Source organism: Enorma phocaeensis (genome assembly GCF_016901575.1).
Lineage (GTDB): Bacteria > Actinomycetota > Coriobacteriia > Coriobacteriales > Coriobacteriaceae > Limicola > Limicola phocaeensis_A.
Map to the genome: position 1 here is coordinate 1 of NZ_JACJKQ010000015.1, position 54,283 is coordinate 54,283.

Annotated in this window: 43 protein-coding genes, 1 tRNA gene and 1 pseudogene; 3 read left to right on the forward strand and 42 right to left on the reverse strand. The window is 63.5% G+C overall.

What is annotated here, in order from left to right; genetic code table 11:
- Window positions 1-384: 384 nt before the first annotated feature.
- The 12 genes and pseudogenes from H6A15_RS07750 to H6A15_RS07805 form a co-directional block, all read right to left on the reverse strand.
- A complete protein-coding gene (locus H6A15_RS07750; RefSeq protein ID WP_204673181.1) occupies window positions 385-663 on the reverse strand; it encodes a hypothetical protein in 279 nt (92 codons plus the stop codon).
- Window positions 664-753: 90 nt separating this feature from the next.
- Entirely contained in the window at window positions 754-2,025 is a 1,272-nt protein-coding gene (locus tag H6A15_RS07755) for an AlbA family DNA-binding domain-containing protein (RefSeq protein WP_204673182.1), read from the reverse strand.
- Window positions 2,026-2,209: 184 nt separating this feature from the next.
- Window positions 2,210-3,934 carry an Asp-tRNA(Asn)/Glu-tRNA(Gln) amidotransferase subunit GatB gene (gatB, locus tag H6A15_RS07760; RefSeq protein WP_204673183.1) on the reverse strand — a complete coding sequence of 575 codons (1,725 nt, stop codon included), beginning with the start codon at window positions 3,932-3,934 and terminating at the stop codon, window positions 2,210-2,212.
- Window positions 3,931-5,445 (reverse strand): Asp-tRNA(Asn)/Glu-tRNA(Gln) amidotransferase subunit GatA, encoded by a 1,515-nt coding sequence (gatA, locus tag H6A15_RS07765; protein WP_204673184.1) that lies wholly within the window; start codon window positions 5,443-5,445, stop codon window positions 3,931-3,933. Before gatA ends, gatB begins: the two co-directional genes overlap by 4 nt.
- Window positions 5,445-5,756, reverse strand: coding sequence for an Asp-tRNA(Asn)/Glu-tRNA(Gln) amidotransferase subunit GatC (gene gatC / locus H6A15_RS07770; protein WP_204673185.1), 312 nt, complete (start codon window positions 5,754-5,756; stop codon window positions 5,445-5,447). Before gatC ends, gatA begins: the two co-directional genes overlap by 1 nt.
- A 690-nt stretch (window positions 5,757-6,446) precedes the next feature.
- Window positions 6,447-7,838 (reverse strand): M24 family metallopeptidase, encoded by a 1,392-nt coding sequence (locus H6A15_RS07775; protein WP_204673186.1) that lies wholly within the window; start codon window positions 7,836-7,838, stop codon window positions 6,447-6,449.
- Window positions 7,839-8,186: 348 nt separating this feature from the next.
- Entirely contained in the window at window positions 8,187-11,771 is a 3,585-nt protein-coding gene (mfd, locus tag H6A15_RS07780; RefSeq protein ID WP_204673187.1) for a transcription-repair coupling factor, read from the reverse strand.
- Between the two features lie 184 nt (window positions 11,772-11,955).
- Window positions 11,956-12,618, reverse strand: a complete 663-nt coding sequence (nth, locus tag H6A15_RS07785; protein ID WP_204673188.1) for an endonuclease III — start codon at window positions 12,616-12,618, stop codon at window positions 11,956-11,958.
- Window positions 12,618-14,036 (reverse strand): DNA recombination protein RmuC, encoded by a 1,419-nt coding sequence (locus H6A15_RS07790; RefSeq protein WP_204673189.1) that lies wholly within the window; start codon window positions 14,034-14,036, stop codon window positions 12,618-12,620. The genes nth and H6A15_RS07790 overlap by 1 nt, the downstream gene beginning before the upstream one ends.
- A gap of 85 nt (window positions 14,037-14,121) precedes the next feature.
- Window positions 14,122-14,547: a hypothetical protein gene (locus H6A15_RS07795; protein WP_204673190.1), complete on the reverse strand. Its 426-nt coding sequence runs from the start codon at window positions 14,545-14,547 to the stop codon at window positions 14,122-14,124.
- Window positions 14,548-14,980: 433 nt separating this feature from the next.
- Window positions 14,981-15,526: pseudogene (locus H6A15_RS07800) on the reverse strand (6-phospho-alpha-glucosidase); the annotation flags it as partial.
- A gap of 295 nt (window positions 15,527-15,821) precedes the next feature.
- Window positions 15,822-17,411: an alpha-glucoside-specific PTS transporter subunit IIBC gene (locus H6A15_RS07805; protein ID WP_204673191.1), complete on the reverse strand. Its 1,590-nt coding sequence runs from the start codon at window positions 17,409-17,411 to the stop codon at window positions 15,822-15,824.
- 323 nt (window positions 17,412-17,734) lie between these two features.
- Between H6A15_RS07805 and H6A15_RS07810 the strand changes: the two genes are divergently transcribed.
- Window positions 17,735-18,460: a GntR family transcriptional regulator gene (locus H6A15_RS07810; RefSeq protein ID WP_204673192.1), complete on the forward strand. Its 726-nt coding sequence runs from the start codon at window positions 17,735-17,737 to the stop codon at window positions 18,458-18,460.
- Window positions 18,461-18,681: 221 nt separating this feature from the next.
- Here the strand turns inward: H6A15_RS07810 and rbr are convergent, their stop codons facing one another.
- The 16 genes from rbr to H6A15_RS07890 form a co-directional block, all read right to left on the reverse strand.
- Window positions 18,682-19,221, reverse strand: coding sequence for a rubrerythrin (gene rbr / locus H6A15_RS07815; protein WP_204673193.1), 540 nt, complete (start codon window positions 19,219-19,221; stop codon window positions 18,682-18,684).
- Between the two features lie 121 nt (window positions 19,222-19,342).
- Window positions 19,343-20,389, reverse strand: a complete 1,047-nt coding sequence (locus tag H6A15_RS07820) for an adenine glycosylase (RefSeq protein ID WP_204673194.1) — start codon at window positions 20,387-20,389, stop codon at window positions 19,343-19,345.
- Between the two features lie 26 nt (window positions 20,390-20,415).
- Window positions 20,416-20,898 (reverse strand): RrF2 family transcriptional regulator, encoded by a 483-nt coding sequence (locus H6A15_RS07825; protein WP_204673195.1) that lies wholly within the window; start codon window positions 20,896-20,898, stop codon window positions 20,416-20,418.
- A gap of 917 nt (window positions 20,899-21,815) precedes the next feature.
- Window positions 21,816-21,893 (reverse strand) — tRNA-Asp (locus tag H6A15_RS07830).
- A gap of 220 nt (window positions 21,894-22,113) precedes the next feature.
- Entirely contained in the window at window positions 22,114-22,581 is a 468-nt protein-coding gene (locus H6A15_RS07835) for a YfcE family phosphodiesterase (RefSeq protein ID WP_204673196.1), read from the reverse strand.
- A gap of 22 nt (window positions 22,582-22,603) precedes the next feature.
- Window positions 22,604-23,320, reverse strand: a complete 717-nt coding sequence (locus H6A15_RS07840; RefSeq protein WP_204673197.1) for a LytR/AlgR family response regulator transcription factor — start codon at window positions 23,318-23,320, stop codon at window positions 22,604-22,606.
- An 81-nt stretch (window positions 23,321-23,401) separates the two neighbouring features.
- Complete coding sequence (locus H6A15_RS07845; protein ID WP_204673198.1) at window positions 23,402-24,745, reverse strand: histidine kinase; 1,344 nt, start codon at window positions 24,743-24,745, stop codon at window positions 23,402-23,404.
- Window positions 24,742-25,929: a glycosyltransferase gene (locus H6A15_RS07850; protein ID WP_204673199.1), complete on the reverse strand. Its 1,188-nt coding sequence runs from the start codon at window positions 25,927-25,929 to the stop codon at window positions 24,742-24,744. The genes H6A15_RS07845 and H6A15_RS07850 overlap by 4 nt, the downstream gene beginning before the upstream one ends.
- Window positions 25,930-26,003: 74 nt before the next feature.
- Entirely contained in the window at window positions 26,004-26,594 is a 591-nt protein-coding gene (locus H6A15_RS07855) for a QueT transporter family protein (protein ID WP_204673200.1), read from the reverse strand.
- 187 nt (window positions 26,595-26,781) lie between these two features.
- Window positions 26,782-28,032, reverse strand: a complete 1,251-nt coding sequence (locus tag H6A15_RS07860; RefSeq protein WP_204673201.1) for an MFS transporter — start codon at window positions 28,030-28,032, stop codon at window positions 26,782-26,784.
- A 123-nt stretch (window positions 28,033-28,155) separates the two neighbouring features.
- Window positions 28,156-29,100: a zinc dependent phospholipase C family protein gene (locus tag H6A15_RS07865; protein WP_204673202.1), complete on the reverse strand. Its 945-nt coding sequence runs from the start codon at window positions 29,098-29,100 to the stop codon at window positions 28,156-28,158.
- 254 nt (window positions 29,101-29,354) lie between these two features.
- Window positions 29,355-30,089: a LytR/AlgR family response regulator transcription factor gene (locus H6A15_RS07870; protein WP_204673203.1), complete on the reverse strand. Its 735-nt coding sequence runs from the start codon at window positions 30,087-30,089 to the stop codon at window positions 29,355-29,357.
- Window positions 30,090-30,136: 47 nt separating this feature from the next.
- Window positions 30,137-31,504: a histidine kinase gene (locus H6A15_RS07875; protein WP_204673204.1), complete on the reverse strand. Its 1,368-nt coding sequence runs from the start codon at window positions 31,502-31,504 to the stop codon at window positions 30,137-30,139.
- A gap of 243 nt (window positions 31,505-31,747) precedes the next feature.
- Window positions 31,748-33,031 carry a metal-dependent hydrolase family protein gene (locus H6A15_RS07880; RefSeq protein ID WP_204673205.1) on the reverse strand — a complete coding sequence of 428 codons (1,284 nt, stop codon included), beginning with the start codon at window positions 33,029-33,031 and terminating at the stop codon, window positions 31,748-31,750.
- Window positions 33,032-33,155: 124 nt separating this feature from the next.
- Complete coding sequence (locus H6A15_RS07885) at window positions 33,156-34,589, reverse strand: APC family permease (protein WP_204673222.1); 1,434 nt, start codon at window positions 34,587-34,589, stop codon at window positions 33,156-33,158.
- Window positions 34,590-35,745: 1,156 nt separating this feature from the next.
- The gene (locus tag H6A15_RS07890; RefSeq protein WP_204673206.1) at window positions 35,746-35,949 is read right to left on the reverse strand and encodes a hypothetical protein; all 204 of its coding nucleotides are present in this window, start codon (window positions 35,947-35,949) and stop codon (window positions 35,746-35,748) included.
- 198 nt (window positions 35,950-36,147) lie between these two features.
- On the opposite strand from H6A15_RS07890, the gene H6A15_RS07895 reads away from it, so the two are divergent.
- The gene (locus H6A15_RS07895; protein ID WP_239462457.1) at window positions 36,148-36,804 is read left to right on the forward strand and encodes a C39 family peptidase; all 657 of its coding nucleotides are present in this window, start codon (window positions 36,148-36,150) and stop codon (window positions 36,802-36,804) included.
- A gap of 193 nt (window positions 36,805-36,997) precedes the next feature.
- On the forward strand, window positions 36,998-37,891 hold the full coding sequence (locus H6A15_RS07900; RefSeq protein ID WP_204673207.1) for a C39 family peptidase: 894 nt from the start codon (window positions 36,998-37,000) through the stop codon (window positions 37,889-37,891).
- Between the two features lie 292 nt (window positions 37,892-38,183).
- Here H6A15_RS07900 and arcC read toward each other — a convergent pair whose 3' ends face one another.
- The 14 genes from arcC to H6A15_RS07970 form a co-directional block, all read right to left on the reverse strand.
- Window positions 38,184-39,146, reverse strand: a complete 963-nt coding sequence (gene arcC / locus H6A15_RS07905) for a carbamate kinase (RefSeq protein WP_204673208.1) — start codon at window positions 39,144-39,146, stop codon at window positions 38,184-38,186.
- Window positions 39,147-39,601: 455 nt separating this feature from the next.
- A complete protein-coding gene (nifJ, locus tag H6A15_RS07910; protein ID WP_204673209.1) occupies window positions 39,602-43,141 on the reverse strand; it encodes a pyruvate:ferredoxin (flavodoxin) oxidoreductase in 3,540 nt (1,179 codons plus the stop codon).
- Window positions 43,142-43,554: 413 nt separating this feature from the next.
- Window positions 43,555-44,688, reverse strand: a complete 1,134-nt coding sequence (locus H6A15_RS07915) for a 5'-nucleotidase C-terminal domain-containing protein (protein ID WP_204673210.1) — start codon at window positions 44,686-44,688, stop codon at window positions 43,555-43,557.
- Window positions 44,689-44,869: 181 nt separating this feature from the next.
- A complete protein-coding gene (gene recR, locus H6A15_RS07920; RefSeq protein ID WP_204673211.1) occupies window positions 44,870-45,466 on the reverse strand; it encodes a recombination mediator RecR in 597 nt (198 codons plus the stop codon).
- Between the two features lie 317 nt (window positions 45,467-45,783).
- Complete coding sequence (locus tag H6A15_RS07925) at window positions 45,784-46,104, reverse strand: YbaB/EbfC family nucleoid-associated protein (RefSeq protein ID WP_204673212.1); 321 nt, start codon at window positions 46,102-46,104, stop codon at window positions 45,784-45,786.
- Window positions 46,105-46,657: 553 nt separating this feature from the next.
- The gene (locus H6A15_RS07930; protein WP_204673213.1) at window positions 46,658-47,455 is read right to left on the reverse strand and encodes a BtpA/SgcQ family protein; all 798 of its coding nucleotides are present in this window, start codon (window positions 47,453-47,455) and stop codon (window positions 46,658-46,660) included.
- A gap of 1 nt (window position 47,456) precedes the next feature.
- Entirely contained in the window at window positions 47,457-48,461 is a 1,005-nt protein-coding gene (locus H6A15_RS07935) for a hypothetical protein (protein ID WP_204673214.1), read from the reverse strand.
- Window positions 48,458-49,219 carry an amidohydrolase family protein gene (locus tag H6A15_RS07940; protein ID WP_204673215.1) on the reverse strand — a complete coding sequence of 254 codons (762 nt, stop codon included), beginning with the start codon at window positions 49,217-49,219 and terminating at the stop codon, window positions 48,458-48,460. Before H6A15_RS07940 ends, H6A15_RS07935 begins: the two co-directional genes overlap by 4 nt.
- Before the next feature lie 11 nt (window positions 49,220-49,230).
- Complete coding sequence (locus tag H6A15_RS07945; protein ID WP_204673216.1) at window positions 49,231-50,082, reverse strand: PTS system mannose/fructose/sorbose family transporter subunit IID; 852 nt, start codon at window positions 50,080-50,082, stop codon at window positions 49,231-49,233.
- 18 nt (window positions 50,083-50,100) lie between these two features.
- Complete coding sequence (locus H6A15_RS07950) at window positions 50,101-50,847, reverse strand: PTS mannose/fructose/sorbose/N-acetylgalactosamine transporter subunit IIC (protein WP_204673217.1); 747 nt, start codon at window positions 50,845-50,847, stop codon at window positions 50,101-50,103.
- A 42-nt stretch (window positions 50,848-50,889) separates the two neighbouring features.
- Window positions 50,890-51,378, reverse strand: a complete 489-nt coding sequence (locus H6A15_RS07955) for a PTS system mannose/fructose/N-acetylgalactosamine-transporter subunit IIB (RefSeq protein ID WP_204673218.1) — start codon at window positions 51,376-51,378, stop codon at window positions 50,890-50,892.
- A 135-nt stretch (window positions 51,379-51,513) separates the two neighbouring features.
- Window positions 51,514-51,909 (reverse strand): PTS sugar transporter subunit IIA, encoded by a 396-nt coding sequence (locus tag H6A15_RS07960; protein ID WP_204673219.1) that lies wholly within the window; start codon window positions 51,907-51,909, stop codon window positions 51,514-51,516.
- On the reverse strand, window positions 51,909-52,655 hold the full coding sequence (locus H6A15_RS07965) for an amidohydrolase family protein (RefSeq protein ID WP_204673220.1): 747 nt from the start codon (window positions 52,653-52,655) through the stop codon (window positions 51,909-51,911). Before H6A15_RS07965 ends, H6A15_RS07960 begins: the two co-directional genes overlap by 1 nt.
- A 506-nt stretch (window positions 52,656-53,161) precedes the next feature.
- On the reverse strand, window positions 53,162-53,899 hold the full coding sequence (locus tag H6A15_RS07970) for a GntR family transcriptional regulator (RefSeq protein WP_204673221.1): 738 nt from the start codon (window positions 53,897-53,899) through the stop codon (window positions 53,162-53,164).
- Window positions 53,900-54,283 lie beyond the last annotated feature (384 nt).

A 54,283-nucleotide genomic window follows, 5' to 3' on the forward strand; every position in this document is an offset into this window, starting at 1 on the left:
GATCGGAGTAGGACGCGCCGACCGGTACCGATGGGAAACGCCGGCGGTATCGTCTCGCGATGCCGCCGGTATCAATTCGCAATAACGGGCGGTATCAAAAGGGGCAAATACTCAGGTCTGAACCCCCTAACGCCAAAGGGGGTTCATTTGTATCACAATTAGAGCCATTTTCCAAATCTTACATGCAGGTAGAAATGTGTTTCTACCTGCATTTTTCTTATCTTGAGGGACAAGGCCCATGTTCTCGCGGGTACGACTAGACTCCCATCTGGGTTGCATGTGCTGTCACACAGGGGTCCATGCTCTCGCGGGCACGGACCCGGCGGGACGCCGAGGCGCGACCCGCCGGTGCGTGCGCGCGGAAGAGCTTCCGCGCCGCGCCCGTCACAACAAGCGTTCGCGGACGAGAGCCGCGGCGAGCAGCCCCGCCACAAGCACGAAAAGCACCGCCGAGCAGAGGAAAAACGCGCCGACGGTGTCCGCGACGCTCGACCAATCTCCGTCCATCGCCATCATTTCCAGGCTACGCACCACGCTCACCAGCGAGCCCATGCCGCATGCGATGGACCCCACGGTGAGCCAGCTTGCGAAGTGCCGCCTGATGAGGACCACTCCGGCAAGCACCGTTGCCGCGATCCCCAACACAAGTGCGAGTCCAGGCATATGCCCCTCCCATCGTCTCCCGCATCCGTCCGGATTCCCTTCCGTCGGGCCATCCCGTCCGACCCACTCGGCGACCCGTGCCCAAAGCCTCTACGAGGCAAGGCGACCCGATTCCTTTCCCCGTGGCCGCTCGGTGCGCAGGAGCGCATCGACCAAGCGGTTGTCCAGCTCGTCGGGCGAGCCCAGAGGCAGGCCGCACGCCTCGAAGAAGTGGCTCCCCGCAAACTGGCGGGCGCGGAACGAGTCATGCTCGCCGTCATCGAGATAGCGCACACGGCTGCGACAATCGGTCGTTCCGCAAAAGAGCGGGCCGCGGTCGCGCGCATAGGAGAGGTAGAGCGGGTCGTCCGACCACAGCAGCACGCCCTCCATGTTCTCGAGCTCGTAGGCCGCCGCATACTGCTGCCAGGCACCCTGGCGCTCGCGGATGTAGCGGTCGAGCAGCGAAGCCACGCGCGTGACGCGCCGCAGGGTGTCGGGCGCAGACATCACGCGCATGCCGTCGTCGGGCGTAAAGGAGCACACGTCTCCCAAGGAGCCCAGCGCACGGAGGCGCTCGCCGCCTGCCAGCAGCACCGCCGGCACCGACAGCTTGATGGATTCATCCGGAAACAGCTCGATCGCCGAATGAGGCACCATCCCGTCAAACGCGATCGAGGCGCGAAAGATGAGCGAGTCGTGCGCATGCTGGACATAGCAGGTGAGCCCTTGGGCCTCGAAGCACGCGCGCATGGCATCCGCGCGCGCGTTGACCTCCTCGCGCGACGGAACCTCGTCATGCATGGAGCCGAGCCGGTAGAGGTAGAGGTCGAACAGAGGCACCGGGCGCTGGTAATAGACCGTCCTGCGACAGAACTCTGAGATCTGCTCGCGCCGGCGCGTCGCCTTCCCGTAGAGCTCTACGAGCGCCGCCCCGGTTGCCGGGCCCGACGTCGAGCCTTCCCGAATCTCGACCACTCCGTCCGCGACGTAGGGTGGAAAGCGCCCCTCCTCCACCCGGATGACCACCACCCCCTGTCCGTCGTCGGCGGGGTCTGTGATAAAGCGCATGTCGAACGGAGGCGCGGGGGACACATGCCGACGGCACAGCTCGCCGATCATCTGGCTGTAATCTGCCGAGAGACGAGGCACCGGGCAGACGGCGTGGTCGTCGTCGGCGATGCCGATCACCAGCCAGCCCCCTCCCGAATTGGCAAACGACGCGATGATCTTGGGCACCTTGGCACGCACGCCCGCGGTGAACGAGCGCTTGAATTCGAGCACGTAGCCCTCGTCCATATCGACAAGCTGGGAGAGGTCGTCATAGGTGACCTCGGAAAGTCCTTTGGGATTGCCCCGGTCGTCGCGAAACGGGCTGAACATCAAAAACACCCCCGTCGCCGCAGGTCGCGTATCGATATGTATACCCGAAACCCCAAGAAGCTAGTTTCCCTGGCCCAGCTGCCTGCAGCGCGGGCGGGACCGCTTGAAAGAAGGCCGCGGCAGCGCCCTCATCCGGCACCGCCGCGGCCATGGACCTCTATGGGCTCCGCTAGGGGAAGCCTCGCTACGAAAGCGCTTTGCGCAGCAGCTCGTTGAAGAGCTTGGGGTTGCCGGTGCCGCGGCTCGCCTTCATGCACTGGCCAACCAGAAAGCCGATGACCTTCTGGTTGCCGTCCCGGTACTGCTGGGCCTGGTCGCTGCAGCGCGCCAGCACCTCGTCTACCGTTGCCTGCAGGGCATCCGTGTCGTTCACCTGGCGCATGCCGCGCGCGTCCACGATCTGCTCGGGGTCCTCCCCCGTCTCGGCCATGGCGACGAAGACCTCGTGGCCCTGGTTGGAGGAGATGGCGTCGGAGGCCAGCAGCTTCGCCAGGCTGCGCAGCTGCTCGGGCGCGATGCCGCAGTCCTCGACCGCAGCACCCGTCGCCTTCAGGTGCGCCGGCAGCTCGTTCACCACGAGGTTCGCGACCGTCTGCGCCTCCTTGCCTGCGAGCCCGGACGCAGCCTCCTCGAACAGCTCAGCCACCGCCGGGTCTCCGGCGATCTGCTCGGCATCCGCGCGCTTGATGCCAAAGTCATGCTCATAGCGGTCGCGCTTGGCATCCGGCAACTCGGGAATCTCGGCGCGGCAATGCTCGATGAACTCATCGGTGAGGTCGAACGGAGCGAGGTCGGGATCGGGGAAGAAGCGGTAGTCGTCGGCCGTCTCCTTCACGCGCATGACCACCGTGCGCTTGCGGCTCGGCTCCCAGTGGCGCGTCTCCTGATAGATGATGCCGCCCTCCTCGAGCACCTCGGCCTGGCGGCAGATCTCGTAGGCGAGGCCGTCGTGCAGAGCCTTGAACGAGTTGAGGTTCTTGAGCTCGGTCTTGGTGCCGAGGCGGGTGTCTCCGCGGCGGCGCAGGCTCACGTTGCCGTCGCAGCGCATGGAGCCCTTCTCCATGGAGCAGTCGGAGATGCCGAGCGTCATGAAGATGCGACGGAGCTTCTCCATGAACAGGCGCGCCTCCTCCGGCGTGCGCAGGTCGGGCTCGGTCACGAGCTCGATGAGCGGCGTGCCGCAGCGGTTGTAGTCGATGAGGCTCTCTGCGGCACCGCCGATGCGGCCCTCCTCTCCGCCCACGTGCACCATCTTGGCGGCGTCCTCCTCCATATGGATGCGCAGGATGCGGATAGGCACGGTGTAGGAACCGTCTTCATGGCGCTCCGGCAGCGCGAAGGCCGCGGTGTCGTAGCCCGAAAGGGCCGCCAGCGCCCCCTCAGACGCCGCGGCGGGGACGGATGGGGACGGGTTCGTTTCATCCCATGCGCCCTCTCCCGCCATGCGGGACAGGTCGGCAGAAAGACCCACGGCCCCTGCGCTCGCGCTGGCAAGGCTTGCAGCCTCCGCCTCACCGAAGGCGCACTCCGGGCGCTCGGCGGCGCCGCGCCCCGTCACCTCCAAATCGAGGTGCCCATGCATGGCAAACGCCACCGGACCCTGCGTGGTCTGGAAGTTCTTCGCCATATCGGGATAGAAATAGTGCTTGCGGTAGAACATCGAGTGCTTTTGGATCTCGCAGTTGGTGGCGATACCCGCCTTCACGATGTACTCGATGGCGCGCTTGTTGGGCACCGGAAGGGCGCCGGGCAGGCCGAGGCACACGGGGCACACGTTTGTGTTGGGCTCGTCGTCGTGGCTCAGCTTGCAGCCGCAGAACATCTTGGTGTCGAGCGTGGTGAGCTCGGTATGAATCTCGAGACCGATCACGGCCTCCCAGTCGCGCAAGACCTCTGTGAGCTCTTTCATGCAAGCTCACCTCCCTTCCCGGCACATGCGGGCGCGACGCCCAGCACCGGCGCCGAAAAATCCGCACCGGAGAAGGCGCGCTCCACCGCGGCGCCAAACGTGATGAGGCGCTCATCCTTGAACGCCGGGGCAACCAGCTGGGCGGCCACCGGCAGGCCCGAGCTCTCGCCCAAACCGACGGGCACGGTGATGCCGCCGTTGCCGGCGATGTTGATGGAGATCGTATACATGTCCGACAGGTACATCTGGGTGGGGTCGGAGATGGCTCCATGCTCAAAGGCGACCATCGGACTCGCCGGCATGATGATGACGTCGACCCTCTCGTAAGCCGCGGCATAGTCCGCCGTGATGAGCGTGCGGGCCTTTTGCGCCGCGTAATAATACTTGTCATAGATGCCGCTCGAGAGCAGATACGCGCCGAGCATTTGACGGCGCTTCGCCTCGGCGCCAAAGCCGTGAGCGCGCGAGCGGGCGCTCTGCTCGGCAAGGTTGCGGCAGTCGGGCTCTTGGTATCCATAGCGGATGCCGTCGAAACGCGCCAGGTTGGAGAACGCCTCGGCGGGTCCGATCACATAGTACGCCGAGATCGCCGCGTCGAGATGCGGCAGGTCGACGTCCACGAGCTCGGCGCCGGCCTCTTCGAGGGCGCGAGCCGCCGACTCGACGCCCCGGCGCACCTCAGACGTCAAGCCATCCGCCTCCATAAAGGACGGGATGATTCCCACGCGGCAGCCCTTCACGCTTCCGGAAAGCGCCCGGGCAAAGACGGGCTCCACCTCTTGGGAGGTCGAGTCGCAGCGGTCGTGGCCGCCGGAAACGAGCGCGTCCATGGCGAGTGCGACGTCCTCGACCGTGCGTCCGAACGGCCCTACCTGGTCGAGCGAGCTGCCGAAGGCGACTACGCCGTAGCGGCTGACGGCGCCATAGGTGGGCTTCATGCCCACGACGCCGCAGAGCGCCGCCGGCTGACGAATGGAGCCTCCGGTGTCGGACCCCAGTGAAATCGGGACCTCGCCCGCAGCGACCGCCGCCGCTGAACCGCCCGAAGAGCCGCCGGGCACGCGCATGACGTCCCACGGGTTGTTTGTGGGATGGAACGCCGAGGTATCGGTCGAGGAGCCGAAGGCGAACTCGTCCATATTGGTCTTGCCGACCGGCACGCAGCCCGCATCGAGCATGCGTTGCACGCACGTGGCCGTGTAGGGGGATTCATAGGACTCGAGCATGCGCGATGCGCAGGTGGTGCGCGTCCCCTGGAGGTTCATGTTGTCCTTCACGGCAACCGGCACGCCGGCGAGCGGAGGCAGGACGTCGCCGGCGGCGCGGGCAGCGTCCACGCGGTCCGCAGCCTCAAGCGCAAGCTCGGGCGTTACCTGCAAAAAAGCCTGGACTTCGCTCTCGCGGGCAGAGATGGCCTCAAGCGAGGCCTCGGCGACCTCGCGAGCGGAGAGGTCGCCGGCGGAAATGGCGGCGGCGAGCTCGCGTGCAGAAAGGCTGTCGAATGCTGCCATCACGCATCATCCCCCTCTCCCAAGATGGACGGCACGCGGAAGTAACGGTCGCGCGAGCTCCCGGCGTTATCGAGAGCCGCATCGATGGATAGCCCTCGGCCCGTGTCGCACGCGTCCTCGCGCATGACGTTGGAAAGGTCTCCGATGGGATGGAACGTGGGATCCACGTCGGGCAGGTTATAGGCAAGAATGGGCTCGAGCATCGCAACGGCATCGTTCATGTACGCCGTCATCTGCGATAGCTCCTCCCCCTCAAGCGCGATGCGTGCGTAATCGGCTATGCCGCGCACGTCTGACTCGGTGAGTGCCATGGGCGCTCCTTTCGCCCGCAGCGCACGGGCGCGGCGGACCTGCATGCTATGTGGCGCGCCGCCACGCCTGCTGCGCGGAGCCCGCCATCTGACCAGAATGTCCACCATTATACGCAGCGCGCCCGCACCTCCGGTAGGAGGAGTGGGCCGCAACAAGCATGTTATGTTCTGCCACCGGGGACGCGGGAGATGCCCCGGGATGCGGCGCGGGGAGCCGCCCGCGGAGCGCGTCGGGCACGGGCCCGGACCGAGGCGCCTCCGCCTGGGCGCGGGCCGCCCCTCCCGGCGTGCGCGCCGGACACGGGGCCGGAGTTGGGGCTAGGCGGGGGCAGGGCGGGAACTTCTTGTGCAGAATGGACGCCCCCGAGCGTCCTCTTATGCAAAACGGCCGCTAAGGCCCCGAAAAGGGGGTCTTAGCGGCCAAAACGCATAAGAAGTTCTTCGGGGGCGTCCATTCTGCATAAGAAGTTCTCTGATGTGGCGCGGCGTGGGACCGCCCGGGTTGGACCGCCCGGGTGGGACAGCCCTGACGAGACAGCCCCGCTGCCCGTGAAGACCCAGACGCGGCGGGACGCGGGGCAACCGATCAACCTGGCCGACAGACGCCCACTGCGGATGCTCGACCCACTACCACGCCAGGTCCATACGTTATGGATGCCTTTGACGCCCCTATGACAAGTCGCCCTGCTGTTAAGCCGAAACCGTCAGAGCCCTGCCGTGGTCAAGAAGATAGGGACGCAAATAACCGACCGTGGAGCACATGGGAAGAACGTCGGGGGAAAGATTGATTCCCAAGACATCCGTCAGATAGGAGCGGCGTCGCTGCATGCGCTCCCACAACTCGGGATACTCCGCCCGAATCTCGTCGCACAGCGACTCGTCTGCAAGCGCCACGGTGCTCTCGGCGCTTACGCCGCCAAAGCCTTCGACCGACGGAATGATATCGATTTGAAAAATCATGCCGCTGCGCAGAACCTCGTCTGACCCCTCATATACCGGCGAGGAAAGCCACTCCTCTTCTGCTGTAAGGTGTCCCGGACAGAGCGTCCAGCCATATTCCGAGCGAGGCAGCATGCGCTCGACCTCGTCGAACAGCTCCCCACCTGTCAGCCCGACACGAATTGTCCTGAGCCAGTGCGCATACGCCGCGAAATACGGCTTCGCCACGCGATCGAGCCAACTCCGCTGGCCTTCAGGCATATCGTTGGAGTCACCAACCGCATAGCCCGCGCGGCTGGAAAGCCCGCCCGCATACCCGACAGTCAGCGAGATGGTGTCGCCCAGACCCACCACATGGGCCGTGGGGAACATATTTGCCTTCACGAAGCGCGGCCCGCTCGCCGCGATGGTGACCACATTCGTATGCTGGCCGTAGCGCACCAGCTTGTCACCAAGCTGCATCTCAGTCACCCCGAGCTCAAGCGCATCCATCGCATCCAACATGCAATCTGACGCAAGCGAGGCTCCGAACTCGTAGTGCGCGATCTCGTTCGCATTGTTGGTGGTACGAGCACCGCCCTCGCCGATAAAGATATCAGAGGCGGCAACAAGCTCGCCCCGGCTGCCCACAGCAGAGCGCAACGCCGCCATGATGAACTCGGGCACATCAAAGGTATGGTGGGCATCCATGGCAGGAGAGGTGAAATGCTTCCAGCCCACGACTCCCGTGCGCGCACCGGCAGCAAGGCCGGCCTCCCGCAACAGCTCGTCAAGCGGGCGCATGACCGCATCTGGCTGGTTGGGCAGCGAGAGCACCGGCGCATGGATTGCCGAGGCTTGCACGCGTGCCTTTGACGCCTTGTTGAGGTTCTCGTTACCCAGCACGAAGGACATCGTGCCGTCGGCCCGAATGACGAGCAGGGACTCCTCAAACCGGGAGAAGAACCCCGCAAGGTAGGCGAAGTTACCGGAGTGCTCCACATCGCAGTACACGACGAGCTGCTCAAGCTCGCGCTCATGCATGCCTGCAAGCACCTTCTGAACGCGACAGCCCATGGTTTCGTCGGTGAGCATCACCGGCACACCCGTGCAGTCACGCGTAGGCTCCGCGACCTCCCTCAGCTCAACGTTGTACGCGTCCATGTTTCGTTCCTTTCGTTGTGAATCTCGCTGGCGCTACACGTTCGCTTCGGTTTTATGCAGATATTGAGCGACGTCGAAAGTATACTTTCGTTAGCTAAAGTACTTATCAGGCATTTTAATGCGAAAAACGCCCGCAAATGAGCGGGCTACTCGCAAGGTCCGAAAAAATCTGCATAAAACCGAAGCGAATGTTTTCTCGTAGCCCAATGCCCGCCGCCGGAAGCCCCCAGCAGAAGCCGAAACCCCGGCTGCGCGCCGAAAGCCCGCCGTCGATCGCCTTCGCATGCGCCGAAGGCGTCGGGACAGGCAGGGCGCGCAGCACGTCCCGTTTCGTGTGCGCCTGTCTGCCTAATCATCGTCACCGGAAGCGCCCAGTTGTTCGAGCACCATGAGCGCCGCCGCCACGGGGCCGCGCTCGTCGCGCGCGTCCAGGCCACGGCCCACTCCGGAACCCCCGCCAGCACCCGCTTTGTATGGAATCGAAATCTTCCTCGTCTTGGGGAAGTTCACCGCTCCGAGACGGTCGCGCAGCTCGAAGGCGACCTTCTTGGGCACGTCGATGCCCTGGAACACCAGACGTCCCCCCGTGAGCACGACGCTCTCCAGACCGAGACGTCCGCCGCGGATGCGGATGCGAGCGCGATCGAAGAGGTTCTGCGCCGCACGAGGCAGCTGCCCCGCCGACTGCTCGAGCTCCTCCTGCGCCTCGTCCACTTGTGCCAGGTCCTCCGCAGTCGCGAGTTTACGGTACACCAGCACGCGCTTGTCTACCGAAGGCAGATACTCTTCGTCCAAGAAGAAGTCGGCCGGCAGGTTGATGGTCACGCCAGATTCCTCGACATCGTTTCCGACCTCTCCACGCGCCTCGGCGACCGCCTGCCCCAGCATCTGGGTGAACAGGTCGAAGCCCACGCTCGACAGGTTGCCGTGCTGCTCTGCGCCCACAAGCGACCCCGCTCCGCGAATCTCGAGGTCGCGCATGGCGATGCGCATGCCGCTTCCCAGGTCTTGGAACTCCGACAGCGCCGTCAGACGCTCGGTAGCCTCCGGGGTGAGCGGAATCTCGCCGGGGAACATGAAGTAGGCGTAGGCCTGCGTGGCCGAACGTCCGACACGCCCCTTGAGCTGATAGAGCTGGGCCAGTCCAAGGCGCTGCGAGTCCTCGATGATGAGCGTGTTGGTATGGGGGTTGTCGATGCCGCTCTCGATGATGGTCGTGGCGACGAGCACGTCCACCTTGCCGGTGGCAAACTGCACCATGACATCCTCGACTTCGCGCGGGCTCATCTTGCCGTGCGCCACCGCGACGCGCGCCTCGGGCGCAGCCTCGTGTACGCGGTCCACCGCGTCGTCGATGGTCTTCACGCGGTTCGACACGTAGTACACCTGGCCGCCGCGCCCCAGCTCAAGACGGATCGCCGCGCTCACCACGTCTGGATCGTACTCGCCCACATGCACCGCCACCGGGCGCCTGCCCGTGGGAGGCGTGGTGATGAGGCTCATGTCGCGCACGCCCGATATCGCCATCTGCATGGTGCGCGGAATAGGCGTCGCCGAGAGCGTGAGCACGTCGATCTGCTCGCGCAGGTTCTTCAGCTGTTCCTTGTGCTGCACGCCGAAGCGCTGCTCCTCGTCGATGATGACAAGTCCCAGGTTGGCCGGGTTGACGTCCGAAGACAGCAGGCGGTGCGTTCCCACCAACACATCGAGCTTGCCCTCGGCAAACGCGGCGAGGGCACGCTTCTGCTGGCCCGCGGTGCGAAAACGGCTGAGCACCTCCACCTCCACACCGAAGGGGGCGAAGCGCTCGAAGAACGTCTCGTAGTGCTGCTGCGCGAGGATCGTCGTGGGACACAGCACCATCACCTGGCGCCCCGAGTCCACGCACTTAAAGGCGGCGCGCAGGGCGACCTCGGTCTTGCCGAAGCCCACGTCTCCGCACAGCAGGCGGTCCATGGGCTTGGGCGCTTCCATGTCGGCCTTGATGTCTCCAATCGCATCGAGCTGGTCGCGCGTCGGCTCGTAGGGGAAGCTCTCCTCCATCTCGATCTGCTCAGGCGTATCCGGGGGACAGGCGTATCCGGTAATAGAGCTGCGACGCGTATAGAGATCGACCAGGTCGAATGCAAGTTTCTTAGCACTCTTGCGAGCCTTTTTGGTCGCACGAGACCAATCTGCCGTGTTGAGCCGCGTGAGGCGGGGATTCTCGCCGTCGGGCCCCACGTAGCGCGTGATGCGATCGACCTGCTCGAGCGGCACGTAGAGCTTGTCTCCGTCGGCATACTCCAACAGGAAGTAATCGCGCTCGCGGCCGGCGACCTCCTGACGCACGATATCGGTAAAGTGCGCGATGCCGTGCGTCGCATGCACGACATAGTCCCCTGGCTTGAAGGGGAACGTCACCTCGGTGACGTCCACGCGGCGGCGCGTCTTGCGTCCGCGCCGCGCATCCATCCTCGCGTTGAGGTCGGCGATGGAGAAGACCGCGAGATGAGCCTCTGGGACCACCACGCCCGAAGCGATGGGCGCGTCCACAAAGGTCACGCGCCCGCGCGTGATCGTCGGCACCGTAATAGGGGCTTTGGAGCCGTCTTCGATGAAACGGGCATTCAAGCGGTCGACATCGCGCTTGAGAAGCGCCACCCTCACCTCCGCCTCGCCCACGGCGCCGGCATTTTCCGTCGCCACGGACAGCGACTCCTCAAAGGGGATGGACTCGTCGGTGAACGAAAGCTCGAGCGACTCGCGCGCACCGCGGTCGGGCGCGGCGAACACGCAGGCAAAGCGGTTCGCGGTCACCTCTTGTATGCGTGAGATGAAGCGCGCATCGGACCCGGCGATGGCAGGCTGCTCAATTTTGAGCTCGGCGGTCACCGCTCCGCCGGCGCGGATGAGCGATACGAAGTTGAGGCGCTGCTGCCGACCAAAGTCCAGCTGCTGCGGACGCACGTACAACCCGTCGAGGCGAGCGACCTTGGCCTCGCCCGCGCGACGCTCAAGGTCCTCGTAGGCACGCATGCAGTCGTCGAAGAGCGAGCGGGGCTCGGAGAGCACCACGAGCGTGTTGTCGCTTACATGTGCGAGCGGGCTTGCCGTGCCGTCGTAGAGCAGCGGCAGATAGCGGTCGAGCTCGGGTGTGACGACGCGCGCCTCGACAAGCTCGAGCAGCGCCGCAAGCTCGGTGTCGTTTTTCGCGGGCTGGTAGAGCGCCGCCTTGATGCGCCGCACCGCGTCGTCGGTGAGAGCGAGCTCTCGCACCGGGTATATCTCGATCGCATCCTCGTCGCCGATGGTCTGGCCCGTAGAGACCACCATCCGGCGAATGCGATCGATCTCGTCGCCGAAGAACTCGATACGGACCGGCGAGGCCGCCTGCGCGGGATAGACGTCCACCGCATCGCCGTGCACGCGGAACATGCCCGGAGCATCGGCAGCATCGGCGTTGGTATACCCCATGCCCACGAGGCGTCGGGGAACGTCCTCAAAGGGGATCTCTTGCCCCACCGCAAGCGGAAGCTGCTGCCAGTAGCGGCTCTCGCGCGGCGGCACGCACCTCAGCAGCGAGCGGGCCGACGCCACCATGATGCAGGCCTCCCCCTGCGCGATGCGGCCCAACGCCGCACAACGCTGGGCGACCACGGCGTCATCGGGCTGCACGTCACGCCAAGGATGGTCGCTTCGCTCGGGATAGCGCGCCACATGTTCAAGCCCCACGTAGGCGGCGAGCGACCGCGCGGCACGATCAGCCGCCTCCTCGCCCGAAACCACATACACCGTGGGGCGGGGCCTGCGCGCAAACTGCGCCGCCAGCAGCAGGGTGCGACCAGACTGCGACACGGCGAGCGTGGCGTCCTTCCCCTCGTCGAGCGCCTCCTCGATAACGCGAGGCCCCTCGGCGGTATAAAGCTGTGCAGCTATGCGGTGGATGAGCATGTGGTCCTCTCCGGTTTCACGCCAAAAGCCCGTCCGGGCAGGCCGAACGGGTCAAACAAAACAGGCTGTCCCTGTATCGTATCGCAATCGGGCAATGCCAAACGGGAGTTCACAAGGAACGCCCGACCATCTTCCCTGCAACGTGAACACTTTGAGGGAGCTGCTGCCGAGACGACCTTCCGCCTTATGACACCTTGCAGCTGGGACAGATGTCTGCAAGCGGGCATTCGCCGCACAGGGGCTTGCGCGCGTCGCAGATTTCGCGGCCAAGCATGATCCACTGATGGTTGACGTCGTTCCAATACTCACGCGGCAGAATCTTCAAGAGGTCCTGCTCGGTCTTGAGCGGCTCCTTCTCATGCGTCTTGGGCGAGAGGCGCAGCCGATGGGCGATGCGGTTGACATGTGTATCGACCGCGATGCCCTCCACGATGCCATATCCCACATTGAGCACGATGTTCGCCGTCTTGCGGCCAACGCCGGGCAGCCTCACGAGCTCCTTCATGTCGGCGGGAACCTTGCCGCCATAGTCGGCGACGAGCATCTGGGCGCATTCGACGCAATGCTTCGCCTTGGTCTTGTAGAAACCGAGCGATTTGATGACCTCGGCGACCTCTGCCGGCGTGGCGCCCGCCATCGCCTCAGGGGTTGGCCAACGGTGAAAGAGCTCAGGGGTGACTTTGTTGACCTGGGCATCGGTCGTCTGGGCAGAAAGCAGGACCGAGATCACCAAACGAAACGGATTCTCATGGTCCAAAAAGCACTCGACCGGCCCATATCGCCTATTCAGGCGCTCGCATACCTCAATGGCCCGTTCGCGCTTCGCGGCGTTGGTCTCTCGTGGCATCAGGCATCGCCCTCCTCGTCGTTCCCATGCTCTACGTCTGCCTGCACGGCAAGCGGCTCCCCCGCGCCAAGGCCGCCATCGCCTGTCGCGCCATCCAACTCGAGGCCCAGCACCTGCTCCGCCTCGGCAGCATCGTCAAGCGCCGTCACCGAACGCAGCTTGCGTTCCATCGCACGGGTTCTGGTCGTCATAATCGACTCGACCGTCGACCCCGCCCGGTTGATCTGGTCATAGGCCTTCTGCAGTGCCGCCTGGTAGCGCGGAAGCTCCGCCTTGACCGCAGCGAGCACGCGCTGGATCTCGTCGGCCTGACGCTGAAAGGCAAAGGTCTGGTAGCTCATCTGCAGGCTGTTCAATATGGCAGCCATGGTCGATGGCCCCGCGACGCTGACCCGATACTCGCGCTGAAGGCTCTCAAGAAGGCCGGGCATGTTGACGACCTCGGCATAGAGCCCCTCGAACGGCAGGAAGAGTATGGCGAGGTTCGTGGTCTCGGGCACCGAGATGTATTTCTGCTCGATGTCGCGCGCCTCCTGCTTGATGCGCTGCTCCAAGGCCCGCCGGGCGGCAGAGGCCCCGTCGGCATCGGCCGCCTCGGCCGCAGCCCGCAGGCGCTCGTAGGTATCGCCTGGAAACTTGGCGTCTATCGGCAGAAGCACCGGCTCGCTGTCCGCGACGGGAATCCGGACCGCATATTCCACGCGCTCGGCGCTGCCCGGCTTGGTCGCCACGTTTTGCAGGTACTGGTCGGGCGCCAAAACGTCTGAGAGCAGCGCCCCCAGCTGGACCTCGCCCAATATGCCGCGCGTCTTCACGTTGCCGAGCACCCGCTTCAGGTCGCCCACGCCGGCGGCAAGCCCTTGCATGTCTCCCAGCCCGCGATAGACCGCCTCAAGCTGGTCGCTCACCTGCTTGAAAGACCGCGCGATGCGGCTCTCCAGCGTCGCCTGAAGCTTTTCGTCGACCGTGGCACGCATGCGGTCGAGCTGCTGGCTGTTGTCTTGGCGAATGGCCCCCAGCTGGCTATCCACCGCAGAGCGCATCTCAGCCAGGCGGGCGTCGACCGACTCGCGGCTCCGACCAAGCTGCGCCTGGACCTCGCGCCGGACGTCGTCGAGCTTTGCGTCGGTACGGGAGAACTCGCGCGACAGGGCATCAAAACGTTCCTGGTCCACGGCGGAGGCGCCTGCGGCATGACGCGAAAGCACAGCCAGCGAGGTCTGCGCCTGGGCCTGGGCAGACATGACCGCGGAAAGCGACGCCTCCGCCCGGGCCGCCGCGGCGGCAGCATGGGACGCCTGCTCGGAGGCCGCCCCGGCATCTCGTCCAAGGCGATAGGCAAGCACTGCCGACACGACCGCCGCGACCGCAGCGACCAGCGCCGCCACGGCGACGATTCCCAGCAGCACAGCATCCATGAGCGTCCTCCACCCGTCGCGTATCATGCATATGGGGGCGCACGCGACGCCCCATCTGGGCGACATTATATCCGCCGGCGTCACATCAAAGGCCAGAGAGCGCCTCGTGCACGAACCCTTCCACGCGCGCCCACAAGCCCTGAAGCAGCCCCGCCACCTCATCGGGCGTCGCCCCGTTCATGATGCAGGTGAGCACATACGACGCGACAAACACCGCGACGAGCACCAGCGGCACAAGCACCACGAGACACGCCACGCGCGCGGCGGAGGCGAGCTTGCGCCTTCGCGCGCGGCCGCGGTGGAAGGCGAGCTCCTCTCGATATGACTCCTGCTCAAGGGAATAGGCCTCGTCCCGCCACGCGGCCGGCACCGGATACGACGAGCAGGCGTCCTTCGCACGCACGCCTCCACATGGCTCCGACGGCGCAGCAGACGCCCCGCGCGAGCTCACCACACGGGAGCGCCCTTGCCACTCATAGCTATTCTGTTGGGGTTCGATAAACAGGTCCATCCGTCACCTCATATCTTTGAGGCTTGCATGGATGGGAGATGATGCCAGTATTGAATGATTCGCCGCACCTGTCAAGCTCTTGGCAGGTGCGGCGTGTCTGGCAGCCTCAACTGCGCGTTCCGGACGTGCGGCGCCTGCCGGCCGTGCGACGAGCCACGCGGCGCGAAGCCCGCGTAACCCCGTTAGCCAGCCAGGCTGATGCGCCAGGAAGCAAACGCGCAGATGGCCGCTATCGCCAACACGACGATCGCGCCAGAGATGTCGAAGAGCACACCGCTCACGCCGCGCTCCTCTTTCCAGGCGGTGATCTCGCCCGCCGCCGGCCTCCACAGACGCCAGAGCGCGACCGCGCATCCCGCGACGCCGACCACGTTCTGCAGGAGCGCCTCGGCGCAAAGCAGCCCGATGAGGTTGCCGAGCGCATAGCCGCCGTCGCACTCTTGTCCATCAGGTCGATGGGCATGTCGCAGATGTTGATGATCTTGCTGTTGGGACGCAGGACGCGGCACGCCTCGGCTACGATCGCTGCCGGGTTGGAGTAGTTGAGCATCCAGGCATTGGGGCTCCACTTCTCCATGTAGTCGAGGATCTCGATAACGCCGCCGATGGAACGCATGCCGTAGGCGATGCCGCCAGGCCCGCAGGTCTCCTGGCCGAGGACGCCGTACTTCAGCGGGATCTTCTCGTCCTTCTCGCGCATGGCGTACTTGCCCACGCGGATGTGCGCGAGCACGAAGTCGATGCCGGTGAAGGCGGTCTCGGGATCGGTGGTGTAGTTGAACTCGATCTCGGGGGCGTTCTCGCGGAAGTAGATCTCGCAGGCCTTCGCCACGATCTCCTGACGCTCGGCGTCGTTGTCGTAGAAGGTGATCTTGTCTACCGGGAAGCGGTCGTGCTCCTCGAGGAGCATGAGCGCGATGCCCGGCGTGAAGGTCGAGCCGCCTCCTGCGATGGTGACTGCATAGGACTTCTTGGACATGGCTGATCGTTCCTTTCCCGGTCGCAGTGGGTTCGGTGAGCCTCGCGTTGCGACCACGACGCGGGGCCTTTGTTCACCTAGGGCCTCCTGGAGGGATGGGTGGATGGATGGGGACGGGTTCGTTTCATCCGAATGGGATGAATGGGGACGGGCTCGTTTCATCCACCCCTTTGTTCACCCGAGATCTCTCGAATGGAGAGGGGCGGCACCGAAGGAATAGAGTCGGGGAGGCGGGCCGCCCCACAGGAGGGAGCGTGTGCCTGGCGGCACGTTGGAGACAGCCCGGCCTGAGCCGCTACATCAGCTTCTCGAACTCGTCGCGGACCTTGGGAACCTTGAGACCGATGATGATCTGGACGGACTTGCCCTTCTTCATGCATCCGCTCGTACCGATAGACTTGAAGTCTTTGTCGTCGGCGACAAGGGTCTCGTCCTTCACGTTCAGGCGCAGACGGGTGACGCAGTTCGTCACGTCGACGATGTTGTCGGGGCCGCCCACGAGCTCCATGCACGCAGCCGCGGTGACGGCATAGGGATTCTCCTCGACGCCCGCTTCCAGAGCCGCGGCGCCGCCGCCCTGCTTGGCCGCACGGTACTCGGCCTTGCTGTGGAACTTGATCTCTTCCTCGTCATCCTCGCGACCGGGGGTCTTGAAGTCGAACTTCACGATGAGGAAGCGGAAGACGACAAACCAGATGCCGGTGAACACGAGGCCGACGACCAAGCCGACGAGATAGGTCATCCAATGGTTTGCCCACAGCGGAATCAGGTTCAGTGAGCTGATCTCGATGAGGCCGCCCGCGAAGACACCCACGACACCAACCGCGTTCATAGCCGTGGCAAGGCACGCGGCGAGCGCGCAGTGCACGATGAACAGGCCAGGGGCGATGAACAGGAACGTGAACTCGATGGGCTCGGTCACGCCGCAGAAGATGGCGGTCAACGTGATTGGGATGAGCAGGCCCAAAAGCTCCTGGCGCTTCTCGGGCTTGGCGGTGAAGTAGAAGGCCAACGCGATGCCGGGGCAGCCGAACATCTTGGACCACGTAGAGCACGTGAAGGCGGCGTAGGGAGCCAGCTCGGTGAGGGGAGCGGAAGAAGCGGCAATCTCGGGAAGCTGCTTGGCGAAGGCCGCATAGATGCCGCCGTTCACCACGGCGTTGTCATAATAGAACGGGCTGTACAGCAGGTGATGCAGACCGAAGGGAATGAGGGCGCGCTCAAGGAAGGCGAAAATCCACACGCCGGGCAGGCCGACCGTGGCCACGAAGCCCTGGAACGCGCGGATGCCATCCTGGACATGCGGCCACACCAAGCACGCTGCAAGCGCGGTGGGAAGCATCACGAAGAACGCAATCATGTAGACGAAGGTGGAGCCGGAGAATACCCCGAGCCACTCCGGAAGCTCAGTCTCAAAGAACTTGTTGTGCAGCGCGATGACGATACCGGAGATGGCAAGGGCACCGATCATGCCCATGTCGAGCGTCTTGATGCTCGCCACCATGGCAAGACCGCTGGAGCCGCCCACCTCGGCGGAGAAGTCAACACCAAAGGTCGGGCCCCACTGAGACAACATGGTGGATACGAAGTAGTTGAAGGTGAGGTGGGCAACAAGCACCTCCATGCAGCAGCGCGCATTCTGCTTGTTTGCCAGACCGATAGGAAGCGATACCGCGAACAGCAGCGGCAACTGGTTGAACACCGTCCAACCGCCCTGCAGGATCACGTTCCACACGCCGTACCACAGGGTGTCGGAAGCCGCCAGCGGACCAAAAATGACCTCGGTGGTGAAGAGCGTGCCCAATCCAATTACCACGCCCGCGAAGGCGAAGAGAAGCACCGGCGTGAACATGGCGCCGCCGAACTTCTGGATCTTTTGCATCATGCGTGCTCTCCTCCTTTCAGGAAAATGTACGCGCAAGCAGGCGATACTTGCACATGCCGTTATACATAACCTGTATCTCCCCTGCTCAGAAGCACCGCCGGCGTTGCACTACCCAACATGTTCGTACAAGTTATCTTTTTTCGCCTAAGAGGGTACGACTGCCCCCGATGTCCCGCCGCGCGCTCCCGCCCGCTGTCGTCGGACAAGGCTGCCGTTCGAACAAACTGTTACATACCTACCGCATATTTGGAGATATACCGATTGACATAGTCCAAACGTTAGCGCACACTCGAACATAGTTGTACGTACAGGATGGAACGCATATGCCTAAATCTGTCTTTCAGGATATCTATCGCGAACTTAAGCTCAAGATCGAGAACGGATCCTACCCGTATCAGTCGTTTTTGCCCTCCGAAGCCGAGCTCACCGACGAGTATGCCTGCTCGCGCAGCTCGATTCGCCGCGCGCTCGGCTTGCTCGCCAGAGACGGCTATGTGCAGTCGCAGCAGGGCAAAGGGGTTCGCGTGATCCGCAATCCGCAGCTTCTCGATCATACGGGCTATAACGGACTCGAGACATTCAACGAGCTCGCCGCGCGCTGCGGCTTCACGCCACACACCAAGCTTGTCACTTTCGAGGAGGTCATAGCTGACGAAAAGCTCTCCGAGACGACCGGCTTTGCCGAAGGCAGCCGCCTGACGCACATCATGCGCGCGCGCTCGGCTGACGGCATGTATATCTCGACGGACGAGAGCTTCTATCTCTCTGACAAGGTGCCGGGACTCACCCCCGATGTGGTCCGCGACTCGGTATATGCCTACCTAGAGGGCACCCTCGGCATAAAAATCGTGACGAGCAAACGGACCATCACGACCGAGGCCGCCACAGAATCTGACGCGTGCTATATCAATCTAGGAAAATTCAACGCGGTCGGCGTCATGCGCTCGCACACCTTTGATGCCGATGGGGTGATGATCGAGTACACCGAGTCGCGCCAGCGCCCGGGGTTCTTCGCGTTTCACGAGACCGCCATCCGCAGGAACTATTAGCCAAGACGTGCCGAGTTGCGGGCCAGGCCTCGGCAGTGCCGCGGCAGACAGGAGGTCCCGCATCCCCGGCGCTGCGGCAGACGAGGGGCCGGCATCCTCAACACCGTCGTAAAAGAGAAGGCTGGCATCCCGTCGACTCCAAAAACAAAAAAGGGGCCTCATCAGAAGATGAGACCCCCGCGCCCCTGCGACACAGGCGAACAAGACGTTCTCGAAGTCGCCTAGTAGTTGACGACCTGCTCCTCGAAGTAGCTCTGCGGATGGTTGCAGACCGGGCACAGCTGCGGGGCAGCCGGACCGACATGCAGGTGACCGCAGTTCAGGCACTTCCACACCTTGACGCCCTCGCGATCGAAGACCTCGCCCTTCTCGACGCGCTCGGCGAGCTTGAGATAGCGCTCCTCGTGGGCCTTCTCGACAGCGCCGACACCGCGGAACTTGGCGGCGATCTCCTTGAAGCCCTCCTCCTCAGCGGTCTGGGCAAACTCGGCGTACATGGTGGTCCACTCGTAGTTCTCGCCCGCGGCGGCATCCTTCAGGTTGTCGAGGGTTCCGGGAACCGCACCGCCATGCAGGTACTTGAACCACAGCTTGGCATGCTCGGACTCGTTCAGAGCGGTCTCCATGAAGATGTTCTGAATCTGAACGTACCCGTCCTTCTTGGCCTGGGACGCGTAATAGCGATACTTGGTGTGGGCCTGAGACTCGCCGGCGAACGCGGTCTCGAGGTTCTTCTTGGTTTGGGAGTTCTCAAAATCCATGGGTATCCCTTCCCTTCTGCCCCAAGGGGCACAGCGTGAGTGTCGCGAACGGCAGGCAACTGCCGCGCGTGCTCACCTTATACCCAATCCGACCCGGATTTCATTCCTTATTAGGACACCGTCAACTTTCCGTAATTAGCCATGTGCCACTTTTTTCTGTGCAGAACCCCTCACGGACAAGGTCGGACAGAATCGATGACACCAGGTCGCGATCGACCGTAGGACGCCCCGCCGCTCGCTCGAGCTCGTCCACGCCGCGCGCGATGTCCTCAAGGCGCAGGCCCGACGGGGCCTCCGAGCGGGCATCAAGCAGCATACGCACGATATGGGCGCGTTTCTGGCGCCGAGAGCCTTCGAAGCGCGACTGGCGCGTATACCCAGCCGAGCGACGAGAGGGGTTGGGGATGGTTTTCTTGAGGTAGGCGCCATAATCGAGCAGCGCATAGTACCAGGCGCGCGGGGTGTCATGCCCATCCTGCGGACTCGCATACGCCTGCCCGCCCTCGCCAGCACCTAAACGCCCCGCTTGGCGCCCGCCGCCACGCTCCGTCGGAAGCGCAGCGCATCCAAGGGCAGCCTCGTCCGGCACCGCCAGATTCTCCGCCTCGTCCGCTGCTCCCGCCGGGGCATCAGGACAGGTCGCCTCGATCAGGGGCACGAGCTCTCGGTCGGGCACTGCGGGGACATCGGGGAAAAAATGGTGCAAGAACACCGTACGGACGTTGGTTTCCAGATAAACCCCCGGCAGATCAAAAGCAAAGGCGCGAATGCCTTGTGCCGTTGCCGGGCCGATGCCCGGGAGCACCACCAGCTGCTTCGTATCGCGCGGAAATACGCCGTCGTATTCCTGCACGATCGTCTGAGCCGCACGATGAAGCGCCAGCGCGCGCCGGTTATATCCCATCCCCTGCCAAGCCGCGAGCACCTCTGAAGAGGGCGCCTCGGCAAGCGCCTCAAGCGATGGGAATCGATCGAGCCATGCAGGCATGCGCGACTCGACGCGCGGCACCTGGGTCTGCTGCAACATGACCTCGGAGAGCCACACCACATAGGGGTCCCTCGTCCGACGCCACGGAAGATCGCGGTAGAGACGTTCTCCCTCAGAACGAATCAGGTTACGGAATGCCTCAAGAGACGCCCCCTGAGCTGGGGCGGCGGGGTCATCCATGAGATGGGAAGACGGGGACACGGGACCTACCGGCATTCCGAGCAGGAGCACTCGGCGTAGGAGGGGAAGGCGTCGCGGTCCACAAATACGGGATCGACCGCAGGGTTCCTGCGATGGTTGACAACGTCATCGAGCGTAACGGAGTCGAGGTAGTTGCGCAGGAGCGCCTGAGCACCGCTCCAGATGGCGTGGTAGCAGCAATCGGTCATGCGGGCACAGGTGCCACCTGGCGCCGTGCAATCGTTGACGATGAGGGGACCTTGGACCGCCTCGACGATCTGTCGAATGGTGATGTCAACGGGATCGACCTTGAGCCGCATGCCGCCGTGGACGCCTCGCAGGCTCTCGATGATTCCTGCCTGCACCAGGCCGTGCTGGATGGAACGAGCAAACGAATAGGGAACATCGACCTGCTCCGCTGCGGTGCGCACCGAAAGCAGACCCCCCTCTTGTTCGACCAAGATCGACAGGATGCGCAATGCATAGTCGGTCTTCCTAGAAATATCCATCCATCCCCCTCGGGCCTGCCTAGCGACGAGCCCGTCAGGCGAGAACGGGACAACGCGGCTAGGTGCGTTAATTGACCTTACGCCAGCGACATACTATACCATCTTGATATGGAGAGGCCGTCTACCATACCCAACCACATCGGTGGAATATACAGTATTCGCCCCGAATGATTCATTGCACTGTGCGTTGCGCTCCTTTGTTCAAATCACCTGGGCAGCCTGATGACCTTGCGCCTCACGCCGCGTCGCAACATCCAACCCTATGCCCTGCCCACGCTCCCCCATCTCTTCCATGACCGTAGTGATTGCCGTCCAACCGTGTGCGTCTGCAGACGCTAAACATGCAATTATTTACGTTTTTGCCTCACAAACGTAAATAATTGCATGTTAACTACTATCGAGCACGACGACACATCAGACCTTGCGCTGAAGCTCCTCATATGGTGCCCAGCATCATCCATAATCGTGTCGCCGAAAGGCCCCATGCCTACGTTCGTTTCGGTTTTATGCAGCCTTTTTCGAAACAGCCGAGTAGACAGAGATTTCTGACAGCAAAACCGCAGATCAAAGGATTGAGGGGGGACAAGGTGTACTCGACCATGCCGGAATTATCTGCATAAATCCGAAGCGAATGCGGTTGCGAGTCGCCGCATATAGGGTTAACGGTCTTGCGGGGCACGATTTGGACTCAAGACGGCATGCGCGTCCGGCTCGCCCCGGCCATCTTGTCCATGCGCCTCGCTCTTGGAGGCGCAGCGCCCCAAGAGGCGCTCTTGAATACAGGCCCCGCAATGGGACCCTTGGAACATGGTGCCGCAGAGGGCAAAGTCAAAGCGAGGCTGTGAGGCGAGATTCACGCAGAAGACGCGTATAGCAAAACAGCCCGCTAGGAAACCTAACGGGCTGCTCCAATGCAGTGGCGGGAAGTACGGGGCTCGAACCCGCGACCTCCGACGTGACAGGCCGGCGCTCTAACCAAACTGAGCTAACTCCCCTCAGCAGTTGCTGCGAGGAGTATTATACGCAGAGGTTCTCGAACGATGCAAGCACTTTTTTGAAAAAAGTATTTCGCACATCCTCAAATACGCCTTCTGCTGCCTTAGGCACGGCAACTACCTGCAGATATAACCAAGGAAGCGCTGTCATCGAAGCGCGGAGGCCTATCGGCGACGGACCGAGTGCGCAAAAAAGTCGGCCACGTCACCCGGAAGAAAGCTATAGGTCGACAATCTCGGTCGAAAGCACCTTGCCGTCTCGGACGAGCATCCGAGCCATGGTCGGCCCCCTGCGGCCGCGCGGCATCGACGGCGAGCCGGGATTCACCACCGTGCAGCGCCCCAGCTCATCCACGCGGGCACGATGCGTATGCCCGCAGATGCCGACATCCACCATGCCCACCGGCAAATCCTCGCGATAGTGCGACACGGCAAAGGAAAGGCCCTCGTAGTCGAACAGATTCAACCGTTCGACCTCGGGGCCATAGTCGTAATAAAAATCGTTGTTGCCAAGAACCGCCTTTATCTGCGGGCCCAGCGCACACAGGAGCGCCCAGTCAGACTCGGAGGTGATGTCGCCCGCATGAACGATCAGATCCGCCCCCTCGAGCTGCCCCAGCAACTCATCGGTCAGATGCCCATGGGTGTCGGAAATGATGTCGATACGCTTCGTGCGGGAGGTGTCCACTGGCAGCCTTTCTGTCGTCTTTCTATAGGCTCAACGCCTTCTTGAGGGGCACCACGCGGCGACGCGACACCGGAATGCGCTCATCCACACCGGTGACCCCAAGCTGGATGGCGCCCGAAGGAACGGTCTCGACGTCCTCCACGCAGGCCAGGTTGACAATATAGCGACGATGGACCCGGAAGAACCCGAAATCGCACAGCTTCGACTCAAACTGCGCAAGCGACGTCGTAGACAAGAACCGGTCGTCGTCGGTGAAGATGCAGGAATAGTCGTCCTTCGCCATGATGTAGCGAATTTGATCGACCGGGATGAGCACCTTGCGCCCACCCTTTTCCACAGGGATGCGCTCGATGGTGACCTTGCTCTCGGTCGCAGGCTTCACGCGGGCGAGGACCTTGTTCAAGGCCTGGTCGAGACGCTCTTCCTCGACGGGCTTCAACAGATAGTCCACCGCGTCGACCTCAAAGGCCTCCACGGCATGGTCGCTATAGGCGGTCACAAATACAATCGCCGGCGGGTTCTTGAGCTTGTGCAGCGCCTCGGCGAGCTGAAGGCCGGAAGCGCCGGGCATGGAGATGTCCAAAAAGACCACGTCGACGCGGTTCTCCATCAGCGTCTCGATAGCCGCGCGAACGCTCGAAGCCTCGGTGATGGAGCTCATCTTGCCCGTCTGCTCTAGCAGGAAGCGCAGCTCGGAACGGGCAGGCGCCTCATCATCGACGATCATCGCACGTAGCATATCCCGAATAACCCTTTCCTCGGCGTTGTAGCTCCCGCAGCGAGCGGACCTGTCGGCACACCCTGCGCGGGAACTTCTATTCTACCCCTCTGTGAAGATACTCTCCACTAAGTCAAGATGCAACGTGACCGTAGTTCCCACGTCGGGCCTCGAAGAGACCCGGGCAAAGGAGTTTGGCCCGTAGAAGCGTTTGATGCGCTCATAGATGTTCCGCGTCGCCACGCCGGCGCCGCCGCCCTGCGGAAGGCTCGTGTCGACGGGCAGCGACCGCTCGCTAAAGAGACGGGCCGCGGTCTCGTCGTCCATGCCGACGCCGTCATCGGACACCTCGATGTCGAGCGCCTCGTCGCCCGCCGGGCGAATGGACACCCAGATGTGGAGCGGCGCCTCGTCGCGCATGGCGTGGCGGACGGCGTTCTCAACCAGCGGCTGCACGATAAAGGCAGGCACCGGCGTGTCCTCCACCTCGGGCTCCACGTCGAAGTCGGCCATGATGCGCTCCTCGCCAAACCGGGCACGCTCAAAGACAAGGTAGCGGCGGGTCTGGGCGATCTCGCGCGACAGCGGGATGAGCGACCCGGAGTTGTCGAGCGTCGAGCGGTAAAACGAGGCGAACTCGCGCAGCAGCTCGCGGGCTCGGGCCGGGTCGGTACGGGTAAACGAGGCGATGGTGTTGAGCGTGTTGAACAGGAAATGCGGGTTGATCTGAGCTTGGAGCGCACGCACCTCGGCGCGGGCGGTGAGCTCCTCCTGCTGCTCGAGCGCATGGATTGCCAGCTGGGTGGAGAGCAGCTCCGAAAAACCCGACACGAGCGCATACTGCGTACGGTTCACCGCGCGAGGACTCGAGAAATAGAACTTGAGCGCGCCCACTGTGCGTTCGCGCACCTTGAGCGGGGCCACGATGCCCGCCGGGATCTGCCGGGGGCGGCCCAGCTCGCTTGGGACCTCGATGGCCTGCGTGAACGACTGGACGATGCCGTGTTTGAGCACGTAGCGCGTGGCGGGGTTATGGACGGGAGAGCCCGGCGGGAAGTCGTCGGCCATGTCGCCCACGCAGGAAAGCACCACCGACGTGTCGGTGATCGCGATACTGCTCGCATGGGTCTCGGGCAGAAGGCGCAGGCAGATCTTTTCGGCGCTCTCGCGCGTGAGGCCGTCCTTGAGGTCGTCGAGCATGTTCGAGGCGACATACAGTGTCTCTTCGGTATAGCGCGACCGCAGCGCATCGGGGTTGATCCCCAGATAGACGAACAGGATGAAAAACAGGCAGAGCAGCACGCAGGCGACGAGCGTGTAGAGCGCGCCGAAATCAGACGAGAGGATATGGATAATGCCGACAGACACCACCAGCAGGCAGATGCCCACCAAGGCCCTCACGAGCACGATGTTGTCCGTCCTGAACCTATCAGGGCGATTGATCATCGACGTCCTTTCAACATCACGGCGAGCTCGGGATCGCGCCACAGCCCGTCCATGATGCTGGGCCAGAAGCTCTGGAACTTAAGATAGCTGTTCTCGTTGTCGCGTGCATAGCGCAGCGCGTCCGAGCGTCCGTGACGCCAGATCTGCCAGTAGCCTTTATGCTCGCGGGTGAAGAGGGCGCGGACAAGCGCCGTCCGGCGCACTCGGTCGTCAAGCTGGCTCGAGATCCACGGCCCCGGATAGGGCATGAGCGAGGCGGCGGTCACTGAATTGAGGTCGTTGCGGCGGTTGGCGGCAGCAAGCTTGACGCGCTCGTAGTACCAGCGATATACGTCCTGCATGAAACGCGGAGAGCGCTGCTCGGACTCGGGAGGCAGGTGCTTCACCGCCCACTCGTTGTCAAACCACACGTCAAGGCCGAAGAGGCGCATGTTGAAAAGGTAGTCGAGATCCTCGCCGCGCGTGATGAACGGGTCGAAGGGAACGCGGGAGAAGGCGCGGGCATGCAGCGCCAGAAGTCCGCCGCAAACATAGTTGGAGCGCGAGATGCGGGTGCCCGACAGGGCCCGCTTCATCCACCGATTGAACTCCAGGCGCTTGGTCCACCACTTATGGCAAATCCCCGCCTTGGACGTATCCGCCAGCGGAGAGCCGGAGCGGTCAAAGAAGTAGCCGCTCTTGGCCAGGATGGGGAGCCGGGTCCTCGTCTCCTGGCCAAGGGCATAGAGCGCTTTCGTCATAAAGTCAGGGCGCAGGACCACCTCGTCGTCGTCCAGGAAGATGACGACGTCGCGCCCCATGATCGCGGCAACCGCAAGGCCCATGTTTCGGATGGCGCCGTAGCCGCGCAGCGAGACGCACTCTCCGGTGCCCCCCGGCGCGATTCGACCCACGCGGTCCATGACCTGCGTCGCCTCGAGATTGGTGACGACCGTCACCGAAAGCGTGGGATGTGCCTCGACGATCTGGCGCACACGGCGCGAGACCTCGACCGTGGCGGAAACCGGGCAGACGACGAGCAGCACAATGGGCGCCACGTCGGCTACCTGCTCGAGCGAGGCGAGGCAGCGGTCGAGCTCGGGCGTGGGGCTGTGCAGCTCGGTCGAATGGTCGTAGGTGCCAGGAACATAGGCGCCGGTATGCTCACCCGCCCAATAGGTTGGAATCACGATCGCGGCGTTCATGAACGTACACTTCCCGTCCCCGGGTCGCGCCCGGCAACAACAGACCTGGCCTATCGAGGCATCCCCCGACAGTTCTAGCGGCTCGTCTGCTGCGCCTTAACGTCGAAGGGCGAAAGCTCCCTGAAATACGGGGCGCGGGCGAGCGAGCGTGCGAGGGGGTACCCCAACACATACATGATAACCGCTTCTCCCACACCCGTGCTCACCAGACCGAAGAGATACATGAGCGGCCAGGCGCCATCGAGCGAGATGGACGTGAAGGGAATGGTATAAAAACCGGTCGCCTGCAAAAGGATGGGGAGATATGCAGGGACGATGAGTGCGTTGGCGAGCACGGGGCCCGCAAGCGCCACGAGCGGATGACGGCGCATCTTCCAGGTGAACAGCGCTCCCGCAAACGTGGCGGCAGACCCAAAGACCACGTCGAGCAGGCCCAGCATGCCCGTACCCGATAGAGCGATGTTCGCCACATTGGCAATGGCGCAGCCCAGGGTAAGGCCGGGAACCGCGGCGGGCGTAAACAGCGCGAGGGCGCAGAGCGCCTCCGATACGCGGAACTGCACCGGGCCCCAGGCGAGGTTGCCCAGCACGAGCATGGTCACCAGCGTACACGCCGCATAGAGTGCGGCGATGACGCCCATGCGAGCGATGTCATTCGATTTCATAAGTCGATCACCTTCTATGATTGGAGGGCTTTACTGATGCAGCAAAGCCCTCCAGCAGGCGCGGGCGCGGTGGGACGCCCGCTCATAGGTAGAAGATGCATCGACGAGGACCTGCCACCGCTCCCGGCGCGGTGCCTGCACGAACCCCAAAGCGTCCGGCGCCGTGCTCCCCGCACGAGGCCAGATGCTAGGCGATGCCCCTCATGCGGGAAAGCTTTGCCAGCATGACAAAGCCCACGACCAGCAGGACCCCGATGGAAAGCACTCCTAAAGAAGGGTCGCCCGTGAGCGATGTCACGACAGATACTAGCAGAGTTCCCATGACGCTCGCATAGCGCCCAAAGATATCAAAGAAGCCATAGTACTCGTTGGCGTGCTCCTTGGGGATGAGCTTGCCGAAATAGCTGCGAGACAAGGCCTGGATACCGCCCTGGAACATGCCCACCAGAATTGCGAGGATCCAGAACTCGAACGCCTCCTTCAAGAAGAAGGCCGCGAACAGCACGATCGCCACGTAGGCGGCAACCGCGATGATGATCATGCGGAGCGTGCCGAACCTGCCCGCAAGCCTGCCATAGGCAATCGCCGAGGGAAACGCCACGAACTGCGTGACGAGCAGGGCGAGGATGAGCTGGGTGGAATCGATGCCGAGCGAGGTGCCATAGGTGGTCGCCATCGAGATGACGGTATGCACGCCGTCGATGTAGAAGAAGAAGGCGATCATAAAGATGAGCAGCGCCTTGTCGCGCGCGATGCGGCGCATGGTGGCGACGAGCCCGCGGAAGGTGTTCGCGACGGTAGAGGCCATGGTCTCGCCGGGTGCAAGCTCCTTGGCATAGCGCTGCTTATAGGTGCGCAGCAGCGGAATGGTGAACAGCAGCCACCATACGCCGGTAATGATGAAGGACATGCGGGTGGCGAACATCATGTCGAGGCCGAGCATCGAGGGACCCAGCATGATCAGCGCGATGCACACGATAAACGGCACGCAGGAGCCCACATAGCCCCAGGCATACCCCGAGGAGCTCACGCTGTCCATGCGCTCGTCGGTGGTGACATCCGGAAGCATCGCGTCGTAGAACGTCATGGACGAGTTGAGGCCGATGGTGCAGAGCACGTAGACCACCAAAAACGGCATCGCACCCATGGGGATGGCCTGCGCCAGGCAGAGCACCAGCCCGGTCAAGAAGAATCCCAAGAAGAATTTGATCTTGTTGCCCGCGAAGTCGGCGAGCGATCCCAAGATGGGCATGAGCAGCGCCACCACCAGCGAGGCGACCGTCTGGGCATTTGCCCACGCCGTAACGAGCTCGGCTGAGTTGGCGGCGGTGTTGATGGCGTCGAAATAGATAGGCACCACCGAGGTGTTCAAGAGCACGAGAGCGGAGTTGCCCACGTCATACATGACCCAGTTCCGCTCGAGATCGGTGTATTTCATACGGTTCCTCCCCCTCGCCGCGCGTCCGCACCCAGGCGACGGGGCGACGCGGTCACACGAAGCATATCCGCATTATGGTACGGCAGCGAACGCGCGATAGGGGTCAGCATTCTGTAAAGGGGCCTACTCCTCGCGGCCGAACTCCTCGTCCCCGTCGAGAGGGCGGCCCGAGTAGTTCACGTGACGGGTAACCTGGGCCATATCGCCCGCCTCGACAAAGCAAGCGGCCGCACGCGCATAGTCGGCAAGCGCGCGGTCGAAGACCTCCGGGAAGCTCTCGCAGGACTCCGCATGCGTAAAGGGGTCGCTCCACGGCCGATGTGCCAGGTTGCCCGCGCCGGCAGGGGGAGTCGTCGTGCTCCTATGCGCAAGCGACCCCAAGAGCGACCAGTCATGCAGCACGCCCTCGGCAAGCGAGATGAGCGACGACGCCGGCGAGCCCGCGGGCTCGATCAGCTTGTAGACGACCTTCATGTCTGCCACCGCGCCGCCGTACTCGTTGGCGCCGACCTCGAGCCCATAGACGCTATGCGCCACGTAGCTGGTCAGCGCGCCGGCGACCTTGTTCACGCGTTCGTTGGTGGTGAGCACCGACTCGGGCGGATACGACGCCACGGTGGCGCCGTCGCGCTTGCGCTGGAGCATGAGCACGTCGAGGTCCGCCTCGATGACCGCATGGACCACAGACCCAGCATCGGCAAGGTCGGGGTCGGCGGCCTGGATGCCCCACTGCTGCGCATAGACAAACGGATGGGCGTTGCGGTCGAGAACATAGTGCGAAAGCAGGCCGAGCACGAACGCGCGCCCGACACCGGCATCGTGGCGATTCAGATGGCCCGCCCCGTCGCGCAAGGCGGCAAACTGGCGGGACATGCGACAGCGGTGCATGCAGCGACCGAACTCCATGCACTCCCCCATATGCGGCGTGCGGACGCGGAAGAAGAACGGGTCGGGCCCCTGGTTGGCGATGAGAAACGCGATGCGCTCGTCCTCGCTGGTGACGATGCCCTCGGGCAGGCGGCCGATACTTTCCTCGCCAAACAGGCGGTGTGTGATGAGTGCAGGCATGGTGATCCTTTCGCTTGCGCCGCAGCTCGCGGCACGCGGCAACGTTGCTCGACCTCCATTATTCCCAACCGGGCGCGTCAGAACCCCTCCGCGACAAAACGCGCCCGAAGGCGGGCAGGCGCCTGCGACGGCCCTGAGAATACGGGGGCGGACACAGGGTCGATGCGGGTCCAGGGGGTCTGCCCGGATCCCCTGCAGCCCGGCGCGGCATATGCAGATGAAACGAACCCGTCCCCATCCATCCCATCCATCCGCTACAAGCCGAGCCGCTCCTTCACCGCCGCGACGCGCCGGCGCGAAACCGGAACCGCCGCGTCGACATGCTCGAGCCGCAGCTCCAAAAGTCCCGGGCGGGAAACCACCACATCGTGCACTTCGTCCACATTGACCAGGTAGCTGCGATGCACGCGCAGGAACCCCTCTTTGGCCAGACGTTCCTCCAGAGAAGAGATGGACTCGCACACCAGATAGGTGCCGTTCGGCGTGACGGCATGGGTATAGTCGGCGCACGCCTCGACGTAGCAGATATCGGACACGGGGATGAACAGACGCTTGCCGCCGCGCTCGACCGCAAGCCGCATCGGCACGCCCTCGCGCGTTGCGGAGCGACGGGCATCGAGCTGTACGCCCAACTTGTCCAACGTGCGCGCCAGACGCGCCTCTTCTACGGGTTTGAGCACGTAATCGACGGCATTGAGATCAAAGGCGTCCGCCGCAAACTGATTGAAGGCGGTCACGAAGACCAGAAGCGGCGGGTTCTTCAGACCAGAAAGCGTCTCTGCAATACGCATGCCGTTGGTGCCGGGCATCTGGATGTCCAAAAACAGGACGTCGGGACGGCTCGCCAGGATCTTCTGCACGGCCTCCCCGCCGCTACCCGCCTCATCGATCTCGCCGATGCGCGCATCGCGCCCCAGCAGATAGCGCAGCTCCGCCCGAATGGGCGGCTCGTCGTCCACGATCAGCACGCTCCACGGACTTGCTTCCATTGCGTCCCCTCTCTTGTTTGCGTCCTCGGCATACCCTGCGCGCAGCGCTATGCCAGCGCGAGCGGCGCTGCGGGCTCAAGCTCGCGCGGCTCCCCCACCAAGCACACCGTGGCGCGCGTGCCCAGCCCCAGCTTAGATTCGATATGGATGCCCGAATCGCCGCCGAAGAAAAACTTGATGCGCATCAGCACGTTGACCAGTGCCAGCCCGCAGCCGCGCGGGTTGGAGCCGTCGGCAGCCATGTCGTCGCTGTCCTCCAGGGCGGCATCGCGCTCCTCGAACAGATGGGCGAGCGTCGCCTCGTCCATGCCGGCGCCGTTGTCCTCGACCACGACTTCAACGCGGTCGTCGGCGCGGCGCGCGCTGATGCAGATCGACAGCGGCTCGACCTCGCGCATCGCGTGCTTGATGCAGTTCTCCAAAAGCGGCTGCAGGATGAATGGAGGCACGCGACACGAAAGCACGTCGGGATCGATCGCCTGCCGCACGCGCAGGCGCTCGCCGCCAAACCGCGCCTGCATGAGGTTGATGTAGCGCATGCCCTGGTCGAGCTCCGACTCGAGCGTGGTGAGCTCCTCGGAGTTCGAAAGGGTCTGCCGATAATAGTTGGAAAAGTCGATCAGTAGCGACCGCGCGAGCTCGGGGTCGGTGCGCACAAGCGAGGCGATGGTTCCGATGGTGTTGAACAGGAAGTGGGGATCGACCTGAGACTGCAGGGCGCGCAGCTCGCTTCGCGCCGCAAACTGGTCTTGGCGCTCCAGCTCAAAGCTTGCAAGCTGAGTCGAGATGAGCTCTGCAAAGCCCGTCGCGAGCGCCGTCTGGCGCATATCGATCGCACTAGCCCGCGGATAGAAAAGCCCGAGCGTGCCCATGCAGCGGTCTCGCACCTTCAGCGGGGCGACGATGCCCGCCCGCAGGTGCGGAAACGGGCTGCCCTCGCCGGAGTCCCCGTCGCGCGCGAACACGCTCATGGTGCCCGAGGCCATGACGCGAGCGGTGGTCTCGAGCGCGACCGGGGTTCCCGGCGGACATTGCTCGGAGCCCACGCCCCAGCTGGCCAGGATCTGCTTCCCATCGGTGATGCAGATCGCCGACGCCAGCGTCTCCGGCAAGATGATGCGGCAGGCGCCCAGCGTCGCCTCGGGGGTCATGCCCTGACGGGTGTGGGCGAAGATCTTGGAGGCGATGGAGAGCGTGCGGTCGGTGGCGCTCGACGTGAGGTCATCGGGCACCACGAAGACATACGAGAAGAAGAAGCACAGCAGCACCAGCCCCGCGATGGTGATCACCGCGGGAACAGGGTTGGGATCTGCCACGAGCTCCACGATGAGCAGGATGATGAGCATGGGCACGCACAGCCCCAGCAGCACCGTCATGATCACCTGGCTCGACCGCAGCACTTTGGTGGGATTCATGCGTCGCGACCGCTCGATTACGCCCGGAACCCTCACGCCATCCCCTTCTTCCGAAGCATCAAACCAACAAAAGGCCTTTCGGCCCAAAACATCCCCTATCCTACCTGTTCTGTCGCCATGTGAGCGACCGCCTGCCGCAGAAACTCGACGCGCGGGGGCGTGCCCCGCATCTTCCCGAGCACCGCCTCAGGCCGAAAGCCATGAGTCGGCGGGAAGATGGGAGCACGCCCTTGGTGTCACGCGCTACGCGGAGTACTTGTTGCGATCGCCGAAGGTGCCGGAGACGACGATGTTGCCGTCCTTCATGATCACGTCCATGTTCTCGGGCGTGAGGTCATGGATGTCGGCCGCGGGATCGCCGTTCACCACGAGCAGGTCGGCGAACTTGCCGGCCTCGAGCGAACCGGTCTCGTCCTCGCAGTGGGCCATCTTGGCGCCGTTCAGGGTCGCACAGGTGATGGTCTCGAGCGGCGAGATGCCGACCTTGTCGACGAAGTCGTACATCTCGTCGATGGTGACGTAGCCATACGGCGTCACGAAGGAGAAGGAGTCGGAGCCGATCGTGAAGATCACGCCACGCTTCTTGGCCTCGCGCAGGCAGTCGTAGTTGCGCTGGAGCTCCTGCTCGACGAGCGTGCCCTCGTACTTGTCGTGGATCTCGGGCACGTAGACCGGCGGATAGGTGGAGTACCAGGTGGGCAAAAAGCCGATGGTGGGCGTGAAGAAGGTGCCCTGCTCGGCCATGAGGTCCATGGTGCGCTCGTCGATGTCGAAGCCATGGATCAGCTGCTCGCAGCCAAAGCGGACCGAATCGTACGCCGCGGAATGCGAGTTGTAGCAGTGGCTCCACACGGGGATGCCGACCATCTTGGCCTCATCGACCACGGCCTTGATCTCCTCGGCGCAGTAGTGCTGGTCGCGACCGGAGTCCCAGCGCCAAATGCCGCCGCCGGTTGCCCAGATCTTGATGGCGTCGGGGTTCTCGCGCAGGCGCTGGCGAACGGCCTTGCGCAGGTCCCACGGACCGTCTACCTGGTCGCCCCAGGGGTGGGACTGCTTGTTCTCGAGCTGGCTGCAGTGGTGGGAGTCACCGTGGCCGGCGGTGCGGCAGAAGCCCAGGCCCGTGGCATAGATGCGGGGGCCGGGGAACACGCCGTTGTTCACGCAGTCGCGAACATGGATGCCGAAGCGTCCGATCTCGCACACGGTGGTGAGGCCGTGGGTGAGGCAGTCGTAGGCCTGCTTGACGGCGACGGCCTGCTTCTCCAGCAGCGGCTGCATGACCCAATCGGTGTCATCGTCGGTGAGGTTGCCCGAGAAGTGCAGGTGGGTGTCGATCAGGCCGGGCATGACGGTCTTGCCGGTGGCGTCGATGACCTCGTAGCCCTTATCGGCGGGAACGTCCTCGTGAACGCCGGCGTAGCTGATCTTGCCGTCCTCCTCGACGAGCACGAGGGAGTTCTCGATCGGCTGGGCGCCGGTGCCGTCGACGAGCTTGCCACCGACGATCGCGTACTTCTTGTTCATGGTTCCTCCTTAGGAGAAGTTCTTACGAGGCCGCCGACCGGCCCCGATAAATCCAGTGGTTCGGCCGAGCCACCGAGGGCAACCCGGCCAGACTTGGGTGCCGCGCATGGCAACCCGCCAGGCGTCACCGTCTTTGCGGCCGCGCCTTGCTTCTGCTGCCGGTCACCGCCATGAGGACGAGTCCCAGGACCAGCCAGCCGATCACGATGGCCCAGCCCGTAAGGTCAAGCGACTCGGAGGTGATGGGCAGCACGATCAGCGCGATGATGATGAGGCCTGCGGCCACCGCAAGCGCGATGCCGAACTTGCCACCCGGGACCTTGTACGGACGCGGCAGGTCGGGCTCGGTGAAGCGCATCTTGAGGCAGGCGAGCGACACCATGGTGCAGGAGAAGATAAAGGCAAGCGCCGAAACCTTCGTGAGCGGGATGAGCATGTTCTTGCCCAGGAACGGACCGACGAGGGTGATGACCGCAAGCACGACGCAGGCGAGCTTGGGCGCGCCGGACTTCTCGTCGACCTCGGCAAACTGCTCGGGCAGCTGGCCCTTGCGGCCCATGGCGAGCATGATGCGGCTCGTGGCTCCATAGAAGGAGTTCATGGGGCCCATGGGGCCGAGCGTGGCGATGGCCAGCATGATGATGTAGAAGATGAAGTTGATGTTCTTCAGGCAGGCGAGCGCGGGCACCGGGGCCTCGACGAAGGAGTGCCAGTCGATGATGGTGCCGAAGGAGTAGATGCACACCACGTAGAAGCCACCAGCCGCAAGCAGGGCGAGGGAGATGATCTTGCCAAACTTGTTCCAGTTAAGGCCCTCGGCAGCCTCCTCGGCCTGCTGGGGAATGGTGTCAAAGCCTGCATAGAAGAAGGGCGTCAGCAGCAGCACCGAAAGGATGCCGCCGAAGATGTCGGTAGCGCCGGTCTCGGCAACTCCACCGCCGGCGTTGGTGACCTGCGAGAACACCTGGCCGTCAAACAGCGCGTTGGCGGGAGATCCGGTGAAGATGGAGATTCCCATGGCGAGCAGCATGCCGCACAGGAGCGCCTTCGTAAGGAATGCCTGCAGCTTTGCCGCAGACGATGCGCCGCGGAAGTTGAGGAAGATCACGTAGGCGGCGATGGCAAGCGAGATGAGCGTGGGGAACAGATAGACCTTGGCCCCAAGGATCTCGTACAGCTCGATGGCGCGCAGCCACTCAAGACCGGGAATGGTGCCAAACATGTCGGATACGAGCGTGGAGATCGCGATCGCCTCCCACGGGCAAAGAATGCCGTTGCCCAGCGCCAGCAGCCAGCCGGTGATGTAGGACGGGACGCGCCCGAACGTGCGGTCGACATATTCCACGATGCCGCCGGAAATGGGGATGGCTGCCGTAAGCTCGCCAAAGACCGCGCCGATAGGAACCAAGAAGATGGCTCCCAGCAAAAACGCGATCATTGCCGGAACGGGGCCGCCGCCCACGACCATCCAGTCGCCCACCTGCAGCACCCAGCCGGTGCCGATGATGGCGCCAAATCCGATGGTGAAGAAGTTCCATAGCGAAAGGGTCTTCTTCATGCCACCCTTCTCGGCAACCGCTGCCGTCTTGTTGGAGTCTGCCACGACGTGCCTCCTTTCATGTGTCGGGGGCGCGACCATCCGCGCCCGGTTGTCTGCGACCCGAAGGGTCGTCTCTCGCCAGTGACTACCTTACGGTGGCCTGCGGCAGAACCACCGTTCATTCCGATTGACGGACAGACGGGGATACGAGCGGACGCGATTTGCCGACGAGCGGGGCCAGCGGTAGCGAACCTTGCTGCCGATTGCCGGCATCACGCGACGGAAACTTCGATGATTCCCCTTGGAGGAAACGCGTTGCCGTGGCCCTTGCCCAACGAGCTCTCTTTCCAGAGAAGTTTTTTCTTCAGATATCGTTATTCTGGCCATTTTTGATACATACGCGCGATTTGGCCCTGTGCAAGCGTACTAGCAACATGGTATGTCGGTTGGCTTCCATCTTCCCCTTTTATTGATATGCCCATCTAACTGCAATTTCTCCAAACACAGCACGTCTGGCCAAAATCGTCGTGAAAGCCAACCGCTCAGAAGAAGGCCCCATGCAGACGCAAATCGTTCGTATGTGGCAATAATGGCCAGAATAGTTGGATTGCATCAAAAAATGTTCGTCACCGGCGCTCTCCGCGGAACCAAACCCGCCGGCTCTAGCCCTCGCCCGCCCGGCATGGGCGATTTTGCCCTAGATAACGCATCCTTGACGTCAGCTGCCGCACGACGCTGCGATATCTTTGTCCTGTGGCAAGAAACATCGGCAGATGGTATGGGTAAACGAATACCATTGACTACAGGGCGACACGGCGCACCAGGTTGGTTTTCAGCACGCATGATGGGAGGGCTCATGACACGGGACACCTCACGTCCTCGCGCATCCCACACGAGCGGCAACGATGGCACGCGCGCCCCTGAGCCCTCAATGCATCAGGGGCGGCCAAATCTGCGTCAAATCGCCCCCGACCACCCAGAACAGGGCCAGAGATCTCAAGGCGCGCGGAGAGCCGGCGAAGAACGTGCTGGGAGCCGCCCCTCACTTGGTACAGCTCCATCCGGTGCCTCCACGCCGCCCAACCGCTCGGCACGGCTTGCCTCCTGGCGCCCCAACACCGACATGGGTGACATCAACGAAGGCCGCGCGCACCGCCCCACCCCCCGCTCTCGGTCAAGTCGCGAAGGCGACGAACGAGCGAGGACCCGCGGGGTTCGCACCGACACCTTTGATGGTGCTGCCCTCGGAAGCCGTCGCCGCGGCACGCGCCCCTCCAGCGAAGACGTCAGGCGCCATGACGGGCAGGCCCGCGCGCGCGACGCCGGCGCGCGCACCGATCGCCGACAGCCAGCAATGCGAGGCGGCAACCCCCGCCAACGGCAGCGCAACGCCACTCCCGATGGCCAGGGGCGCATCGGTGCACCGAACAACAGGCAGCGCCCGATGCCCCCAAACGCCACCATGAGGGGGACGCGGGACAGCCGGTCGGGCACGGGGCCGCGAAACCTGCGTGTCCCCGGGAGACGCGCCGACCGGCAACTTCCGAGAGATGCCGCCCGGCGCATGCTTACCCCCATGCGAATCGCGAAGGCCCTTCTTTGCGGGGCAGGCATCGCACTGGTTGGAACCATCGCATTCGCCTCGCCTGCAGGCATGACGCCGGAATACGAGCAGACGCTCTTTGACATGCCGCTCCTCGACGGCACGCGGCTCATGGTCTCGACGCCCCGCTCTCAGTGGCGCCAAGGCGAGATACCCTATCTCTTCCAGACAGATCCCCTCTGGTCCGAAAAGCCCTATGCGGGCGACACGGTACGGGCAAACGGATGCGGTCCTACCTGCCTCACCATGGTGTACATCTATCTCACGGGCGACACATCGATCGACCCCGGCCAGATGTGCGCAATCGCCGACGCCGGCAACTACGCGCCGACCGGCGCCACCGAATGGCGCTTCATGACCCAAGGCGCCGCGAGCCTGGGCATAACCGGCCGAGCGATCAGCGTGGCAGAATCCACCGTCACCGCCGCACTCGAAGCCGGCCAGCCCGTTATCTGCAGCATGCGGCCGGGCGACTTCACCTCAATAGGCCACTATATCGTGCTCGAAAGCGTCGACGAGCGCGGCATGGTCGGCGTGCATGACCCCAACAGCAGCCTGCGCAGCGCCCAGGCGTGGCGCCTCGACTGGGTGCTGTCGCAAGCAACCAATTGCTGGACGTTCACCGCATAAGCGGCCGCCCCCATTGCCTGGTGCTGCGCGCCCCGCCCTGTTGGCCGCCGCGCCACCTTCCCGCTGGCAACCGTGCCGCCAGCCCGCCAGCTGCCGCGCCGCGCTTTAAGCAAAGGCTCAGCCGCCCTTTAAGTTTTGTTAATCGGTGCACCCCTATGCTCTGGGCAGACGCCCAGAGAAAGGATGACGCACCATGACTCAAACACGCCCAGCGCGGCCCGTCCCCTACCGCCCGTCCCAGCCTTCCTACGCAGAGGCCCCCTCCGCATATCGCGTCGCCCAGACGGGACACGCTCCCGCACCCGGCTCCGCGTCGCTGCCAAGACGGACGTGTTCCTTCACGACCCCGGGCTCCCCTTTTCCGCGTCCCGGCGAGACGCGGGTCTTCACCGGAGGCGTTACGGGGCGGAGGCGCACCCGCCGCCCACGGTCGCGCGCCATCTTTTTCCTCGCGTTGGCCCTTATCGCTTCGGCGGCAGCCACCCTTCCTGGGCTCGCGTCCTCCCTGCTTGACACGTTTGCGCCGCCGTCAGGTCCGCTCAGCGCAATCCTGGGTGCAGGAGGCAGCCCCGCATCGACGCCGATATCCGAATGGAAGCGCGGAGAGGTTCCCTTTCTGTATCAAACAGACCCCCAATGGGCCGAAGAGCCGTATGCCGGAGGCACGATAGCGGAAAACGGATGCGGCCCCACATGCCTGGCAATGGCATATGTGTGCACGACCGGCAAGACGGACCTCGACCCGGCGGCTGCGGCGGCCTTCAGCGAGCGCAACGGATATGTCTCGGGCAACATGACCGCATGGCTGCTCATGACCGAAGGAGCCTCCCAACTCGGCATGACCTCAGAGGAGCTGCCTGCCGACGCCAGCCGCGTACTTGCCGCACTCGAATCGGGCAGGCCCGTCATCTGCAGCGTTCGCCCGGGAGACTTCACCACGACAGGGCACTTCATCGTGCTCGCCGGCGTCGCCGATGACGGGACGGTCGTCGTACACGACCCCAACAGCCCAGACCGAAGCGCTCAGACATGGGATGTGCAGCGCGTCATCGACCAGTGCAACAACCTCTGGGCGTTCTCGGCATAGCCGCTGCCACGGGGTATCACGCCCCTCGGTCGGCGCCCGGTGCTCGGCAGCCTGGCTGCGCCGGCCACAAGAAAGACCCCGGCTGCCGGATACCGCAACGTGGCAGGTATCCGACATGCCGGGGTCTTCCCGAAAGGAGCGGCAATATATGACGCGAGCGCCTCACACGAAGCGACGGCGCATCCGCGGCGCGAACCCGGGGTTCACGCAGGGAGAGGCAGAGGGGCCCGTCATGCGCGGCGGCCGCAAAGAGGGCTGGGGCGTCACGCCTTCACATAGCCAGCCGGGGCCCCTACGCGTAGATGCGGGTGCCGGAGAGGCCGGCCATGGTCTCGGCAGCCTTGTCGAGGGCGCCGATGATGCACACGCGGCCCTTGCGGGAGCGGGCGAACTTGATGGCGGCGCGGACCTTCGGCTCCATGGAGCCCTTGCCGAACTGGCCCTCGTCGGCGAGCCTCTCCGCCTCGTCGGCCGAGATCTCGTCGAGGTCGCGCTGGTCGGGCTTCCCGAAGTTCACGGCCACGTGCTCGACGGCGGTGAGCAGGAAGAGCACCTGGGCGTCGCAGTCCTCGGCGAGCAGCTCGCCGCCCATGTCCTTGTCGATGACGGCCGCGACCCCCTTGTAGCATCCCTTGTTGGAGTAGTCGCGCACCACGGGGATCCCGCCGCCGCCGCAGGCGATGACGATGAACTCGTTGTCGAGGAGGTTGAGGATCGAGTCGGCCTCGACGATCTTCTTGGGCTCGGGCGACGCCACGACGCGCCTCCAGCCGCGGCCGGAGTCCTCGACGAACGTCATCTCCGGGTTCTCCTCCATGATCTGCCTGGCCTGCTCCTCGGTGTAGAACGGGCCGATGGGCTTCGTGGGGTTCTGGAAGGCGGGGTCGTCCGGGTCGCACTCGATCTGGGTCACGACCGTGGCGGCGTGCCAGCGCTTGTAGCGGCGGTGCATCTCGCGGCCGATGCCCTGCTGCAGGTGGTAGCCGATGTAGCCCTGGCTCATGGCGCCGCACTCGGGCAGGTCCATGGAGGGGGTGCCGATGGCGTCGTGCGCGGCGGCGAAGGCGTTTTGGATCATGCCGACCTGCGGGCCGTTGCCGTGGGTGATGATGATCTCGTTGCCCTGCTCGATGAGGCCGAGCAGCGCGTGGGCGGCGTGGCCGACCTTCTCGATCTGCTCGGCGGGGGTGTCGCCGAGGGCGTTGCCGCCGAGAGCGACGACGATGCGGTCGGGCTTGCCGATGGGCTTGGACATGGCTCATCCTCTCGTTCGAAGGGTACCGTGCATACATCTCTTGCGCGACGTGCGCGCGATGCAGGAGAGTATATTCTCGTTTGATCAAGTTTTATTCATTTCTATCGCACGCAACTGGGTGAACGGTAGCTATTTGACGGCAGGCGTATTTCGCCACATAAGTATCATTTTCCCACGTTATTAGGCTAAAGTGTCCACCTGTGGCATGAAAGGAGACCCGATTTTCGCCCCTGTGTATCTCAGGCCACACAGAACCATTCTTATGCATATGTGTGTCAATTCATTCCAATCTCGGAATGAATAGGGGCCGTCTCTTCCGATCAGGCACCCAGCAGCCGTCTCCTGCGGGCAGAACCTCCGGACCTCACGTCCGCCACATATACAAAGGAGGCCCCGGATTGCTCCGGGGCCTCCTTGTTGCTACGGGATCACCGCAACCGTAAAGCTGCTACGGCTTAGACCTCAGCGTACAGGTCCTTGAGCTTGACCAGGTGCTGGTAGCGGTCCATAGCGGCCTTCTCGTTGGCAGCGAAGAGCTCGTCGACGCGCTCCTGCGGCAGGACACGAGACAGCGAGGCGTAGCGGGCCTCGTTCATCAGGAACTCCTGATAGCCGCCCTTCGGCTCCTTGGAGTCGAGGGTGAACTTCTTGCCCACCTCTGCAGCGGGATTGAAGCGGAAGAGGTTCCAGTAGCCGCAGTCCACGGCCTTCTTCATCTCGGCCTGGCAGTTCTGCATGCCGCCCTTCTTGATGGAGTGCATCTCGCAGGGAGCGTAGCCGATGATGATGGACGGGCCATCGTAGGCCTCGGCCTCCTGGATGGCCTTGAGGGTCTGAGCCGGGTTGGCGCCCATGGCGACCTGCGCCACGTACACGTAGCCGTAGCTCATAGCGATCTCGGCGAGGGACTTCTTCTTGGTGCTCTTGCCGGCAGCGGCGAACTGGGCCACCTGGCCGAGGTTAGAGGCCTTGGAAGCCTGGCCGCCGGTGTTGGAGTAGACCTCGGTGTCGAAGACGAAGACGTTGACGTCGTGGTTCGAAGCGAGGACGTGGTCCAGGCCGCCGAATCCGATGTCGTATGCCCAACCGTCGCCGCCGAAGATCCAGAAGCTCTTCTTGGTGAGGAAGGACTTGTCGGCGAGGATCGCCTTGGCGGCGTCGCAGCCGCACTCCTCGAGGGCCTCGATGTAGGCGGCGGCAGCGGTCTTGCTGGCCTCGGCGTCCTTGCGGGCGTCAAGCCAGGCCTGGCCGGCGGTCTTGACGGCCTCAGAGGTGCCCTCGGCAGCGATCAGGGCCTCGGTCTCGGCGACGAGCTTGTTCTGGACGGCCTCGTAACCGAGAGCCATGCCCAGGCCATGCTCGGCGTTGTCCTCGAACAGCGAGTTGTTCCATGCCGGGCCGTGGCCGTCCTTGTTCACCGTGTAGGGCGAACGGGCCGCGGGGTTGCCCCAGATCGAGGAGCAGCCGGTGGCGTTGGAGATGAACATGCGGTCGCCGCAGACCTGCGTGACGAGACGCGCGTAAGCGGTCTCGGCGCAGCCGGCGCAGGAGCCGGAGAACTCAAGCAGCGGCTGCTTGAACTGGCTGCCCTTGACGTTGGCGGCCTCGAGAACCGGCTTGGGAGCGACGTGCTCGACGCAGTAATCGAAGATCTTCTGCTCGGCGAGCTCCTGCTCCTGCGGCACCATGGTGAGGGCGCCCTTCGGGCAGACCTTCGCGCAGTTGGTGCAGCCCATGCAGTCGAGCGGGCTGATGGCCATGGTGAACTTCAGGCCCGTGTCCTTCGGCATCTTGATGTCGAGCGTGCGCATGCCCTCGGGCGCGGCAGCGATCTCGTCCTCGGTGAGGCCGAACGGACGGATGGTCGCATGCGGGCACACATAGGAGCACTGGTTGCACTGGATGCACTTCTCGGCATCCCAGTGCGGCACCATGACGGCGACGCCGCGCTTCTCGTAGGCGGAAGCGCCCTGCTCGAACTGGCCGTCGGCATGAGCCATGAACGCGGACACGGGGAGCTCGTCGCCCTCCATGCGGTTGATGGGCTCCATGATCTCCTTGACCTGCTTGACGAGAGCGGCGCGGCCCTCGAGCTCGGCGGCAGGAGCATCGTCGACGCAGTCGGCCCACTCGGCGGGAACCTCATGCTTCTCGAAGGCGGTGGCGCCGGCGTCGATGGCCTTCCAGTTGGCCTCGACGACGTCCTGGCCCTTCTTGGCGTAGGACTTCTCGGCAGCGTCCTTCATGTACTTGATGGCATCCTCCTGCGGCAGCACGCCGGCGAGCGTGAAGAACGCAGACTGGAGGATGGTGTTGGTGCGCTTGCCCATGCCCACGGACACGGCCAGGTCAATGGCGTTGATGGTGTAGAGCTGGATGTTGTTCTTGGCGATGTAGCGCTTCTCGGCAGCGGAGAGGTGGTGCGCCAGCTCGTCGAAGTCCCACTGGCAGTTGATCATGAGCGTGCCGCCCGGCTTCACACCCTGCGCGATCTTGAAGTGCTTGGTGATGTAACTGGGGTTGTGGCAAGCCACGAAGTCGGCCTTGGTGATGTAGTACGGGCTCTTGATGGGGCTGTCGCCAAAACGCAGGTGCGAGATGGTCACGCCGCCCGTCTTCTTGGAGTCGTACTGGAAGTAGGCCTGGACGTACTTGTCGGTGTGGTCGCCGATGATCTTGATCGAGTTCTTGTTGGCACCGACGGTACCGTCGCCGCCGAGACCCCAGAACTTGCACTCGATGGTGCCCTCGGCAGCGGTGTTCGGCGCGTCGGCGTCCATGGGCAGCGACAGGTTGGTGACGTCGTCCACGATGCCGATGGTGAACTCCTGCTTGGGCTCGTCGGCCTTGAGCTCCTCGTAGACCGAGAACGCTGCCGCAGGCGGCTCGTCCTTGGAGCCGAGGCCGTAGCGGCCGCCGACGACCTTGATGTCCTTGAGGCCGGCCTCGTAGAGGGCAGCGATGACATCCTCGTAGAGAGGCTCGCCGATGGAGCCGGGCTCCTTGGTGCGGTCAAGCACGGCGATCTTCTTGACGGTCTTGGGCAGCGCGGCAACGAAGTGCTCGACGGACCACGGACGATACAGACGGACCTTCACCAGGCCGACCTTCTCACCGTGAGCGTTGAGGTAGTCGATGACCTCCTCGAGGGTGTCCACGAAGGAGCCCATGCACACCACGATGTTCTCGGCCTCGGGGTCGCCGTAGTAATCGAACAGGTGATAGTTGGTGCCGAGCTTCTCGTTGACCTGGTTCATGTAGTCCTCAACGACTGCGGGCAGCTCGTTGTAGGCGGTGTTGCAGGCCTCGCGGTGCTGGAAGAAGACGTCGCCGTCCTCATGGGTGCCGCGGTTCACGGGATGCTCAGGGTTCAGCGCGTGGTCGCGGAAGGCCTGGACGGCGTCCATGTCGACCATGTCGGCGAGGTCGTCGTAATCCCAGATGGCGACCTTCTGAATCTCGTGGGAGGTGCGGAAGCCGTCGAAGAAGTTGAGGAACGGCACCTTGCCCTTGATGGCGGAGAGGTGCGCGACGGCCGCGAGGTCCATGACCTCCTGGACGTTGGTCTCGGCGAGCATGGCGAAGCCGGTCTGGCGGCAAGCCATGACGTCGGAGTGATCGCCGAAGATGTTGAGCGCGTGGGAGGCGACCGTACGAGCCGAAACGTGGAAGACGCCCGGCAGGCCCTCGCCCGCGATCTTGTACATGTTCGGGATCATGAGCAGAAGACCCTGCGACGCCGTGTAGGTGGTGGTCAGCGCGCCCGCGCACAGCGAGCCGTGGACGGTACCGGCGGCGCCGGCCTCAGACTCCATCTCGATGACGTTCACCTTGGTGCCGAAGATGTTCTTCCTGCCCTGAGCTGCCCACTGGTCGACATGGTCGGCCATAGGGCTGGACGGCGTGATGGGGTAGATACCCGCAACCTCGGTGAACGCATACGATACGTATGCGGCGGCCTCGTTGCCGTCCATGGACTTGAACTTACGCGCCATATACCCTCTCCTCTCGTGTAGGTATACAGTTCCCGAAGGCGCCATGCCCCCGGGCGATCTACGGCGCTTGTGGCGTTGCCTGGCCTTTTGGCTGAGCCGGTCGGGCGATGTCGTCGGCCTGCCTGGGCGCGCGGCACGCTCTGAGCGGTGGCGCCGCACCCTTTGCAGCCATAAGTCAGAAAACCCACATGCGATGTAATTGTAGCGCGTTTGGGGGGCCGATATACGTGAATCTGCATCGCCCCGCCAACCTGATTTTGTCCCGACGAATACCTGCCTGTTAGCGCCCCTAGCTGCGACAAAAGTTACCCTAGGGCAACGTTGAAGATACCGTACGGGCGCTCCCGAAGACCGAGGGTCGCGAGACGTCCCTCGGACCCCGCGACCCTCGAGCCGACCCCATATGTAAACTGCTAGCGATAAGGTCGCCGCCACGAGCACCAGGCACGGCGGCGCCCGGCGCGACGCCCGCCCCGCCTTGCCGCCACGACGCCCGACCCCGCGGCGAGGGCGCCCGCGCCCCCGATAAGCGCCACCCAAGCCGAAGGGTCCCCTGTCTTGGGCAAGCTGCCGCCAGCCGCATCGGCGGCTCCCTGGCCAGCTGAGCCTTGTCCCACGCTCGGCCCCGACGCATCCGGAGACTCAGGCGAAGCGGGCGTGGAGGGCTCCTCCGAATCACCGGCCGCAACGTATTCGACCGTGCCCGTCAGACCCCGCATCCGCTCTTCCCAACCGGTCTCGGACACGAGCGCACGCAACGCCTCCTCGCACGTTCCCCACTTCTGAACAAGCACCATGCTTGCAAACGCCGGATACTCGTCAGCGAGGCCGGGGAGATAGCTATTCATGGCCACGCTATAGACGCGGTCGCCATCAAGCGGCTCGCCGCCAATCGCGATCGAGCGGATGCGCTCGCCCGAAGGCGCGCCCCATGCGACCTGCATCGTTGCGCCGCCCACGACGATGACCGAGCCCGAATTGTCGGGCCAGCTGTACTGCATGGGGTCCTCGCCCGCCTCGATGGCCGCAATCTGCCCGGCGAGAACGTCGCGGCATGCTGCCGAAATGCCCAGCGACCGCTCAAGCGTCTCGAGGATCTGCGCTCCGGTAAGCTCATAGGTGGCAAGCGTGTTTCCGTACGGCGAGATTGAAATGAGGTCGCCGGCGGTCACCTCTCCGGCAGGAACGCCCGCCCGGATGCCGCCAGCGTTCTCGAAAGCAAGGTCGGCGCCGGTCAGCGCCAGATACGAACCGGTCACCACATGGCCGATCGGCGTGTCCTCGGTACGCACGCGCTCCCAACCGCCAGGCTCGGTTCCCTGGGTGACGCCATAGGGATATGCCTGGTCGCTATAGCCGATCACGGCATTCAACATCGTGCTGTTCTCCGAGACGATCTGCTCGGTCAACGAGACGATGGCGTCGTCCTCGCCTCCGCACGTCGTCGTTGGGACCTGAGATTCGGTATGCGACGCCACCGCAAGCGCCGCCGCGCCCCAACGGCGGACCGACCGCGGCACGCCGCGCAGCACATCCCTACATCCCATGCAGCATCCTTCCACCCGCGGCGTGCACCCGCGACATCCGTCGCAGATGGAGCCGGCTCCGACATCACGATCTCGTCACTCTACCTGACGCAGGTGGAAGCAAATGCCGGCACAACCAACCAAAGCGTTTGCCGAAACGAACGTCGCGCATGGGGGCGCGAAAGGCTTATGAAAAGGAACTCTAGAGGGCGCGACGGGCCTCGATGGCACGCCCAAGGGTCAGCTCGTCGGCATACTCCAGATCGCCGCCCACGGGCAGACCGCTTGCCAGGCGGGTCACGACGACGCCGAGCGGCTTGATGGTCCGCGCAAGGTAGCTCGCCGTGGTCTCTCCCTCGATATTGGGGTTGGTGGCGATGATGACTTCCTGGATCTCCTCGGACCCCAGACGGCTCAGCAGCTCGCGCACGTGCAGCTGCTCGGGGCCGATCTTGTCCATGGGGCTGATCACGCCGCCAAGCACATGGTAGAGGCCGTGGTAAGAACCGGTGCGCTCGATGGCGGTGACGTCGCGCGGCTCCGAGACCACGCATACGCGAGTGCGGTCGCGCGTGGAATCTTGGCAGATGGGACACTCGTCGGCGGTGGCATAGTTGAAGCAGCGGCTGCAGAAATGCACGTGCTCCTTGACGTCGAGAATCGCCTGCGCCAGGCGACGCGCCTCCTCGGCATCGGCCTCAAGCAGGTAGTATGCGATGCGCTGCGCGCTCTTGGGCCCAATGCCCGGCAGACGCCCCAGCTCATCGAGCAGCCTTTGCAGATCGCGCTCGGTGCCCATGTCGCCCCATCTTCCCGTTTTCCGCCCCTCGCGACGCTTTGAGGGACGGGTCAGATCAATTCGTTTCGCTTTTCCGACATTTTGGTGTCCCCAGCCAAGTAGAAAGCCTCCTTGGCTCAAAGAACACGCAGGTCAGAGCGTTGCGCCATATCGGTCTACTTCGAGCGTGCGGCTTAAATGTCGGAAAAGCGAATCCATTTTCTCGAGCCGCTCCGGCGGCACCCCCAAACAGAGCACAGACCGCTTTGCGGCGCGCCCCGCATGCCGTCGCATAGCCATCTTCGCCGACACGCGGGCGCGCATCGCTATTTCTTGCGCTAGAACGGCATACCCGGGATGTTGAGCCCGCCGGTGATGGCGCCCATCTGCTTGTTCGCGACATCATTGATGCCGCGGATTGCCTCGTTCACCGCAGCCATGATCATGTCCTCGAGCATCTCGACGTCCTCGGGGTCGACGGCCTCGGGATCGATCTTGAGCGAAGTGATCTGCATGTCGCCGCGAGCGGTGACCTTCACCATGCCGCCGCCCGCAGAAGCGTCGACCGTGGTCTCGGCAAGGCTCTCCTGGGCGGCGGCGAGCTGCTCCTGCATCTTGCGGGCCTGCTTCATCATCTGCTGCATGTTCATACCGGCCATGGGTGAAATCCCTTCGTGTAACGGCGCAGCGACGGCGCCTGTGACAAACGCTTTCAACAACGCGGCATGTCGCCGCAAGCATCCCACATAATACCCGATGCCGAGACACTCTTGGCAAGATGCGGCTCCATAACACGCCATGTCGATTTATGCCGGGCAAGACGCCCCGCGTCGCACGTCTCCCTGCGTCGCGCACCCTCCTGGCCAGCCCTCGTCGGAGCCACGTATTCTCACAGGCCCACGCCGAAGCTACGTCTTTTTACAAAACTGGCCCCGAAAACGAAGAAAAACCGAGCTTCGGCGAAAAAGAGGGGCGCCGTCGCTCGAAGAAGACCGAGCGACGGCGCCCCGTGCGCCACGCAGCCTGGCGCGGCGCAACGCGCGTTCGCCCCGGGACCTCGCGCACCGCGGGAGCATTGCCGCACGCCGCGCACAAACAGCAGCGAGCGGCCCGCCTGCGCGGAACCGCTCGCCACCTGGGGAAGCATATGTCGGTCGAAGGGCTCATCCCCGCTGCCTCGAGGCGAAGCCCGTTCAACAACATATCCGTTGTCTAGCCCTTGGCCTGCTCTAAGAAGATCCGGGCTCGGTCGGGGTCGATGGGGTTTTTCATGTCGCCGTTTTTAATCCACGTGGCAACCGAAACGCCGTCGTAGTAGCGCATGAGCTCGCGCACGTTGTCTCCCGTGGCGCCCCCACCGAGGAAGATGGGGGTGTCGGGCACCCGGCGCCTGGCCTCTTGCACCATCTGGATGCTCTCGGCGGGCGTCTTTCCCGACATGAACAGGCCGTCTGCAAACGCCTCGTGCACGCACTCCCATGCGGCGTCGCCCACCGGCTTGGGGCACAGCGGCACGCCGTGCACCTCGTAGACGTCGGCAAACACGGGGACCGTAGAGCCGGTGCGCTTGCGCAGCTGGGCGATTTCGACGCACTGGGCCTCGAGGATGCCGGCGCTTGTGACGTTGGCCCCGGTAAACAGGTGCTCGACGCGAACAAAGTCGGCCCCCACCGCGTCGGCGACCGAGAGGCCCGCCACGCCGTCCCAATTCATAAGGATGCCCATCACGAGCTCGGGAAAGCGGACGCGGATCTCATGGGCGATGCGCGTCATATAGGCGATGGCCTCGGGGTTTGCTATCTGCTTCACCGGCATGTCGTTCATGTTCTGAACGATGATGCCGTCAAAGCCGTTTCTCGCCACCATCTCGGTCTCGCGCAGCGCTCGGTCGACGATCTCTGCGATCTTCATGTCGCGATGGCGATAGCTGCCCGGAAGTGGGTCGGGCTGAATCATCGAGAAGATGAGCTTCTCTGAGCGGGAGAGCACCCGCGATGCTGCTGCAGCCATGTCAGTCGGCTCCTTCCTGGTCGTTTGTGCCCATGCCTTCGTGCAGATAGGCGCTATAGCTCATCGCCGTATCAAACATCTGCATCGCGGGGATGACGCCCCGCTCGGTGACGAACGCGCGAATCTGCTCAGGCGGCACGCCGATGAGCTCGGGCACCGTGAAGTTCACGCCGTCGGTCGCAAGGTCGCTCCCCCAGCCGGCGCTCAGCTTGTGCGTCAGGTCGTCGTACACCAGGCGCTTGCCCCCGCCATAGACGGGACGCGTGTCGAGCTTGATGAGCGGCGTCAAGAAATAGAGCGGGACGCCGAGGTGGGCGCAGAGCACCCCCACGATATCCGAGCCTGTGGTGTTAAAGCCGGTCCCATCGGGATAGAACGTCTCAGCCCCCATGAAGGCGGCGTCGCAATCCTTGAGGAAATACATCATCGCCGCCTCGGGGATGAAGGTGACCGCATGTCCGCACTCTTGGCACGCACGCACGAAAGGCTTGCCGCCGTCGATGATGCGGCTCTCGGGAATCACCACCTCGCGAGGACCGCCCTCGGCGATGCCGCGCAAAAACTTCTCGACCGTACTCGAATAGTCGTAGACGAAGACCCTCTTCATGGGGCTCGCCAGCGCCACGGCGTAGCTGACGCAGGTCGAGATCGCTCGGGCCGCCTCGGCGGCATAGGCGTCTTTCGCCTCGATGATTCGCGCCGCGGCCTCGTCGGAACCGAGCCGCGCACAGGCATCGATGCCGCGGATCATGATAAGGACCGCGTTGCTCACCGCCTGGCTCGCCTCGCCGCGCGTATCGATGAAGAACTGGGCGACCGCCTTGACATCGCCCACGATGTCTTCGGCTGGACGCGCCTGCTCGGCACCGCGGCGAGCGACGGCCTCGATCATCTCCCCGATGAGGGAGATGTGCTTGCTTGCCCCCAGGATGCTCTGGTCGACGATGCCGTCGAACGACGCGCGCACGCTCTCGGGCAGAAGCGCCCTCACCTCGTCGCTTCTCATGAGACGACCTCCCTCGAAGCCGCGGCCTCCCGCGCCTGGCGGGCCAACACGGCGCCGTTCTCCTCGAACGTGAGGCGCCGGAACTCGTCGTCCACCCCGATCGTGTCGAACACGTCGAGCGAGCACTTTGTCAGGCGCTCGGGCCACATGGACCCAAATACCAGCCTGTCGCGAGGTGCCGCGTTCACCGCCTTGCGCAGGATCTGCAGCTCGTACTGGTTGGACGTCTCAAGGTAGAGATTGGGAACCTCGCTCGCCAAGTCGATGCAGCCATAGCCGTAGTCAAAGCACCCCATATGCAGGAAGACGAAGGGGATGGAGGGATGGCGGCGAACGTGCCCCATCCACTGCTGGGGCATGGATCGAGACCCGATGCCGCAGAACACCTTCACCGGCACGCCGCGGCGCTCCGCCACGTCAAGGACCCCCTCGACGCCGGGGCAGCTGTCGGGATAGTAGCCGTCCTCAAGCGAGTTGAGCTCGAGCATGCCCATGCCGGGAAGGGAGAGCGCCCGCTCCGCAGCCTCGGCCGCGCCCTTCGCCTTGGCGTTTACCACCGCGCAGCCCAGCAACGCGTCAGGATGGCGCCCGACGAGATCCGACACATAGGCATTGCCCTCGTCGTAGTCCCAGCCGTCCAGCGCCGAGACCACGCGCAGCCCGATGCCGTTGCGCTCCATGTCGCGGAGCAGCGCCTCCTCCTCGGCATGCTGGTCAGCCGGGTTGCACCGGATGTGGGCGTGAATGTCGATAATCATCTTGCCCGCTCCTAGCCCAAAATGCCCAGATACACGCCGGCGATGCCAATGACCATGGTGATGAGGATGAGCTTGACCGCCGAGATCTTCTTCTTGGTGATGAGCACGTACATGAGCAGCGTGTAGAGCACGCCCAGAAGGCCGGGGACAAGCCCGTCGAGGGTCTGCTGGATGTTCAGGACCGAGTCGCCGCTACCGATCTCGATGGGGATGTTGATGATTACCAAGCCGGGGATGAAGCCGCCCACGATGGTATAGGCCGCGATCGCGGCGAGGTCGGAGATCTTGTCGATCAGACCGCTCGACTGAATCTTGGCAACGAGCTTGACGCCCTGCTTGTAGCCCTGGAACACGCCGAAGTAGCGCACGCCCAGCGAGACGATGCTCATGCCGATCACGAAGAAGAGCACGCCGAACCAGCCCAGGCCGGCCTGGATAAAGGAGATGGCAAGGCCAGCAAGAATGGGGCGGGCGGTGCCGTTGAGCAGCGAGTCGCCGATGCCGGCGAGCGGGCCCATGAGGGCGGTCTTCACCGCATTGATCGAATCGGGGTCGATATCGCGCTGCGTGGCATAGCGCTCTTCCATAGCGGCGGCGACGCCCACGGGGATGGCGGACGTGATGTCGTTGGTGAGGAAGTACTCCATATGGCGCTCGTACGCCTCGCGCTTTTCCTCGGGATCGTCGTAGTACTTCTCGACGACCGGCATCATGGCCTGCGTGAAGCCGGCATTCTGCTGGCGCTCGTAGTTGTTGGCGCAACGGATGGTGAGCTGGTTGCGAAATACCTTCCACAGCTCCTTGTTGGTAAGCTTCGGGGTCTCCTCGGCCTGGACCTCGGAAGTGGTGACCTGGTCAGACATATCGATCGACTCCCCTCTCTAGTTCCTGTCGTCGGCGAGGACGAAGTAGTAGTACATGGCGACGCCCACCACGGCGACGAGCGCGATGCCCACCATGTTCATGCCGAAGTAGGATGCGAAGATGAAGCCCAGCAGGAAGAAGGGCCAGAACTTGCGCGCCTTGATGGACGAGAGCAGCAGCGCAAAGCCCACGGCGCCGATCATGTTGCCGCCCACGGAAAGGCCGGTGATGATCTGGTCGGGAATGGCGTCGATGATCGCCTGGACATAGTCGGCGCCCAGATAGATGGCCAGGAACGTGGGCAGGCCATAGAGCAGCGCGTTGAACGCCATGGGCAGGATCGTGTTGTTGAGCACGATGCCGTGCCTGTCGATCTTCTCGACCGCCGCCTCGACGCGATGCATGAAGAACACGTTGATGATGGAGTTCTGGAACGTGGTGGCCATCTGGCCGATCACCGATACGGCAAGGGCCGTGGCAACGGCGGTCTCGGTTCCGCCGCCGCCGAGGATGGCGATGCCCGTAGCGATTGCCGTCGAAATGGTGGGATCGGGCGGATTCGCCGTACCGACGAAGATGACCGCAAGGAACATCATCTCGACCTGCACGCCTACGGTGAAGCCGGTGGCGACGTCGCCCATGATGAGGCCGACCACGGGACCGACGACGATGGGCCTGAAGATATGGGTTTGGGCCGTATGGGAATCGATGAAGGCGATGGTCACGAAAGCCGCGACGAGCAGCGCCTGTACCAATAAACTCATGTCACACCTCCATATGGTGAACGTAATCTAGGAGAGACGCCGTTAGACGAGGCCGTTCTTCTTAAGCAGGTCCATGACGTCCTGGCTGCGCTCGTTGGGCACGGCGCGAACCTCGGCGGTGACGCCTTCGGCGTAGAGCTCCTTGAAGGTCTCAACGTCCTCGGGGAAGACCCAGAAGTTGCCCAGGACCTTGGTCTTGCCCTTTTTCATGTTCATGTTGCCCACGTTGATGGTGTGGTCCTTAAGGCCCGAGCGCACCAGCTCGAGCGCCTGCTGCGGACCGCGCACGAGAAGGAGCGCGCGACCGGCGGCATCCGGATTGGCGATGAGCGCCTTGGCGTCCTCGACCGGAAGCACCTCGAGCTTGACGGTGTTCGGCGTCGCCATTTGCAGCAGCGTGCGCTGGAACTCATCGGAGGCGGCCTTGTCGTCTGCCACCACGACGGTATCGGCATCGGCGTTGGCGATCCACGCGGTCACAACCTGGCCATGAATCAAGCGGTCATCGATGCGAAAGACTCCTACCTGCATTTCTTCCATCCTTTCCCGGGGCGCTCGCCCCGCACCGCCCGCCGGTACCACCGGCAGGCATCCCCTTGCGCCCCCGAGGCGCCGCAAGGGTCCAACCTATCCGACGGCGGACCCGCCGCCGGGCATTCCGGCCGTCTAGATCTCGCTCAACCCGATGCTCTCCGCCGTCTTGCCGACGATGTCGTCTACCAGCTCATTCAAAGAGAGCTCCTGGGGAGCAGAGAGGACCAGCGCCTCGATGACCACGGGAAGGTTCATCCCGTAGATCACCGCGACGTTCTCGTTCTTAAAGGAGAACTTCGAGACCACGTTGAACGGAGTGCCGCCCTTGAGGTCGCAGAACACGAGCCACTGGTTGTCGTCCGAGGTGTCGGACAGCTTCTGGGCGTAGAGCTCCTCCAGCTCCTCGGCGCCCATTTCCTCGGCGAAGGTAACCACCTCGAGATGCTCTTGCTCGCCAATGAGCATCTTCACCGACTGCACCATGCCCTCTGCCATGGTGCCGTGGGACGTGAGCAGAATCTTGATCATCAGCCCTCCATTCTCCATAGGTACTCTGCGTTGCGATGAAAGATGAACTCGAGCTTGTCGCTCGGAATCTCCAGCTCAAAGAACTTCTCGACCTCGATGTTTACCGGCTTGTACGGCCAATCGGTGCCGAAGCACACCCGGCGCTCGCCCAGCACGTCGATTGCACGAAGAAGCACGTCGACGTCCATCTGGCCGGACGTCTCGACCCACACGTTGGAAAGGTCGCGAACCGCCTCGATGGTCGACTGGCCAAACTCGTAGTAGCCGATATGGGTAAACAGGAAGTCGATCTTGGGGAAGCGCTTCGCCCAGACCGCCCAGGTATACGGCGTCGAGAACGGGGCGGTTCCCACATGCATCTGCACATGGACGCCATAGGGCTCGATCGCCTCGAAGATCTCTTGGAGGGCGGGCGTGTTGTCGGGATAGTATCCATGCTTCCATGAGTGGAACTTCACGCCGTCCATCTTGAGCTCGCCCAGGCAGCGATGCACCTCGTCGATGGCATCCGGCGCCTTGGGATTGATGAAGGCATAGTTTTTGATCTGATCGGGATGCGCCTGCTTGGCACGGTGCACCAGATCGTTCTGAGCCCGCATCGAGGTGCCGGAAAGGCTGCTGATGCCCACCTTGCTGATTCCATACGCGTCCAGGTCGGCGAGCATCTCCTCCGGCGTGTTCTCCTCTCCCGAACTGGTCTTGCCCAGATGGGAGTGGATGTCGTAGATGAGATAGTCCTTGCCCATGCTCCCTCCTTTTTCGTCATTTAATTATTACGTTATAACTTTAATATGTTTAATTCAGAGAACCGTCAATATTCAGCTGGCAAATGAGCCGCAGCCGGTTGGTTTTTGCTGGTGAACGGCATGGATTTGACGGCGCTCGCGCCCGCGCGCCCACCCGAGTGGCCGTGAGTCCATGGAACGCCCGAGAAGACGTTGCGCAAACATCCGGGCAGGTAGCGCCAGAAAACGCCCCGCCTCAGCACTTTCACCCTACCGGCCCGGACCCGGCGGCGCCGCACCAAAGCTACGTCTCTTTACAGAATTGACCCCAGAAACGAACAATTACCGAGCTTCGGCGAAAAAAAGGGCGCCGTCGCTCCAACGTTCGTGAGCAACGGCGCCCTGGGGGCAACACATGATGATGGAGGGCGACAAAGGGGCCGCATGCCGTGCGGGAACGATCGCGCTCGCTGGCCCCCGGCCCATGCCATGCTGGCTGCCGCACGCCGCCCGGGAGCGGACGTGCCCTATGCGAGCACGAGTTCGACCTTGTATCGGTAGTACTCGGGGTTGTAGAACATCTCGACGTATTCAAACGGCTTGCCGTCCGAGGTGCGCGTCACCCGCTCTTTGTAGAAGATGGCCTGGCCGTGCGGCATCCCGAGCTCGTCCATGACATCCCCCTCGGGCTCGCGCACCTCGAGGACTTCCGAGGCGGAGCCCGGCACCACGCCGCGAATCTTGAGCAGCTCGTAGAGCGAGGCGTCGGGCGTGAACTCCTCGGCTGAAAGAGAGAGCCCGTCGATGCGACGAATGTAGGCGCGATGGAAGCCGACCACCACGTTGGTGCGGAAGCGCTTGCGCTCGATAAGGTATACGCGCTCGTCACGCTTGATGTGCAGCAGGCCCGCGATGTGCTCGGTCGGCTCGATCTCGGCGAAGCCCACGAGCTCTGCGCTGGGTCGGTCGCCGTACAGCTGAGCGTCATCGGTAAAGCTCGTCAGCTTCGCAATGTCGTAGTCGTGCTTGGAACCAGAGATGATCGTGCCGCGCTTGCCGCGGTGCTTCTCAACCAAACCCTCCTGGGCGAGCATCTCCACCGCTCGGCGAACCGTGATGCGGCTCACGTCATAAATCTTTTCAAGCTGAGGCTCGGGAGGGAGCCTGTCTCCCGGGGCAAGCGCTCCAGACTGAATGCGCTTGAGCAGGTCAAGGTACATCTGATAGTGCAAAGGGACTTTGATGTTGCGATCGATCAGGGCCATGACGCCATCCTATATGATGAATACTTCTAAACATTATAACCTTACGGCATTTCATCATAATCTAGCACGATTGCCTGCGGGTAGATACCCATCTGCCCGGGATGATTCAAAATATGTGACCCCTACGCCATATCGGTCGATGCCAGCCCGGATACCGCGCGCCGCACACCTCCCTGCGTCGCGCACCCTCCTGGCCAGCCCTCGTCGGAGCCACGTATTCTCACAGGCCCACGCCGAAGCTACGTCTTTTTACAAAACTGGCCCCGAAAATGTTGAAGTTTTTTGAAAATGTCACCCCCAGAGACGTCGCGCCGCGTCATCCGCGCATCTTCCTGAGCAGGTCCTGCAGCTCCCTCTGGTTCCCCACGAGGTCGCTCTTCCTGT

Bases quoted from the DNA above. Each gene is read 5' to 3' on its own strand.
- gatB (WP_204673183.1), bottom strand. From the start codon at position 3,934: ATGAAAGAGCTCACAGAGGTCTTGCGCGACTGGGAGGCCGTGATCGGT.
- H6A15_RS07840 (WP_204673197.1), bottom strand. From the start codon at position 23,320: ATGCTACGTGCGATGATCGTCGATGATGAGGCGCCTGCCCGTTCCGAG.
- H6A15_RS07820 (WP_204673194.1), bottom strand. From the start codon at position 20,389: ATGGATGACCCCGCCGCCCCAGCTCAGGGGGCGTCTCTTGAGGCATTC.
- H6A15_RS07750 (WP_204673181.1), bottom strand. From the start codon at position 663: ATGCCTGGACTCGCACTTGTGTTGGGGATCGCGGCAACGGTGCTTGCC.
- H6A15_RS07965 (WP_204673220.1), bottom strand. From the start codon at position 52,655: ATGGGCAAGGACTATCTCATCTACGACATCCACTCCCATCTGGGCAAG.
- H6A15_RS07845 (WP_204673198.1), bottom strand. From the start codon at position 24,745: ATGATCAATCGCCCTGATAGGTTCAGGACGGACAACATCGTGCTCGTG.
- H6A15_RS07855 (WP_204673200.1), bottom strand. From the start codon at position 26,594: ATGAAATCGAATGACATCGCTCGCATGGGCGTCATCGCCGCACTCTAT.
- rbr (WP_204673193.1), bottom strand. From the start codon at position 19,221: ATGGATTTTGAGAACTCCCAAACCAAGAAGAACCTCGAGACCGCGTTC.
- gatC (WP_204673185.1), bottom strand. From the start codon at position 5,756: ATGGCACTCACCGAGTCAGACGTGCGCGGCATAGCCGATTACGCACGC.
- recR (WP_204673211.1), bottom strand. From the start codon at position 45,466: ATGGGCACCGAGCGCGATCTGCAAAGGCTGCTCGATGAGCTGGGGCGT.
- H6A15_RS07795 (WP_204673190.1), bottom strand. From the start codon at position 14,547: ATGGACCTGTTTATCGAACCCCAACAGAATAGCTATGAGTGGCAAGGG.
- H6A15_RS07865 (WP_204673202.1), bottom strand. From the start codon at position 29,100: ATGCCTGCACTCATCACACACCGCCTGTTTGGCGAGGAAAGTATCGGC.
- H6A15_RS07915 (WP_204673210.1), bottom strand. From the start codon at position 44,688: ATGGGATGTAGGGATGTGCTGCGCGGCGTGCCGCGGTCGGTCCGCCGT.
- H6A15_RS07960 (WP_204673219.1), bottom strand. From the start codon at position 51,909: ATGATCAAGATTCTGCTCACGTCCCACGGCACCATGGCAGAGGGCATG.
- H6A15_RS07950 (WP_204673217.1), bottom strand. From the start codon at position 50,847: ATGAGTTTATTGGTACAGGCGCTGCTCGTCGCGGCTTTCGTGACCATC.
- H6A15_RS07955 (WP_204673218.1), bottom strand. From the start codon at position 51,378: ATGCAGGTAGGAGTCTTTCGCATCGATGACCGCTTGATTCATGGCCAG.
- H6A15_RS07775 (WP_204673186.1), bottom strand. From the start codon at position 7,838: ATGGACGCGTACAACGTTGAGCTGAGGGAGGTCGCGGAGCCTACGCGT.
- H6A15_RS07850 (WP_204673199.1), bottom strand. From the start codon at position 25,929: ATGAACGCCGCGATCGTGATTCCAACCTATTGGGCGGGTGAGCATACC.
- H6A15_RS07790 (WP_204673189.1), bottom strand. From the start codon at position 14,036: ATGGATGCTGTGCTGCTGGGAATCGTCGCCGTGGCGGCGCTGGTCGCT.
- H6A15_RS07895 (WP_239462457.1), top strand. From the start codon at position 36,148: ATGCGAATCGCGAAGGCCCTTCTTTGCGGGGCAGGCATCGCACTGGTT.
- H6A15_RS07810 (WP_204673192.1), top strand. From the start codon at position 17,735: ATGCCTAAATCTGTCTTTCAGGATATCTATCGCGAACTTAAGCTCAAG.
- H6A15_RS07880 (WP_204673205.1), bottom strand. From the start codon at position 33,031: ATGAACAAGAAGTACGCGATCGTCGGTGGCAAGCTCGTCGACGGCACC.
- H6A15_RS07875 (WP_204673204.1), bottom strand. From the start codon at position 31,504: ATGAATCCCACCAAAGTGCTGCGGTCGAGCCAGGTGATCATGACGGTG.
- nifJ (WP_204673209.1), bottom strand. From the start codon at position 43,141: ATGGCGCGTAAGTTCAAGTCCATGGACGGCAACGAGGCCGCCGCATAC.
- H6A15_RS07860 (WP_204673201.1), bottom strand. From the start codon at position 28,032: ATGAAATACACCGATCTCGAGCGGAACTGGGTCATGTATGACGTGGGC.
- H6A15_RS07945 (WP_204673216.1), bottom strand. From the start codon at position 50,082: ATGTCTGACCAGGTCACCACTTCCGAGGTCCAGGCCGAGGAGACCCCG.
- H6A15_RS07940 (WP_204673215.1), bottom strand. From the start codon at position 49,219: ATGATTATCGACATTCACGCCCACATCCGGTGCAACCCGGCTGACCAG.
- H6A15_RS07935 (WP_204673214.1), bottom strand. From the start codon at position 48,461: ATGAGAAGCGACGAGGTGAGGGCGCTTCTGCCCGAGAGCGTGCGCGCG.
- H6A15_RS07930 (WP_204673213.1), bottom strand. From the start codon at position 47,455: ATGGCTGCAGCAGCATCGCGGGTGCTCTCCCGCTCAGAGAAGCTCATC.
- H6A15_RS07805 (WP_204673191.1), bottom strand. From the start codon at position 17,411: ATGATGCAAAAGATCCAGAAGTTCGGCGGCGCCATGTTCACGCCGGTG.
- H6A15_RS07925 (WP_204673212.1), bottom strand. From the start codon at position 46,104: ATGGCCGGTATGAACATGCAGCAGATGATGAAGCAGGCCCGCAAGATG.
- H6A15_RS07970 (WP_204673221.1), bottom strand. From the start codon at position 53,899: ATGGCCCTGATCGATCGCAACATCAAAGTCCCTTTGCACTATCAGATG.
- gatA (WP_204673184.1), bottom strand. From the start codon at position 5,445: ATGGCAGCATTCGACAGCCTTTCTGCACGCGAGCTCGCCGCCGCCATT.
- H6A15_RS07885 (WP_204673222.1), bottom strand. From the start codon at position 34,589: ATGAAGAAGACCCTTTCGCTATGGAACTTCTTCACCATCGGATTTGGC.
- H6A15_RS07825 (WP_204673195.1), bottom strand. From the start codon at position 20,898: ATGGATATTTCTAGGAAGACCGACTATGCATTGCGCATCCTGTCGATC.
- nth (WP_204673188.1), bottom strand. From the start codon at position 12,618: ATGCCACGAGAGACCAACGCCGCGAAGCGCGAACGGGCCATTGAGGTA.
- H6A15_RS07870 (WP_204673203.1), bottom strand. From the start codon at position 30,089: ATGGAAGCAAGTCCGTGGAGCGTGCTGATCGTGGACGACGAGCCGCCC.
- arcC (WP_204673208.1), bottom strand. From the start codon at position 39,146: ATGTCCAAGCCCATCGGCAAGCCCGACCGCATCGTCGTCGCTCTCGGC.
- mfd (WP_204673187.1), bottom strand. From the start codon at position 11,771: ATGCTCATCCACCGCATAGCTGCACAGCTTTATACCGCCGAGGGGCCT.
- H6A15_RS07900 (WP_204673207.1), top strand. From the start codon at position 36,998: ATGACTCAAACACGCCCAGCGCGGCCCGTCCCCTACCGCCCGTCCCAG.
- H6A15_RS07755 (WP_204673182.1), bottom strand. From the start codon at position 2,025: ATGTTCAGCCCGTTTCGCGACGACCGGGGCAATCCCAAAGGACTTTCC.